This window comes from Schaalia turicensis ACS-279-V-Col4 (genome assembly GCF_000296505.1).
Classification (GTDB): domain Bacteria; phylum Actinomycetota; class Actinomycetes; order Actinomycetales; family Actinomycetaceae; genus Pauljensenia; species Pauljensenia turicensis_A.
This window is the reverse complement of record NZ_JH815208.1, coordinates 1-49,543: the sequence shown is the minus strand read 5'-3', so window position 1 is coordinate 49,543 and position 49,543 is coordinate 1. Positions and strand designations below refer to the sequence as shown.

The following is a 49,543-nucleotide window of genomic DNA, read 5'->3' as shown; positions in this document are numbered from 1 at the left end:
CGCAAGCCTTCAGGTGAAGTCGGTCTTGGATGGCAACGGGTTGGTTTAGATTGGTACTACCTGGAACCGTCTACAGGCATCATGGCGAATGCTGGTCGCACGATCGATGGGAAATGGTACAACTTCCTCTCATCGGGTCAATGGGTCAACTACCAAGCTCCTGCCGGCTATCTACAACCGACAATGTCAATTCAGTCCCTTGGATGGGCTACCAATACTCTGACCTACGGCATGAACGGCGTGAAAGTCAGAATCGTTCAACAGCGCCTAGGTATCTGGCACACGATGAAGCTGGCGTCCGTTGACAGTAGTTTTATGTCGGCAGTGCGTAACTTCCAGCGTCGAGCGGGCCTGCCACAAACGGGCGTCGTCGACGAGCGCACATGGAACGCGATGGGAACCGGGTATTCCTGGTATGTCGACCAGTATCAAGTTGCGCCGACCGTTTCGGTTAGCGCAAGCCGCTCCGAACACATTGAAGCAATGATTTCCTACGCCTTAGCGCAGGTGGGATCGCCCTACACTTGGGGTGGAGCTGGCCCGTACAACTTGGGCTTTGACTGTTCGGGTTTGGTGCTTCAAGCACTACACGCAGGTGGCCTTGATCCACAACCGATTAACGTGCTCAAGCATGCGTGGCCTGACTATCGCACCTCGCAGGAGCTCTACAACTACTCCGGATTCCAATATCTTCCGCTGTCGCAAAGGCAACGTGGTGACTTGATCTTCTACACGTCGGGTGGCGTAGTGACGCATGTGTCGCTCTACTTGGGTAATGAGCGGGTTGTCCACACCGACTGGATGGGGAATCCGGCTCGTGTTGATTCCGTGTGGACCAGCTACGGATACTCCAACACCGCACCGTGGGTTATTCGCCCGTTCCCGTAAAGAGAATCGTGATCTAGCAGGTCGGTAGTTTTCCAGTTTGCCGGCACGTAACGAGGCCCCTCAGGAAACTGAGGGGCCTCGTTCGTCAGTATAGGGAAGCGAGAGTCTTTACTGGTCTTGAGATTTTCCTTGGAGATCTGCCTTGGAACTCTGTCTTAGAACACGATTGGCCAGTGCGGAAGACAGTCGGTCAAGGTGATGTGCGCGGAGTTGAAGAGCTCCACAGTTGATGCATATTCGGGGTTCAACTCGGGCATCTTCCCGGTCTTAATTGCTTCTTCTGCAGCCCGATCATCAACGTATTCGTTTAAGGAGCCATCAGACAGGCGCGCACTTGCATCCGCGTACGCTTTGAACGCCTCCGCTGCATGAGTACCAGTGGAATCCACCGATCCTGCTTGCACCAGAGCATCAGTTTGCGCCGAGGCAAAAGCTTTGACGAAAGAAGCCCACGCGGTAGTTGCAGTGGTGGAATTGCCCGAGACTGTTGCTTCAGTAAAGGCTTGTCCTTCAGGCAAGGACTCGAGTGCCTGGACGAGAATGTCATCCATCGCTTGGCAGCCCGCTGAAGGAGCGCTCATCTCGGGAAGCGCTTGGGTTGATTGAGGATCGGCATAGATCCCCGCTCCAGCCTCAGATCCGATTGACTGCGCTGTGGGGGCAGATTGTGGGCTTGCCTTGGGCGATGGTGAGCATGCGCCAAGAGTAAGCGTGAGACCTGCAACCGCGCTCAAACACACTGAGCAACGTCCCGGAAAGAGTTGATTTCGCATCAGATTCCTACCGCGAAATCAGGCCAGATCGAGGTCTTCAAGACCGAGCGCATAGAAGTAGGGGAATCCCTCAGCCTCGATGCGTTCCTTAGCGCCAGTTGCGCGGTCAACGATGACTCCAACAGCAACGACCTCGGCTCCTGCTTCACGCAGAGCAGTGGCAGCTTCCAGAGGTGAACCGCCAGTGGTCGAGGTGTCTTCGAGGACAACCACGCGCTTGCCGACCACGTCCGGCCCCTCAATGCGACGCTTCATGCCGTGATCCTTGGCAGCCTTGCGCACAACGAAAGCATCAAGGTCGAGGCCACGCGAAGAAGCGGCATGCATCATTGCGGCTGCAACGGGGTCTGCTCCCATGGTCAGGCCACCAACTGCAACATAGTCTTCGCCCGGAGCGAAACCGGATTCTTCCAAAAGATCGAGCATGACGTGGCCGATCAGGGGCGCAGCTTCGTGATGAAGCGTTGCGCGACGCATATCAACGTAGAAATCAGATTCGCGACCGGAAGCCAGAGTCACCTTTTCGTGGATGACGGCAAGTTCCTTGACGAGTTCGGACAGGCGGGCTTTTTGAGAGTCATTCGTCATGCTTCACAGTCTAGACGGTAGGTGGGCATAGAGGATGAGGTGACGGTAGGTGGGCATAGAGGATGAGGTGACGGTAGGTGGGCATAGAGGATGAGGTGACGGTAGGTGGGCATAGAGGATGGGACGCTTTCGCCACATCTCTCGCTCCGTAGACGGCCGTATACGAAAGTGCCCCCAACCTTTGAACTGTCCCCCGGAAGTTGGGCTGATTTATTCAGTTTTCTTCCGGAGGGCAGTTCACTTCAGGCTGGGGGCAGTATCGTCAAGAGCTCGAGCATTCAGCCCGAGAAGGGAAAACAGGCGGTCAGCCGGCGATTGCCTCGACCAGCTCAATCAGCTCACCAATACCCTCGTGAATTCCGAATGGGCGGTATGGATACTGTTCGACCTGTTCGATTGACGTTGAGCCGGATAGCACAAGGTGCGTGCGCAGACCGGCTTCAACACCCGCCTGAATATCCGTGTCCATGCGGTCGCCGACCATTGCAGCGTGCTCAGAGTGAGCACCGATCTTGTTCAGACCTGCGCGAATCATCACGGGGTTCGGTTTGCCGACGAAGTAGGGGCGCTTACCGGTGGCTGCGGTGATCATTGCTGCGATCGAACCGGTGGCGGGCAGTGTGCCTTCATCCGAGGGGCCCGTGACGTCCGGGTTGGTGGCGATGAACTTTGCGCCACTTTCGATCAGTCGGATTGCTCGGGTAATCGCGTTGAAGTCGTAGTTACGTGTCTCGCCGAGCACCACGTACTCAGGATCCTGATCGGTCATGATGTAGCCGGCGCCGTGGAGCGCGGTCGTCAGTCCGGCCTCGCCAATCACGAATGCGGACGAGTTGGGTGACTGCTGCGATAGGAATGCTGCGGTCGCGTTTGCCGAAGTCCAAATATGCTCCTCGGCAACATCCAAACCGGACCGTTCAAGTCGAGCAGACAGGTCGCGGTTGGTGAAGATTGAGTTGTTCGTCAGAACCAAGAATGGCATGTTCTTGGCGCGCAGTGCCTCAAGGAACTGCTGAGCTCCGGGAAGCGCGCGGTTTTCCTTGACCAGAACACCGTCCATGTCGGAAAGCCATGCGGAAACAGGTGGCATGTCAGTGAGCGCCTTGGGCGCGATTTCGTTATCAGTCATGTCTTCATCCTATGTGGAATATCGGGGAAAGACATGGATAAGGGTCTATTCGGGATCTGCGTCGATTGCGCCGTGAATGTCGTTGAACAGCAGGTTCGAGATTTCAACTTGAACGTATTCGACGCGCGGAACATCGTGCAGGACAAGCGGGTCGTCTGCGCTGGTCTGCAGAGTCAGAGTGCCACACCCGAACAGGCGGTCGATAAAGTCGCGGTCCATTGCTACGTCGGAAATGCGCGTGATAGGCAGGTCGTGACCCTTCTTGTTGATGATGCCGTGGCGCGTGATGATGCGCTTCGTGGTCAGCGTGAAGGTCGTGGTGAACCAGCGGATGAACGGCATGATGAAGATCGGGAATGTCGCGACGATGACGATTGCCCAGACGATCTCGTGGCTGTAGGGCGCCCACTCAGTCGGTAGGTAGACCGACGCGAAGACGCCGACAATGATCAGAACCAGCTCAGCCAGCGTATTGCCCAGGATGGCTTTGAAGTGCGTGCGCATACGGCGGACAATGTGTTCGTCTTGGGACAAGAGTGCATGACGTGGAGACATGTCTTAATCGTGCCATTATTTCCCCCGCTTGTGCTTGCTATGTAATGCAAGACGCTATTGTTATGCCCGTGAGTAATGATTATCAGGATGTCGTCAGCGCCGGTGAGCGCGGTGCGCAGGTGCTAGACCGTGCGCTCTCCGGTGGTGCAATGGGGGACGAGGCCACGCCTGCTTCTGAAAGCAGGCCCGGTGTTGGTCCGTGGGTTGGCGAGCTTCCGACCGATGAAAAGTACGATCCTGAACTACTGAAGAACGGCGATCATCGTAACGTTGAAGACCAGTATCGCTACTGGACGATGGACGCGATCCGCGAAGACATCGCAGCCCACGCGCTCCCGTTCGAGGTTGCAATCGAGAACCTCGGTCATGACTTCAATATCGGGTCTATCGTGCGCACTGCGAATGCGCTGGGAGCTAGCCGAGTCCACATCGTCGGGCGTCGTCGTTGGAATCGTCGCGGGGCAATGGTGACTGACCGCTACCTGCAGATCGATCACTGCCAGACTCCCGAAGACCTTGCCCGATCGTGCGCAGAGCGCGGAATGAGCCTCGTCGGCGTCGATAACGTGGAGGGCTCCAAGCCACTGGAATCCACTGAACTGCCGAAGCGTGCGTGCCTGATTTTCGGCGAGGAATCCTCCGGTTTGAGCCAGGAAATGAGCGACCTTGCCGAGGTGATCGTCCACATTACCCAGCGAGGATCGACGCGCTCAATGAATGTTGGCCACGCGGCGGCAATCGCGATGTGGGCGCACGCGTCCAGTTTGGCCTGACGCTTCAGTGATGTGCGCGGCCTCGTTCCTCATCGGCGAGGCCGGGATGGCGAAGCTAAAACTACGCTGTTTTTTTGTTGCCTGCACGGGCAAAAGTCCACCTTAGAGGCACTTATGTGCAGGAAATAGGGACTTCCTACCTCACATGAAACTTGCGATGTGTGGAACAATAGCCAGTGACAAATCTGTCGTTCGAATAGGAGGCTCCTGTGCCTGTCGCAACCCCTGAGGTCTACGCCGAGATGCTGAACCGCGCGAAGGAAGGCAAGTTTGCCTACCCCGCGATCAACGTGACCTCTTCCCAGACCGTTACCGCTGCTATCCAGGGCTTCGCCGAGGCAGAATCTGACGGTATCGTTCAGATTTCCGTCGGTGGCGCTGAATACGCTTCCGGTTCGACGATCAAGAACCGCGTCACCGGTTCGCTCGCCCTCGCTGCATACGCAACCGAGGTCGCCAAGAACTACGGCGTGACCATCGCTCTGCACACCGACCACTGCGCAAAGCAGAATATTGATTCCTGGATCCGCCCGCTCATGGAGATTGAAGCAACCCAGGATCTGCCGACCTTCCAGTCGCACATGTGGGACGGCTCCGCTGTTCCGCTCGCCGAGAACCTGGAGATCGCCAAGGAACTCCTCGCCCTCTCCCAGAAGGCAAACACCATCCTCGAAATCGAAATCGGCGTTGTCGGTGGCGAAGAAGACGGTGTTGTCGGCGAAATCAACGAGAAGCTCTACACAACCACCGAAGATGCACTCAAGACCGTTGAGGCCCTCGGTCTTGGCGAGAACGGCCGTTACCTGACCGCTCTGACCTTCGGTAATGTCCACGGTGTTTACAAGCCGGGTCACGTCAAGCTTCGTCCCGAAATTCTGGGCACCATCCAGGAAGAGGTTGCAGCAAAGGTTGGTTGGAAGAACAACCGTCCGTTCGACCTGGTCATGCACGGTGGCTCCGGTTCGACCGCAGAGGAAATTGCCCTCGCAGTCGAAAACGGCGTCATCAAGATGAACGTCGACACCGACACCCAGTACGCCTTCACCCGTCCGGTCGTGGAGCACATGTTCCGCAACTACGACGGTGTCCTGAAGATCGACGGTGAGGTCGGCAACAAGAAGCAGTACGACCCGCGTTCGTGGGGCAAGTCTGCTGAAGCAGGCATGGCTGCTCGCGTCGTCGAGGCTTGCCAGCGTCTTGGTTCCGTCGGAACCAAGATGGCCTGATCTTTTACCTGATCAACGGACGGGGTCCGCAGCTACGGCTGCGGGCCCTTTCCGCGTTTAGCCCTGTTTCGCATGCGTGAGGGCGCACTTTTGTCCGGCCACACTGGAAGTTTTGCGCGCTTTCGCTGAAAGAGTGTCTCAGATAGCGACAACGCGGGTGAAACGTGATGAGATTAGAACAGTTCGACGTAAGAAGGGTGGTCGCTATGGGCCAGGTGTGGACTTCAGTTGAAGGCATGATCATCGGCGCGGGTCTTGATCCCAAGGCCGTTATCAATGAGTTGCATGAGCGCGCCATCCTAGCGAAAGTCGAGTGGTATCCGTCTGCCCCGCACTTTGTGGGCGTTGACTTCGCTGTTTCTGACGGTCGTCTTGGCATTGTTCGTGACAATACGATTTCTGAAGGTCCCACAATCGAGGATCTTGCCGAAGAGCTTGCATCCCGTTTTGAGGGCGAAGTCCGTATTTCGACCGTGGTCGTGGACCATACTCCCGAAGGGGTCAGTCCGCTTGCTGACGTGTGGGATGACGACTTGGATGACGATGAGCCGGCAGAATCCTCGCGAATCGTTGAGATTGGTAATACACCTGCGTCGTCGGTGCCGTTGCTTGCAGCGCTTGAGGGTATCGATCTTGCCGATCTTGAGGGCAATGGTGGCCAGCGCCTGCTTCTTGCTGAGCTTCCGGCTGAAAAAGCTGGTTGGAACTTCGGTGAACTGCCACTGATAACCCTGTCGAAGCAGGATGATGAGTTCCAAATTTTCCTGGTCACGGATGACCACTTGGAACACGTTGTTATTCACAACTGGGCGATGGACTCAAAGATCATTCCGGGCGCGCACAATGTGCCGACAGAGGTTGACGACGAGATCCTGGATCTCGTCGGCGAACGTCCGAATTTGAAGAAGATTGCGGACGCGGTGAACGGGTCGAACGTTGACGATCTGTACAAGTCGACGTCCCTGTTCGGTGATGACGCTGTTGTCGCTGCGGTGAAGGCGCTTGGTCTGCCCGAGTCCGTTGCGGGCTTCCTGCTAGGGCACATTGATGCCGATGAGGTTGAAGGCGCGAAGCTCCACATGGCTCGCGGTATTTCAAACGCGATCGGTCGTAGCGTGGACATCATGCTGAAGGAACCGGATTCACCGGCTCAGCCTCTATGGGAGTCCTACCATTCAATCGCCGTCGATCGTCCGCATCTGGTGAAGTATTTTGCCGGTGCCGAGGCTATCGTCGGCACGATGTTGCTGACCCTCGCGGCGCGCGCGCAGGCTCCGCGTCGTGGTTGGATGAAGTTCGGTGGTGTGCTCGGCGCTATTCTGCTGTTTGATTCGGTGGCAGAGTTGTCGCTGTCGCGTTACCTGCGTGCGAAAGAGGACCGCTAGTATCGCTTGCGATTGATGCGTCCTCGTGTGATGATCGCGCCAACTGCTTATTGACGAGGCCGGGGTCGGCAGTTCATTCGAACTGCCGACCCCGGTGCGTTACGTCAGGAATGTGGCACTTTAAAACGCACGTTTTAGAGCGCGTGTGCTTCAGCGGGGAAGTCCTGTGGGCGATCGGTGAAGATACCGGTGACGCCCCATGATGCGAGCTCCTGAGCTTGATCCACATCGTTGACTGTCCAGACGTTGACGTCGAAGCCTGCGTCGCGCATTTCCTTGACCTCTTCAGGGGTGAGGCCGTTGACATCGGGGTGAATTGCGGTGCATCTCAGCAGATCAGCTCCCTGTTGCCAGGTGGGGCCGGGTTGGTTTTCGCGGTCGAACAGCCAACCGAGCTTAATGTTCGGTCGCATAGCGTGGAAGCGTGCGAGGGCCTCGTGGTCGAAGGAAGAAACGATGAAGCGCTCGGTGTTCGCGACCGAATCAACTGCAACGGCGAGGTTCTCGATCAGCTTTTCGCGAAGTTCGGTGCCACCATAGCAGGGCTTGATCTCGAGGTTCATGCCCATGTTTGCCGAATTGGCGAATGAGATGACGTCAGCTACTTCTGGGATTCGTTCGAACCGGTAGGTGTCAGAGAACCACTTTCCGGCGTCAAGTGTGCGAATGTCGGAGAAGCTGAGGTTGTAGTAGCCGCCCTTGCCGGTCGTTGTGCGTTGAAGCTTATCGTCGTGGATGACGATCAAAGATCCGTCGCCGATGACGTCGACGTCGAATTCGAACCAGCGGGCACCGACCTCCGCTGCTTTCGCGAAGGAGGCGATCGTGTTTTCAGGCGCCAATGATGAGGCTCCGCGGTGCGCGAAAATCCTGGGGAATGCCATGCGTGTTCCTTTTGGGTGTTCTCGTTCAGTTGTCTGCCTGCAACGTTAGTCGCTTGGGGGCTAGACCGCTTGTTCTTACCAGAGGTCAGGGTTTGATGCGGCGGTGGTTTCTTCTTCTGTCTGGTTGATGAAGCGTTCTTCGTCGCGTTTGGCGGCAAGAATCTTTTCAACGTACGAGTCGATCGCTTCTTCGAGGGGAACGTCGTGGCCGGCTTGTTCGCCCAGGTACCAGCGGTGTTCAAGGAACTCGTGGTAGATCTGAGCCGGTTCGAGCTTGGTTTTCAGCTCGGCTGGAACTTCTCGCATGACGGGTTCGAAGGCGTTGTTCAACCACTGGTGTGCGGCCAATTCGAGTGGCATGTTCGGGGTGCCCGCGGTGGCTTGGTAGGTGGCGATGTCGTTCAACAAGCGTTGTGCTTGGTGCTCGCCAACATCCATGCCGGTGAGTCGCATGAGCTTGCGATGATGATGTCCGGCGTCAACGACCTTCGGCTGGATCATCAGTTCGGTTGATCCGGCAACCGATGTCATCTTCAATTCAGCAACGTCGAACCCCAGGTCATTGAGGCGTTCGATTCGCTGAGCAACCTTCCACTTCTGGGAAGAATCAATGAGTTCTGTTCCGGTCAGCTCATTCCACAATTCGTCGTAGCGGCTTCGAATACGGTCGCCAACTTCAATGGGATCCGCGTCTTCGGGGAAGTACTCTCCAGCCTGAAGATCCATGAGTTCGCCGATGATGTTAGTTCGTGCCAAATCAACGTCGTACTCGCGCTGGCCAGAGGTGAGTTTCGGGTGGAGCTCGCCGGTTTCTGCGTCCACCAGGTAGGCACTAAATGCTCCGGCGTCTCGACGGAACAAAGTATTCGACAGTGAAACGTCGCCCCAGTAGAAACCAAGAAGGTGCAGGCGAACAAGCAGTACCGCTAGGGCATCAATCAAACGTGTTGCCGTGTCAGCGCGCATGTGTTGGCTGAACAGAGCACGGTAGGGCAGGGAAAACTGCAGGTGTTCGGTGACCAGGACGGCATTGAGCTCCTCGCCGTCAACACTGTGCCTACCGGTGACCACTGCGGTAGGGAGCACGGAAGGGGCACCAAGACGTGAGAGGTCACGAAGCATCTCGTACTCGTGATGTGCGACGGTCGGGCCAATTTCCTTTACGGCGATCACACGGTCAGAGAGGTTCACGAATCGCACGATGTGGCGAGAAATGCCACGGGGGAGAGCCGCGAGGATCTCGTCGGGCCATTCTTCCAGCGGAATTTCCCAAGGAAGATCAAGAAGCGAGGGATCAACGGTCGCGGCCATGATCTCTAGTGATTCGGACATAGTTCTATTCTCTCATTGCTTAAAGGGACGCAATTATTGAGGAGAAAGCGCCAACCCACCAAAAGTGGGGCACTGGTCAGGCGTCAGGGATATGAGTTGGCCCCGCCTCGTCACTATCAACGAGAACGGGGCCAACTGTGGATGAATCACTCAGGCAGACGCATACCGGTTGCAGCAGAGAAGTTATGCTGCTGGCCGGGGCGGATGCGAGCGTGGATCACGCCGCCGCGAGCCGGAGCAGTGCGCGGAGGAACGCGAACGATGATCTGCTTCGCTGAGCCTTCGTCGGTGGATCCGAGGCCCTCGGTAGAGCCTGCAAGACGACCGTAAACGTAGGCATCCGAGCCGAGTTCCTCAACGAATTCAACTTCGATCGGAATCGTGTTTTCTTCGGTTTCGGAAACAACTTCGAGGCCTTCAGGGCGGAAACCGATGGTGATCTTGCCACCGTCTGCCGGAGTGAGGGCGTCGAGGGTTGCCTGCGAGAGTGGAACGCGTGCCGGGCCGAGGATAGCGTTGGTGCCGTCGACGGTGAACGAGCCGAGGTTCATAGCCGGGGAGCCGATGAAGCCTGCGACGAAGTCGTTTGCCGGGCGCTCGTACATTTCCTGCGGGGTGCCGACCTGCTGGAGGAGGCCGTTGTTGAGGACGGCGATGCGATCGCCCATGGTCAGAGCTTCGGTCTGGTCGTGGGTGACGTACACGGTGGTAACGCCGAGCTCACGCTGCAGAGAAGCGATCTGGGTACGGGTCTGAACGCGGAGCTTCGCGTCGAGGTTCGACAGGGGCTCGTCCATGAGGAAGACCTGAGGCTTACGAACGATTGCGCGACCCATGGCGACGCGCTGACGCTGACCACCGGAGAGTGCCTTCGGCTTGCGCTCAAGGTAGGGCTCAAGGTCGAGGATGCGTGCGGCTTCATCAACGCGCCTGTTGATTTCGTCCTTCGGGGTGCCGGCGATCTTGAGGGCGAAGCCCATGTTTTCACGGACGGTCATGTGCGGGTAGAGCGCGTAGTTCTGGAAGACCATTGCGATGTCGCGGTTCTTTGGCGGAACGTTGGTGACGTCCTTATCGCCGATCAGGATGCGACCGCCGTTGACCTCTTCGAGGCCGGCGAGCATACGCAGGGAAGTGGACTTCCCGCAACCGGACGGGCCGACGAGGACCAGGAATTCGCCGTCCTCGATCTTGAGGTCCAGCTGGTCGACCGAGGGCTTGTCGTTACCCGGGTAGATACGGGTTGCCTTGTCAAAGGTAACAGTTGCCATTATTCATTTTCCTTCCCACCGGCAGGTACGTGCCGGACGATCCGAGTGGGTCGATGTTCACCAGCGTCATCACTGGCGGGTTCCTCGTGCGAGCAACCTTTCTCAACCTAGCACACGGCGTGGTTATGCAACAGGTTTCAGTGTGTCGTGCGCATTACTCACCGCGCTTGTTCACCGCGTGGCGTGTTGTTGAGACTGCGCTTGTTCACCGTCGCACGGAGTTTGTTCAATCGATCTGCCCATGGCTCCTTGTAATCTGAACGGGTGAATGAAGGCGATCAGATCGGTGGCTACACGCTCGTATCCCAGCTGGGTACGGGTGGCGCGGGTACCGTGTGGCTTGCAGAGGACGAGGGCGGCGATCGAGTTGCCCTCAAGCTTGTGCACCCTGCTTTGGCCGCCGACGAAGAATCTCGCCGTCGCCTGCAACGTGAAGCTGCGACCGTGAATTCGGTTCGCTCCGCCAGGGTTGCCCACGTCGTTGACATTGAAACCGATGCCTCGCAGCCCTTCATTGCGACTGAATATGTAGAGGGCCCGACGTTGGCCTCGTTGATGAATGGCCAGCCGCTTGCGCCGGAGTTGATTGCGGCGATTGCAGCCAGTCTCGCGCGCACATTGATGGCTGTCCATGACGCGCGGATCGTTCACCGCGATATCAAGCCATCGAATGTTATTTGTTCCCCGCACGGCCCGATTCTGATTGACTTCGGGATCGCAATGAGTGAAGCGGATGAGCATTTCACTCGCACCGGTCTGGTTTCAGGTACTGCCGGTTACACGGCTCCAGAGCTGTTGCGTGCTCGCCCGGCCGACGATGATTCAGACTGGTGGGCGTGGTCGGCGACCCTGCTCTCGCTTGCGACCGGGCGTCCTCCGTACGGCACGGGCGATGTTCAGGCGATTATTGCTCGTGTTCTGACGGGCGAGCCGGACACTGAGGGACTTCCGCTCTCATTTGCGCAGATCATTCACCAGGCTCTGTCTCCGGACGTGAATTCTCGCCCCGAACCTGACGAGGTCGTCGCAACGTTAGTCGAACTTTACGGTTTTCCCGGCGACGTCATGTCGATCAACCAGCTTGACTGGAGCGCCGCCTTCGCGAACCCCTACGTTTCCACTGTCCGCCCCGTTGTCGCAGATGAGCCCCGCGTTGTCGGCTCCTCGTCAGGGATGCTGGCGTGGTCCAATAACGACGAAACTGTTCAGTTTGGGGATTCTCCGCTTCACCCATCGACGAGGCTCCTTCCGCGCCCTGAAACTGATGAGTGGAATGTGGGGAGCTCGGCCTCGTCAATTCCCCAACTGGGAATGGGGCAAACGGTCAGCAACACCGCGGACTTTCAATCGCTGACCTACCTGAATGGCGCACCTGCTGGCATGTATGGGCAGGCGGTCGGCGGATACGTAGATCCTCATGCGGTGGCGGTTCCGGGTCAGTGGACGGCTCTGGGGTCGGATGAATTCGATGTCGATGACCTGTATGAGGATCTGGGATATGAAGCTGACCTTCCCAGAATCGTGTGGATCTTCGGGTGCATCATTGCGATGCCACTTGCTCTCATCCCCATGTTCACAGGAGTGATGGGGACTGCTACGGTCATCGTGCTCATGTTTTTCATGGCGTTTGGTGGCGCGTTCCATCGACATAGAGAAAACCGCCGTGTTCGGGCTGGCATTGCGCGATCCAGTGATACCGCTGCGACCGTGGCCTCGTCGCCACTGCTCCTTATTCGCGCTCTGGTGCAGGTGGTGTTTGGGATGACTGTCGGCGGAATCGTCCCGTATCTTGCCTGGAATCTCTACGCGGTTGCTCACGGCGGAAGCGGACAGTGGATGCGTCTACTGGACGTTGTCCTGGCATCCGATCCGAATGCGACACTCGACCCCTTAGTGACCGAACCGATTGGCTCGATCGGCGTGTGGATCGTTGTCCTGGCGACCATCGTTTCAGCGTGGTTGATGCCAACCTCTTCCGATCTGAGAGTTGGAACCAGCATTGCGGTCAGGCGACTGCTGGGCCCAGTGTGGGTGCGTGCGATTGCTGGCCTCCTTGCTGTTGGCGTGGTAGGTGCCACATGGTTCCTCGTCACCGGAGGCGCGCTCTGAACTGCATACGCGCCTAGCGCTAGGTAGGGTTGCCTTAAAGATGTGACCTGTGAAAGGAAAACCATGGCAGGCAAGAAGGTAACGGATACCTCCGTGCGCGCGAAAGCTCAGCAGATGCGCGAAGCGCAGGAAAAGGCTGAGCGTCGCACACGTTCTATCATCATCGCAGTCGTTACAGTCATCGTTATCGCAGTGATTGCGACCGTTGGTGTGATTATTTCTCAGCAGCTTTCTGCAAAGAATGAAGCGCAGAGCGCGAACCCCAGTGATTACTTGGGTGACTACGCGTCGGGTCAGCCGATTCGTTACTCGCATCTTGGTGTCGGCCAGGTTGATGACTCTCTTCCGACCGTTACCGAATACTTCGACTACTCGTGCCACCACTGCGCGAATCTTGAGGTTCTGATTGGCGAAGACTTGATCGCAGGCGCTGACAATGGCGAATACAACATTGAGTTCCAGCCCGTGAGGACGGTCGGCATGGAATACGCGAATGCCGCTACCTCTGCTTCGCTGATTGTTGCTCAGCGGGATCCTGAGCACTGGGGGGCTCTTCACCAGGGGCTGATGGCGTACTTTGCTGGCCAGTTCAAGGCTGGTAACGGTACGGTGATTCAGGATGCGACGAAGTCCTGGGAACAGGTGAAGACGATCGCTTCTCAGGTGGGTGTTTCCTCTGACGTGGTTTCGTCCCTGCCCGTGAACGCGGTCACCGACTATCTGACAACCGCCACCGACACGTGGAGCAACGCGAATTTCACGAACCGTGAGTCGAAAGGCACACCGGAGTTCATTAAGGATCACACGGACCTGCTGACGTTGTCGGGCTCTGATTCTGCTTCGATCATGGCGTCCTTGCGTTCAGGACTTGGCCTGAGATGAGTTCGAAGAACTGACCAACGTGAAGTGCGGGGTCGCGGCCGATTGGTCGGGACCCCGCACTTCATGGCACACTATGTGATGACGATTCGTTGAATTGTCGAAGCCGCCTTAGCTCAGTTGGTAGAGCAGCTGTCTTGTAAACAGCAGGTCATCGGTTCGAGTCCGATAGGCGGCTCTCGTTACACCCTTTTGTCTTAAGGTTTTATGAGCACTCAATCTGCTCGTGGCCCAGGTGTTCGGCAGTCTCAAGCTGGAATGTGGAGTGTTTAATTTCAACGGGGAAGTGCTTGGCGACGCAGTTTTGTAGGCGGTCAAGAATCTGCTCGCTTCTGCCGGCCTGGAAAGCCTCTTCGCTGATGATGATGTGTGCTGTCAGGACGGGCATAGCCGACGCGACGGTCCACGCGTGCAGGTCGTGGATTGCTTCGACGCCTTCGATGCGGAGCATGTGATCGCGCACCTCGGCAAGGTCGAGGTTCTCGGGAGTAAATCCCATCAGAACCATGCCGGCGCTACGAAGCAGAAGTGCTGCCCTTGGGAAGATGAGTACGACGATCAACAGGGAAGCGAGGGCGTCCGCTCGGGTCCAGTTGGTGTAATGGATAACCGCGGCAGCGACGATAACGCCGATCGACCCTAGGGCGTCGTTCGTCACCTCCAAGAAAGCGGCGCGCATATTGAGGTTCGCTTCGCGACCACCCATGAGAACCAGCAGGGATGCGACGTTCGCGACCAAACCAATAACGCCCATGATGAGCATTCCGCCAGATTCGATCTGGGGCGGGTTGACGAGGTTTATCGTGGCGCGAACGGCAACGATGATGCCGATAACGGCGAGCCCGCCAGCCTGGATAGCCGCGCCGATAATCTCGGCGCGACGCAACCCCCACGTTGAGCGGTCGGTCGCAGGTTTATGAGCCAGGTGGGCGACAACAAGCGCCAATACGAGGCCCGCAGAATCCGCTGTCATGTGACCGGCATCGGCAAGAAGAGCCAGTGAATCGGTCAGGATTGCGACGACAACTTCGCTCACCAGAATGAATGCGGTGATGCCAAGTGCGATCGCAAGGCGTGTGCGTGACGCATTCGCCCCGTGACTATGTGTGTGACCGTGAGTGTCATCGTGGTGATGAGCGTGCTCGTTCTCGTGCTGCATGACCATCCTGTCGTCGAATTAATCGAGCACGCCCTCGTGAATCCATCATCTGTACCAGCGCATAAGGTGCGGAAAACTTGAACGGAGCCAAGAGGTGTGCATCTAACTAAGTCATACCTTAGTTGCTTGGTTCTTTCTTAGGAAACTTGGTTCTTTCTTAGGAAAAAGGTCGCTTGTGTGAGCGAGAGTCTCTCGTAGACGGTTTTAATGAAAATATGACCGTGATGTGACCACTGCGTTTTCGGTTGAGTGAGTCCATGTGTCTCAAGCGTGGAATCGAGCCTGCCGAAGACTAGTGGGTGGTACCTGGCCGTAGGATAGAGGCAGTAATTGATAAGGGAGCTTTAATGGCAATGACGACGCTGAAAGAACTGACGACCTTCCACGTTGGGGGTCCGGTCGCTACCTATATTCTTGCCGATTCACGTTCCGATCTGATTGCAGCCTTTGACAGCGCAGACAAGGGTGAGTTCCCGATTCTGATGATCGGGGGTGGCTCAAACACTCTTGCCTCCGATGCCCCATTCGAAGGCATTGTCGTTAAAGATGGGCGTCAGCAGATCACTCGTTATGAGAGCTCAGATGACACCGTTCTCGTCACGGCGACTGCTGGCACCGTCTGGGACGAATTCGTCCAGTGGACCCTTGCCGAAGGCCTCTCGGGCATCGAAGCCCTGTCCGGCATCCCCGGAACCGTCGGAGCTGCGCCTGTTCAAAACGTTGGAGCCTACGGTCACGAGATCTCTGACACGCTTGCCTACGTTGACGTCTGGGATCGCGGTGAACAGTGTGAGAAGCGCTTGAATGCATCTGAACTGGATCTCGTCTACCGTGAGTCGATTATTAAGCGCTCAGTCCGCGAAGGTGACGCCCAGGGACGTATATGGGGTCCGACCGGGCGTTGGGTTGTCCTCGAAGCCACGTTCCGCCTCACAATCTCCGATCAGTCCGCGCCCGTCCTGTACCGCGAACTCGCGAATCGCTTGAGCATTGAACAAGGGCAGAGCGCGAATGCTCAGCGTGTGCGTGATACTGTCCTTGAGTTGCGCACGTCAAAGGGTATGGTGCTCGACCCCAACGATCACGATTCGTGGAGTGCTGGCTCCTTCTTCACGAACCCCATCGTCGATGCCGAAACCGTTGCCACGCTCCCACCCGAGGCCCCACGCTTTGACGCCGGAAATGGCATGATGAAAACGTCAGCTGCATGGTTGATCGACCACGCGGGCTTCACGAAAGGCTGGGCGGTGGACGGAGCGCGCGAAAACGGCGCCTCGCTGTCAACGAAACACGTTCTTGCCCTGACCAACCGCGGGGATGCCACCAGCGATGAGGTCGTCGAGCTTGCGCTCGCGGTTCGCGCCGGCGTTCAAGAAAAATTCGGCATCACCTTGGTTCCTGAGCCCGTCACGGTTGGGATCAGCTGGTAGCGTCCGCTTCTGCCTTTCCCGACGGTTTGCGAGGCTCCCGCTTAGTCGTTGTGACCGTCGTATGGGGGTGTGTTGAGCCACGCCTGAATGTGGGCGTGCCATTGGTTCTTCGAAGCGCTTGATGCCAGGGAAGCGTTGATTGACTGAGAAGCCAAGTCTGCGATCTGTTGATCGGACAGACCAAAGGTGTCGCGTGCTCGTGCGTACTGGTGGACCAGTCGCGAACGGAATAACAGCGGGTCATCTGCACCCAGTGCCACCGTTGCCCCGTATTTCATAAAAACAGGCAGGGGGACGTGTGAAAAGTCCTGGTAGACCCCCAAATGGACGTTTGAGGTCGGGCAGACTTCGAAAGCAACGCCTTCGTCAATGAGCCTGCGAAGCAGGTCTGGATCTTCCGTCGTACGCACGCCGTGGCCGAGTCGTGCCGGGTTGAGCGCGGTGACAACATTGCGTACCGACTCGGGTCCTAGCAGTTCACCACCGTGGGGAAGAGAAGCCAATCCTGCGCGCCGTGCGATGCCGAAGGCCGCGCCAAACTCGCTGGTTGTGCCCACGCGTTCATCATTCGATAAGCCGAAACCGACGACCTTGCCTGGACCCTCGCCAGCGTATTGCGCGGCTAATCGTGCCAGAATTCGGGCATCAAGAGGATGTCGGATACGCGATGCGGCAACGATAATTCCCACTTCCACGCCCGTATCGCGCCACGCCTGTCGGGCCTCGTCAAGGATGATTTCGAGGGCCGGAGTGATGCCACCAACCCACGGGGCGTAAGAGGTCGGATCCACCTGCATTTCAAGGCGAACCGAGCCCTCTTTCGCGTCGTCTTCTACAGCTTCGCGGACGATGCGTCGCATGGCGGATTCTGAGCGCACCAGATGACGCGCAGAATCGTAGGAACGTTGGAAGCGGAACCAGCCTCGTCCGTCGGCGGGGACTTTTAACGGGTCGATGGCCAGAAGGTGGCTGGGCAAGCGAACGCCCTGCTCATTGGCCAGGTCAATCAGAGTCTGCGGGCGCATTGCTCCAGTGAAATGCAGGTGCAGATGCGCTTTCGGTAGGCGCGATAAATCGCGTCGACCAGATGTTTGGTGCGCCGGGGCAGTCAGATTCGGTTGGGTTGGGCGTGCGCGTTTGGCCTGGTCAGTGAATCGGTGGATAGGCGACGAGGCGACGAACTGGGACATCAGTGCCTGTCCAGCCAGGCGACGATGTCTTTAATCAGGCCTGGACCCTCGGGTTCGTTGAGGACCTCATGGTACGCGCCGTCAATGATTCGTAGGTGAATATCAGCATCAGGGTGTGATGCCAGTGCGTTCTGAACGAAAGTCTTTGAAGCGTTCAACGATGCCAACTTATCTGCGTTTCCGTGAAGGATCAGCATAGGAGTCCTGGCGCGGTGAGCATTCTTCAAGACAAGGTCGCCCTGAGTGATCATTGTTGCCCCCGTGATCAGAGGAACGCCACCCGTGTAGTTGAGTGGATCAGCATCGAACGCTTCTTGGACTCTGGGGTCGCGAGAGAGGACGGAAGGGTCATCTGCTGAGCGAGGCTTCTGCGCCGTCAAAGCGGGGAAAACGCGCGCAAGCGGAAGCAGTAAGCGAGCCACGCCAGCCGGCAACGGAGGAAGCGGGCGGAATGCTGGGCCCGTCAAGATCGCACCGTTCACGTTCGAGGGGTTCAGAAGAAGCGATGCGGCGGTAACCAAACCACCCATGGAATGACCAAAGAGGAAGAGGTCTGATGTGCGTGCGTGCGCCAACACAATGCGTCGAGCGTCTAGATGGTCTTTGATCAGGCGTCCAACATCAACCTGCGAACGTGGGCCTGGGGATGTGCCGTGAGCATAGTGATCGTAGAACGCGATGTCGTATCCAGCTTCAATAAGTTCGTCTTGCAGGGGAAGAAAACGGCCCGAGTGCTCGGCATATCCGTGGCAGAGCAAGACGGTGCCCTTCGGGGCGAGCGTTGACGCGGAACGATACTGGATATTCATGCACTCTATTGTGGCAGGTGGAAGGCAGTGTGTGCAGAATACGGGACGGCTCTGAGAACCTGTGCGGTTCTCAGAGCCGTCCGTTCGTCCAGACATGTCAAGCGTGAACAGAATACAGACACTGTGTGGGTTCGAGATCCTGGGCGCGAGGTCCTGTCCTGGGGAGGTGCTAGTAAGGCCTGGCCTCAGTGCGCTTGCGCCAGAAGCTCCTGAATGCGGCCGACACCTTCAACAAGGTCGCCGTCAGACAGGGCGTAGGAGAGACGAATGAAGCCAGATGGGCCGAACGCTTCGCCGGGCACCACAGCAACCTCGACCTCTTCGAGGATCAGGTCGGCAAGCTCAGCCGACGTTGTGGGGACCTTGCCACGGATTTCGCGACCCAGAATGCCCTCGACGTTCGGGTAGGCGTAGAACGCGCCCTTCGGGGTCGGAACATCGAGGCCGTCGATTTGGGAAAGCATCGAGATCATGGTCTTGCGCCTGCGGTCGAATGCCTCACGCATGGAATGAACAGCGTCGAGAGGGCCAGTGACAGCTTCCAAGGCTGCACGCTGAGCCATATTCGATACGTTCGAGGTCAAATGCGATTGGAACGAGGTTGCAGCCTTCACAATGTCAGTCGGAGCGATCATCCAACCAACACGCCAGCCGGTCATTGCGTAGGTCTTCGCCACGCCGTTCAACACGATGGTCTGATTGGCAAGCTCTGGAAGAAGCTTCACCATATGAGCCGGCTCGGCATCTTCATAGAGCAAGTGCTCGTAGATTTCGTCGGTGATAATCCAAATGCCGTGTTCAAGAGCCCATTCGCCAATCGCGCGAGCCTCTGCAGGAGTGTAAACAGCGCCGGTCGGATTCGAGGGTGAGCAGTGCAATAGAAGCTTCGTCTTTTCCGTACGAGCAGCTTCAAGCTGTTCGACGGTTACCTTGTAATTCTGATCGGCACCAGCGAAAACGGGAACCGTGACACCGCCGGCAAGCTTGATGACTTCCGGATAGGTCGTCCAGTAGGGGGTCGGAAGAAGAGCCTCGTCCCCCGGATCCAAAATGGAAGCGAAAGCCTGGAATACGGCCTGCTTACCGCCATTGGTGACCAGCACCTGCAACGGATCAACTTCGTAGCCGGAATCGCGCAGAGTCTTTGCGGCAATTGCTTCGCGCAAAGCTGGAAGGCCGGCCGCCGGAGTGTAGCGGTGCATCGCCGGCTCGCGCGCTGCGCGGACGGCGGCCTCGACAATATTGTCAGGGGTGGGGAAGTCCGGCTCACCTGCACCGAAGCCGATGACGGGACGACCCGCAGCCTTCAGGGCTTTCGCTTTCGCGTCAACCGCGAGAGTGGCTGAAGGGGTGATAGCGGAAAAGCGTGCGCTGACGCGCGATCGAGGTGTTGTGCTCATAGGACTATCGTCGCATTAAATGGGGCTGTTCGGTAGTCTAATTCCGAATATCAAGCAGTTTGCGACACTCCCCAGTTGGACAGTTGAAGAGATTTTCCATAAACTCGTTCCCGCACGTTCTACGGCGTGCAGTAGGGCAGTGGCGCAATTGGTAGCGCACCGGTCTCCAAAACCGGCGGTTGTGGGTTCGAGTCCCGCCTGCCCTGCCACTCATATTCTGGGCACGAATTCAGGAGGGGTTCCGTGGCTGACGCAACGGCATCACACATGCCAGCGAAAACAGATCGCACGAAGTCTGGCGCTACGCCGTCCCGTGACTCCCACGAAAAAGAGGCTCAGAAGAAGCCGAATATTTTCGTGAGGATGTGGACTTTCTTCCTTCAAGTGATTGAAGAAATGAAGAAGGTCGTCTACCCGAGTGGTTCTGAAACGTGGACCTACTTCGTTGTCGTGGTCGTTTTTGTGGCCGTAATCATGGCTTTCACTGGTCTTTTGGATCTTGGATTCGGTAAACTGAACGCACTGATATTCAGCTGAAGCTGATGCGAACCCGCCCGCAGATACTGCAGGCGGGTTTCTTCTAGCCTTCGGCACTCAATTTTCCGCTAGGAAACTAGCATCCAGGAGGAACGCGTGAGTGAAGAGAATCTGCCTGTCGAAATCGACGAGGCCGCCCAGGCTGAACTGACCGAAAACCCCGCTGAAGCGGCGGAAGAAGAAGTCGGAAGCGTTGAGCAGCCGGTTGAAGCTGAAGAAGCTGAAGCTGGCGAAGAAGAGGGCGACATTGATCCCCTCGAGAAGTTCCGCAACGAGATCATGATGATCCCCGGTGACTGGTACGTCTTGCACACCTACTCCGGTCACGAGCGCAAGGTGAAGGCGAACCTCGAACAACGCGTTCAAAGCCAGAACATGACCGATAAGGTCTTCCGCGTCGAGGTTCCGGATGAGTACATCACCGAGTTCCGTGGTTCGGTGAAGAAGCGTGTTCGCCACGTTCGTATTCCTGGCTATGTCGTCGTCTGCATGGACTTTGATGAAGAGTCGTACCGCATGGTCAAGGACACCCCGGCTATTACCGGCTTCGTTGGAGACCAGCACAACCCGGTTCCGCTCAGCATCGATGAGGTCGTTGATCTGCTGAAGTACAACATCCTTGAAGAAGCTGGCCCGCAGGTCCCTGCCGTGGCTCAGGTCAAGGAAGAGATCCGCGTGGCCTTCGAGGTTGGCGAGATCGTCACCGTCATCGATGGTCCGTTCGAGTCGCTGGAAGCGACTATTTCCGAGATCTCGCCCGAGACCGAGAAGCTCAAGGTTCTCGTCATGATCTTCGAACGCGAGACTCCGCTTGAACTTGGTTTCGACCAGGTTGCCAAGCGCGAAGACTGACCAAAGAGTGAAGTCGCGCACCCGAACTTGGGAACATGGGCGGGTGCGCGATAGCATTGCACTTCGTGTGTAGTGGGTTCAGTGCGCCTTCAGCGCCCTGCCTCTACATGCAACCAGAAGGAATTCCGTTCTTCTGGTAATTGAACAAGAAAGACCCGAAATATGGCACCGAAGAAGAAGGTCACCGGCCTGATCAAGCTTCAGATCGCAGCCGGCGCCGCAACCCCTGCACCTCCGGTTGGTCCTGCACTGGGCCAGCACGGTGTGAACATCGTTGAGTTCACGAAGGCCTACAACGCTGCAACTGAGTCGCAGCGTGGTTCGATCGTTCCGGTTGAAATCACCGTTTATGAAGACCGTACGTTCACCTTCGTTCTGAAGACTCCGCCGGCTTCCGAAATGATCAAGAAGGCCGCTGGCCTCCAGAAGGGCTCCGGCACCCCGAACACTGTGAAGGTTGGCTCCATCACCATGGACCAGGCTCGCGAAATCGGACAGGCAAAGATGGTCGACCTCAACGCGAACGACATCGAAGCCGCAGCCAAGATCATCGCCGGCACCGCCCGCTCCATGGGCATCGTCGTCGAAGGCTGACCCCAAACTATTTCCCGTGGTAGGGCATGCGCTGCCCGGAACCCACAACTGCAAGGAGAAGAAGCAGAATGACTAAGCGCTCCAAGAGCTACCGCGCCGCGGCTGAAAAGATTCACGCGGACATTCTCTACACCCCTCTCGAGGCCATGAAGCTGGCCAAGGAGACCACCGTCACCAAGTTCGATTCGACCGTCGAGGTCGTCTTCCGACTGGGTGTTGATCCTCGCAAGGCTGACCAGATGGTGCGTGGCACCGTCTCGCTGCCTCACGGCACCGGCAAGACCTCCCGGGTCTTGGTCTTCGCTGTTGGTGAGCGTGCGCAGGATGCAATCGACGCTGGTGCTGACGAGGTCGGTGGCGACGAGCTCATCGAAAAGGTTGCTAAGGGCTACACCGACTTTGATGTCGCCGTTGCAACCCCGGACCTCATGGGCAAGGTTGGTCGCCTCGGTCGCGTCCTCGGCCCGCGTGGTTTGATGCCGAACCCGAAGACCGGCACGGTCACCATGGACGTCGCGAAGGCGATCAAGGAGATCAAGGGTGGTCGTATTGAGTTCCGCGTCGACAAGCACTCGAACCTTGCGTTCATTGTTGGCAAGTCCTCCTTCACCGCAGAACAGCTCGCCGAGAACTACGGCGCTGTCCTGGACGAAATCCTTCGTCTGAAGCCGGCTTCCGCCAAGGGGCGCTACATCTCGAAGGCAACCGTCTCCACCACGATGGGCCCGGGCATCCCGCTCGATGCCACGAAGACGAAGAACGTCGCAACTGCTGACGCTTCCTGATGTTGAACTCCCTGTAGGGGAATGAAACATTGACGTATGAGTGGGCTTGATTGGCTTAAACACCAATCAAGCCCACTCACGTTTTATGTTCATGGGTTGTGTGAGTGAGTATTGAGGTCTGCGTGCCCTACTGCACATCGTCGCGACTGGATTTGCTTCACCCCATCCTGCTAGTCTGGTCACTGCCGAAGACCGTCGGTTTCTCAGGAAACTGAGATGAAATGCGAAAGCTGTCGACGTAGGTGAGTGACTAGTCAGCAATGACTACACCGGACATTTATGCCCGACACGAACCTACGTGTCGGGCTTTTTCATTACTCGGTGGTCACTTATCTGGAAGGAGGACCATGGCGAGGTCTGACAAGGTAGCAGCAGTTGCCGAACTCGTGGAACGTTTCCGCGCGTCTGACGCTGTCCTGCTCACTGAGTATCGCGGCCTGACCGTTGGCCAGCTCAAGCAGCTGCGTCGCGGACTGGGCGAAAACGCGAGCTACGCCGTGGTGAAGAACACGCTGGCAAGGCTGGCGGCACAGGAAGTCGGCCTCGGCTTCCTCGCTGAGGACCTGAAGGGTCCGACCGCTATTGCTTTCGTCACCGGTGAGCCTGTTGAGGCTGCCAAGACGCTGCGTGATTTTGCCAAGGAAAACCCCCAGCTCGTCCTGAAGTCGGGCGCAATGGATGGCGTAGCGCTGTCCGTTGAGGGTGTTAAGAAGCTTGCTGATCTGGAATCCCGCGAGGTTCTGCTGGCCAAGACTGCCGGCGCCCTCAAGGCGAAGATTTCGCAGGCGGCGTACGCATTCAACGCGCTCCCGTCCAAGACGGTGCGCACCATCGATGCTCTGCGTGCACAGCAGGGCGAAGCGGCCTGAAGCGACAGGCCCCGCGCGTTCGATTCGTAACCGCGTGGAACTCACCAACAATCTGCTCGCAAGGCAGGCCAATTAGGAAGGATGCCAATCATGGCAAAGCTCTCCAACGATGAGCTCATCGAAGCTTTCAAGGAAATGTCCCTCATCGAGCTCTCTGACTTCGTCAAGCTCTTCGAAGAGACCTTCGACGTCACCGCTGCTGCTCCGGCTGCTGTCGCCGTTGCTGCTGCTCCGGCTGCTGCTGAAGCTGCTGAAGAAAAGGACGAGTTCGAGGTTGTCCTCGAGTCCGCAGGTGATAAGAAGATCGCAGTTGTCAAGGCTGTCAAGAACCTCACCGGTCTCGGCCTGAAGGAAGCCAAGGATCTTGTTGACGGCGCACCGTCGACCATCTTCGAAGCTGCCAAGAAGGACGACGCTGAGAAGGCAAAGGCTGAAATCGAAGAAGCAGGCGGCAAGGTCACCCTTAAGTGATTTCGTCTTCTTACCTGACGTGTCTTTGTGCGCATAGAAGGTAAGAAACGCTTCAGCGATTCATTCGCTTGAAACTGTCCCCTGGGAGTGATTCCCGGGGGACAGTTTTTGCCTGATGAGGTCCTGTTTATGCTGTGTTTCAAAATGAGGCGCGCACCACGCAGAGTCAATTTGCAATCAGCGGTTGAACTTCGGCATAATTAACAGGTCGCAATCCCGCGTAGCTCAACGGCAGAGCATCCGACTGTTAATCGGACGGTTACTGGTTCGAATCCAGTCGCGGGAGCCACATAACTGGGGCTTCAGTGAGTTACTCACTGAAGCCCCAGTTTCTTGGGACTAATGCCCATTTTTGTGTCTTAATTTTGGTGTTTTGGCCAGGGTGCTTTGTGATGAGGGGTTTAGTTAGCTTTTTGGGCTTGTTTTCTAAGGGGTGTTGACTTTCGGGCATTATCCCCAGTTTCATGCCTCTATAGCTCGTGCCTTCGGGCACTGTGGGGGAGTCGCTATTTGATGTGCCCGGCCTCGTCGTTGACTAGCGGAGGGGCGAACGCAACTCGCTCCCTTGCGTTCGTGTGTAGTGAATCGTCCCCACTGGAATCTGCTGTTTGTTGACAGATTTTTGCAGGTTGGAGATGCAAATATGTCCAATTGAAATGGTCGTTAGGTCAGTGCGTGAAAGCTCTCGGGGTGCTTTTGTTGATATCTCGCGAGTCCTTTTCGTTAGCGGTAACGATTTAATAACGGAGCGTCATTTTCGATTTCAAAGGCGCTCTCAGTTGTCGTAGGCTTATCACACGCCAATGAGGGCGATTCCTGGGGCTTGTTTCGGTAGCGCTAACGAGTTTCAGATAACAAACTCCGGCCACACTGTAGTGATCGGTACCCAAGGGGTGAGAAGTGACAAAGTTACTTGAGTTAAAGGGGATCTCAAAGACATTCCCTGGCGTCAAGGCGTTGTCCAACGTGGACCTTGACCTTAACGCTGGCGAGATCTTGGGTCTCTGTGGTGAGAACGGCGCCGGTAAGTCGACGCTGATGAAGGTTCTCACTGGTATCCATAAGGCGGATCCGGGCGGTGAGATTTGGCTCCAGGGGCAGAAGGTTGATGTCAAGAACGCCAACCATGCTCGTGATCTGGGTTTGAGCATCATTCACCAAGAGCTCAACATTATTCCAGACCTCACGGTTGCGCAGAACCTGTACATCGGTCGTGCTGGCTCCCACAAAGGCTCGGTCATCAACGACCGCAAGCTCAACAAGGATGCTAAGGAGCTGTTCGAGCGCCTGAACATGGACCTGAACCCGGCGGACACCTGCCGTGACCTCACGGTTGCCCGTCTGCAGATGCTTGAAATTGCCCGTGCACTTTCCTACGAGTCAACGAAGATCCTGGTCATGGACGAGCCCACAGCTCCTCTGACCACGACTGAGACCGAATCCCTGTTCGAGCTCGTTCGCAACTTCATTACTCCGGAAACCGGCCTGATCTTCATCACGCACCGTATGCCTGAGCTCAAGGAGCTCACTGACCGCATCTCTGTTCTGCGCGATGGTGAGTACGTCGGCACCGTCGATACCAAGGCCACCGAACTCTCCGAGGTTATTCGCCTCATGGTTGGTCGCGAGGTTCCGGCTGATGCTCGCCCCACCACTAAGCCTCTGTCTGACGAAGCAGTTCTGAAGGTTGAGCACCTGTCCACGAAGAAGGCCGTCCACGATGTGTCCTTCGAGGTTAAGAAGGGCGAAATCTTCGGCTTCGCAGGTCTCGTTGGCGCAGGTCGTACCGAAGTTGCTCGCGCTCTCTCCGGTGCTGACCCCCATACTTCCGGCGATGTCTACATCAACGGTAAGAAGGTCTCGATCCGCAACGCAGCTGACGGCGTTAAGGTTGGCATCGGCTACCTCTCCGAAGATCGTAAGCAGTTCGGTCTTCTTCTCGACAAGACCATCGCAGACAACACTGCAATGGCTACGATGAGCGAATTCACCAGTGCCGGCGTCATCAACTCCAAGAAGATCGACGCAGTAGCTCAGGAATACGTCGCGAAGCTCCGCACTCGTACCCCTTCGATTCACACTGAAGTTCGTTCCCTCTCTGGTGGTAACCAGCAGAAAGTCGTTATCGCCAAGTGGCTTGTCCGCGACTCCGACGTGCTGATCTTCGACGAACCGACCCGAGGCATCGATGTTGGCGCGAAGGATGAAATCTACACACTTCTGGAGGCTCTTGCCAAGCAGGGCAAGGCGATCATCGTGATCTCCTCCGAACTGCCTGAGGTTCTGCGCCTGGCAAACCGCATCGCAGTTATGGCCCACGGCCGCATCATCGGCACACTCGACAACGAGGTCGCCACCCAGGAAAACATCATGGAACTGGCCACCGTTGGTCAGGAAGAAGCGAATGGAGTTCTCGCGTGAGCACCGCAGCTACTAAGGCGGAAAAGTCCACCAGCCCGGTGGCAGCCTTCTTCAAATCGAACATGCAGCTAGTCATGGTGATCATCGCACTGGTCATCATCTACGCATACTTCATGTTCGCAGCCCCGAACTTTGCGCAGCCGAAGATCTTTACCGATATTCTTCTGCAGGCCGCCTACACCGGCGTGATGGCTCTCGGCGCAACGTTCGTTATCGCAACATCCGGCATTGACCTCTCGGTCGGTACGGGCATGACCCTCGTCGCCGTTATGGCCGGTGTCTTCCTGTCGGCTGACTGGCTGAACCTGCCCCTGGGGGTCGGTCTTATCCTCGTTCTCCTGTTCGGTGCTTTCGTTGGTCTGATCAACGGCCTGAACATCTCGATTCTCGGTCTTCCGCCGTTCATTGCAACACTGGCAATGATGATGGTGGCCCGTGGTCTGGCACTGATCATCTCCGATAAGTCCACGATCTCGATCGCAAACCCTGGCTACATCGCACTATCCACCGGTTCGATCATCCCGGGCGTTTCGAACGCAGCAGTCATCTTCATCATCTTGACGATTCTTGCAGCGTTCCTGCTGAACAAGACCCTCCTTGGTCGTTACGCTCTGGCCATTGGCTCGAACGAGGAAGCAACCCGCCTCTCCGGTGTGAACGTCCGCCTCTGGAAGGTCATCATCTACATCACCGCTGGTGTCTTCATGGCAATCGGCGCAATCCTCTACTCGGCACGTTTCGGCTTCGTCCAGCCCGCTGAAGGCGTCGGCTTCGAACTCAACGTCATCGCAGCAACCGTTATCGGTGGCACGTCACTCTCCGGTGGCCGCGCATCGATCCCAGGTGCATTCGTTGGTGCACTCATCATGGAAACCCTGAAGAAGGGCCTGACGATGATGGGTGTTGCTTCTGAATGGCAGCTGGTCGTTACCGGTATCGTTGTTCTCCTCGCAGTCTTCATTGACAACATCCGCCGCGCTCGCGAGAACGCAGCCTGATAAAACCAATTGAATCCGTGAATCTTACATAGGCGTTTGATTCACACCCTCAAGAAGGCAAACGTCTTCTTGGCCCCCACGAAAGGAAAAACACATGCGCCCCATCGGCCGTATCGTTGCAGTCGCAGCAGCCGGAACCATGGCCTTCGGCCTGGCAGCTTGCTCCACCTCGAACACCTCCGAGTCGGGTTCCGACGCAGCGGCATCGGGCTCCGATTCCGCATCAAAGGAAGAGGTCACCGAGCAGTCTGACGAAGTTCCTGCTGGCGATGGCACCAAGACCATCTACCTCGTCTCCAAGGGCTTCCAGCACCGCTTCTGGCAGGCAGTGAAGGAAGGCGCCGAGGACGCCGGCAAGGAGTTCAACTACAAGATCCAGTTCGTCGGCCCGGACGACGAGACCAAGGTGACCCAGCAGCTCGACCAGCTCCAGGCAGCACTCGACACCTCCCCGGCAGCTATCGGCCTTGCAGCTCTCGACTCGGGCGCAGCAACCCCGCTACTCACCCAGATTGAGTCCGCAGGCATCCCGCTGGTCGCATTCGACTCCGGTGTTGACTCCGACCTCCCGCTGACCACGGTTTCGACCGATAACAAGGCAGCAGCAGCTGAGGCCGCAAAGCACATGATCGAACTGCTCGATGGCAAGACCGGCTCCGTCGGCGTGATCTGCCACGACGCAACCTCCACCACCGGCAAGCAGCGTTGCGATGGTTTCAAGGAATACTTCAAGGCCAACGCACCCGAGGGCCTGAAGCTCCTCGAAGAGCAGATTGCAGGCGAGGTCGGCAAGGCAGCTGACACCTCCAAGGCCATCATCCAGGCAAACGACGACATCGTCGGCATGTACGGCTCCAACGAAGCAGCAGCTTCCGGCGCCATCCAGGGTGCTAACGAGTCCGGCAAGACCCTGACCGTTGTCGGCTTTGACTCCGGCAAGACCCAGATCGCTGCAATCAAGGACGGCACGCAGGCCGGCGCCATCACCCAGGCACCGAAGCTCATGGGCTACAAGACCGTCACTGCAGCCATCCAGGCAATCAACGGCATCGCACTCCCGAAGACGATTGACTCCGGCTTCTACTGGTACGACGCATCCAACATCGACTCTGACAAGGTCGCTCCGAACCTCTACGAGTGATGTTGACTGAGTTGGGGTGGGCTCATTCACTCGGGCCCGCCCCAACTCACACGTAGGATCCGAGGGGTGTGAATCGCCCCCCACTCAACAATGAAGTTTTGATCAAGGAATGAGGGAACAAATGACTGATCACCCCCGCATCGGTATCCGCCCGGCAATCGATGGTCGCCGTCGCGGTGTCCGCGAAAGCCTCGAAGAGCAGACCATGGGCATGGCTGAGGCTGTTGCCAAGCTCTTCTCCGAAAACCTCCGTTACACCGACGGCACCCCCGTCGAGTGCGTCATTGCTGACACCACCATTGGTCGTGTCCACGAAGCAATGGCTTGCGCTGACAAGTTCCGCGTCAACAATGTCGGCTTGACCCTGACCGTTACCCCCTGCTGGTGCTACGGCACTGAAACCACGGACATGGATGCCACCATGCCGCACGCAATCTGGGGCTTCAACGGCACCGAGCGCCCCGGCGCTGTCTACTTGGCAGCAGCTCTTGCTGGGCACGCACAGATCGGTATCCCCGCATTCGGCATCTACGGCAAGGATGTCCAGGATGGCGATGACAATTCCATTCCGGAAGATGTTCGTGAGCGTCTTCTGAGCTACGCTACCGCTGGTCTTGCAGTTGCCCAGATGCGTGGCAAGGCATACCTGTCCATGGGCTCGGTTTCCATGGGTATTGCTGGTTCTGTCGTCAACCCTGACTTCTTCGGTGCCTACCTTGGAATGCGCAACGAATACATCGACATGTCCGAGTTCGCCCGCCGCATTGAAGAAGGCATCTACGATCCGGAAGAATACGAGAGGGCTTACACCTGGATCCGCGAGAACTTCAAGCAGGGCAAGGACTGGAACCCCGAAGATTGGCAGTTCCCAGAGAAGCATGAGGACTGGTGGAAGTTCGTCACTAAGATGACCTTGATCGGTCGCGACCTGATGAACGGCAACCCACGTCTTGCAGAGCTCGGTTTTGAAGAAGAAGCTGGTGGCCACGGTGCTATCGCCGCAGGTTTCCAAGGACAGCGCCAGTGGACCGACCACTTCCCGAATGGTGACGTTATGGAAACCATTCTGAACACGAACTTCGACTGGACCGGTCCGCGTCAGCCCAACGTTCTTGCAACCGAGAACGATTCGCTCAACGGTGCTTCGATGCTGTTTGGCTACCTGTTGACCAATACGCCCCAGATCTTCTCCGATGTTCGCACCTACTGGAGCCCCGAGTCCGTCGAGCGCGTCACCGGCTGGAAGCCGGAAGGGCGCGCGGCACAGGGCTTCCTTGACCTGCGCAACTCCGGTTCCACCACCCTTGACGGTGCTGGCAAGGCAACCCGTGACGGTAAGCCCGTCATCAAGCCGTTCTGGGAGGTCACCGAAGAAGACCAGAAGGCAACCCTTGAGGCAACCACCTTCCACCCAGCATCGACAGGTTACTTCCGCGGTGGTGGTTTCTCGACTCACTTCCGCACTGAAGGTGAAATGCCTGTCACCATGATTCGCATTAACCTGGTTGCCGGCAAGCCAGTCATGCAGATCTGCGAAGGCTGGACCGTCGAGCTTCCTGACGAAGTTGCTTACACCATCGAAGAGCGCACGAATATCGAATGGCCGACTACCTGGTTCGTTCCGAACCTCACCGGTGAAGGTGCCTTTAAGACGACCTACGATGTCATGAACAACTGGGGCGCAAACCACGGCGCGATTTCCTACGGTCACAACGGTGCCCTGTTCATCACGCTTGCCTCGATGCTCCGTATCCCGGTCAACATGCACAACGTTCCGGAAGAAAAGATCTTCCGCCCGAAGGCATGGTCGCTGTTCGGTACCGTTGATCTCGAAGGCGCGGACTACCGTGCATGCGAGACCTTCGGTCCGATGTACCGCTGATTGTTTAGTCGCAGTTAGCTGACGAAAGTCAAAGCGGTGGGTGAGCCCATTAGGGCTCACCCACCGCACCGACTCTCAATGTTGAGAGTCACCCAAGCGTTCAATGATGACGCGGACCATAAAGCTATAAAACACTCAAAGTCGCCACTTCGCATTGACGCGAAATGAGCATCCCGCCTGCCGTACCAGGAAGGACCCGTTTAATGACCACCGCACTTGCTGTTGACCTCGGTTCCGCTTCGGGTCGAGTTCTAGCTGGAACTATTGTTGATGGCCGTCTTGAGATCACTGACGTTCACCGTTTCAAGCATCAGGCAATCCGTGACGAAACGGGTTCGTTGACTTGGGACGTTGACACGATGTGGGAACAGACCGTTATCGGTTTGAAAAAGGCAGTGGAACAATTCCCGGACTCGGTGTCTGTTTCCGTGGATACGTGGGGTGTTGACTTCGTTCCCCTCGATGCAAATAACGAGCGAGTTGGCAAGGTTCGTGCCTACCGCGACGAGCGCACCGAGCGCACACACGAAGAATTCCGCTCGCGCGTTGATGATCGCACATTCTTTGAAATGTCGGGTATCGCCCCGGCAACGATCAACACAGCAAACCAGCTTCTGGCTTTTACGTTGGAAGATCCAGAACTTGCTGCCAAGACCGACTCGATTCTTTTCCTTCCTGACTACTTCGCCTGGAAGCTTTCCGGAGTGAAGGGCTGGTCGCGCACCATCGCCTCTACCTCGGGTCTATGTGAACCGGGCTCACCACGATTCAACGACGCCATGTTCGAACGCCTCGGCTTGGATCGCTCGTGGGTTGGTGAATTGAATGACGACCTCACCGCTGTTGGGCAGTGCACCGTCGAAGGCCTCGAGCAACTGACCGTCGTCCGCGGTGGTGCACACGACTCCGCATGCGCAGTTCACGGTCTGCCCATTGATGAAGGCGTCCGCGCGTACTTCCTCTCGTGTGGTTCTTGGTCAGTTCTTGGTGCTCTTGAGGATCACCCGCTGATCTCGGATGCTGCATACGAACGTGGTTTGACGAACGAATCTCGCACTGACGGGGGAGTTCGCCCGCTCTTCAACATCACGGGTATGTGGATTCTTCAGGAAATCCAGCGTCAGTGGGAGCGTGAAGGAACTCCGACTGATACGGATGAGCTTGTCGCGCAGGCCCGTGAATGTGCACCGTGCACCGTGTTCTTCAACCCGGATGACCCGCGCTTTGCTGAGCCTGGTGAGATGCAACAGAAGATTGATATTGCCCTCGATGACCAGTGTGCTCCGCATCCGACCTCGATGCCCGAGTACGTTCGCCTGATTATCGAATCCTTCGCTCGTCGCTATGCGCGTGCGATTGATGAGCTGACTCAGATTTCAGGAGAGCGACCCGATCAGCTGAACCTTGTGGGTGGAGGTGCCCGCAACCACCTGCTGTGCGATCTCACGGCAGAAGCGGCGCAGGTTCGTGTTGTTGCCGGCCCGATTGAAGCTTCAACTCTCGGTTCGCTTCTTGCTCAACTCGAACTTCTTGGACACCTTGATCCCGCGGATCGCCCCGCGATGATTGCGGCAACGGCAAAGACCCATGTCCACACGCCGTCCAACAGGTAAGAAGGTCTCGCTAGCAGACGTTGCGCGTTTAGCGGGCGTCTCATCGAATACCGTTTCACGCGTTGTTCGCGGTGATCCTGAGGTTGCGGATGCGACGCGTGCGCGTATTTCCTTGATCCTTACTGAAGTTGGGTATCGACCGAATTACGCGGCGCGCGCGCTTGCGTCGAATCGGACGGGCGTTCTGCACGTTTTGCTGGCTGCCCCGATGTTTCACGGGCATGCGAGGGTTTTGCTTTCGGTTTTGAATGCAGGTTCTGAAGCCGGCTATCACGTGTCGCTTTCAAACGCATATGTGCCAAATGGTGAACTGCATAACGACGTGGCGCCATTCGATGTTGATGGGGTTGTGATCCTTGCTGGACAGGACCCGAGCGTTGACCTTGCCATTCAGATTGGCAAGCGGGTTCCGACGGTTTTGGTGCTGACTAGCGAACACGATTTGGATGGAATTTCGACAGTGTCCATTAATAATGTTCGAGGCGCAGAGCTAGCGACTGATCATCTGCTGAATCAAGGGATTACCGACATCGTTCATGTTGCGGGCCCGTCGGGTTGGTCTGATGCTTCCATGCGCTTGCAGGGCTTTAAACTCTCGTGCGAAGAACACGGAGTCGAAGGCAAAGTGATCGAGTCATATTCGTGGAACTCGCAAGATGGATATGACGCTATGCGCTCGCTGGCAGAGCTTCCCCAGGGAATTCAAACAGCGAATGATCAGTTGGCGCTTGGTGCCATGCGATTGATTCACGAACGGGGAGCGAAGATTCCGACAGACGTTAAGGTCGTTGGATTCGATGATATTGATGGCGCTGATTGCTATGCCCCTCCGCTGACGACTGTTCGTCAGCCTTTTGACCGCCTTGGTCGTGCTGCTGTTCGTATCGTGTGTTCGATGATGCGCGGCGGTAAGAGCGAGGATGTGACGATTGACCCTGAGCTGATCATCCGGTCCAGCTCGATTGAATAGAAAGGACAGATCTTCATGATCTATGGAGCAATGACGCACCCGCAGTTCCTGCGTGCACTGGCCGCGGCTGGCCACGGTTCGAAGATTCTGCTTGCTGATGCGAACTACCCGCACACCACCGGTGTGTCTGAGCGTTGCGAGCTTATCTCGCTGAACTTCGCTCCTGGCATGCTGGACGTTCTTCAGATTCTGGAAGTTCTGAAGCAGGTCTGCCCGATCGAGAAGGCAGAGATCATGGTTCCGGCTCCCGATCAGCCGGCCGTTGAGATCCCGATCCATGATGAGTTCAAGGCCCAGTTGCCCGATACCGAGTTCGGTGAGCTGTCGCGTTTCGACTTCTACGATGCAGCGCGTAGCGAAGATGTGGGCATCATTGTGGCGACTGGCGAACAGCGCCTGTACGGCAATCTTTTGCTGACTGTGGGCGTTCGTCAGCCCGGAGAATGAGTCTTTCGTAGAACTTTCATACGAAACTGCACTGTTGTTCAAGCGCGTTGAGTGTTTGAGCGACAGTGCAGTTCGTTATTTGGCGATTTTTCAGTGAAAATTGTGTATATTTTCGTGAGTTTTTCAGTGAATTGTCGCTATTATTTCTTGTGAGGCAGGTCTTGTTGATTTTCGTTTTAGTTGCTAGACTGTAAAAACCGAAACGAAAGTGACAATCTAATCGATGCTCACGAAGAGGGGATGGGTGTGGGGCGCGCACAACGAACCAGTTACATCCTTGATCGCCTTGCCGTTGAAGGCGAGGTGAATGTTAACGTCCTGGCTGAAGAACTCGACGTTTCGCCTGTCACGATTAGAACCACTTTGAAGGACCTCGAAGATGAGGGTCATCTTGTTCGCACCCACGGTGGTGCTCGTCCGACTGCCTACCGCAATATTCGACTGCGTCAGTCTGACCGAATCGAGGACAAAGAGCGCATTGCCCGCGCGGCCGCCGAAATGGTGCGCGACGATGATCGCATCATGATCGAAGCTGGCACGACGTGCGCTCTTGTCGTCAAGCACCTGACCGGACGTCGTGGCGTTCAGGTCGTTACTAATTCTCTTCTTGTTTTCCAGAATGCTCGTCCGAACCCGCATATTCGGGTCACGCTGACCGGCGGTAGCTTCCATGCTGAAACCGAATCTTTGGTCGGCCCTGTTACAGAGCGTTCCATTAATGACTTCAACGCGCGCCTAGTATTTCTTGGCACTGACGGATTCAGTGTCGAACGAGGTCTGACAACCCAGCTCGCTGAAGGTGGGCATGTTGGCAGTCTCATGCGAGGGCGCACGGAGGAAACCTGGTTGCTTTCAGACTCTTCGAAGTTTGGGCGAGCAGGCTTCGTTAGCTTCATGGGAATTGAGGACGTCACCGGCATCATTACCGATGGCGACCTTCCTGAAGAATCCATCAAGGAATTGACCGAGCGTACGCAGCTACGCATCGTCTAGGAGGAAACACATGGCCACCATCGTGGTGATGCCCCAGCTGGGCAACTCTGTGGAGTCGTGCATTATCGTCGAATGGCAGGTTTCGGTTGGCGATACCGTCGCTGTTGACCAGACTCTCTGCTCGATTGAGACCGACAAATCCACAATGGAGGTGCCGAGCACTGACGCCGGTACCGTCCTGAAGATCCTGTGGGAAGAGGGCGACGAGGTTCCGGTTAAGGATCCGCTCATCATCGTCGGCGAGCCCGGCGAAGATATTTCCGCTCTTGTTCCCGCTGACGATTCGGCGGACGAGGCCGGCGCTGCTGAAGCAGCGGCGGAAAGCGCTCCGGCTCAAGAAGCAGCTCCCGCGCCGTCCTTTGCTACGACCGCTGCGACCGGTGCAGTCTCCCCGCGCGCTCGTGCTCTTGCCGGTTCTAAGGGTATTGACACCGCTGCGATTGCTGAGGGCTCCGGTCCTCACGGTCGCGTGATCGAACGTGATGTTCAGGCCGCTATTGCAGCAGGCCCCGCGTACACTTCAGCGGCGCAGGCGCAAGGAGGTGTGGCTACTGGCGAAGGCACCGGTATTGGTGGTCGCGTGACGACTGCTGATCTGGCAAACCCGACTGCTCCGGCTCCCGTCGTGGCGACTGCAGTTGCAATTCCTGCTGCAGAGTTCCCGGGTGCTTCCACCTCCGAGAAGCTCAAGGGTGTCCGCAAGGTTGTTGCTTCGCGCATGATGGCATCCCTGCAGGAGTCGGCACAGCTGACCCTCAACACGACGGCCAACGCAGCCGGCATTCTTGCGATGCGCAAGAAGGTCAAGAACTCGGACGAAGCTCTGGGCCTCAACAAGATCACCCTGAACGACCTCGTCTGCTTCGCAGTGTCCCGCACGCTCCCGAAGTACCCGGTTTTCAACGCTCACCTCGAGGATGGCACCCTGACCAAGTTCGAGCAGGTTCACCTCGGCTTCGCAGCCGATACTCCGCGCGGTCTTTTGGTTCCCGTGATCCGCTCCGCTCAGGCCCTGTCGCTCAAGCAGTTCTCTGCTCAGGCAAAGAGCCTCGCAGCTGACGCCATCGCCGGAACGATCAGCCCCGACCTTCTTGGTGGTGGCACTTTCACGGTGTCCAACATCGGTTCCTTCGGCATCGAAACCTTCACCCCGGTCATTAACCGCCCGCAGACCGCAATCCTCGGCGTTGGCACCATCACGCCGCGTCCGGTTGTCAAAGCTGACGGCGAGATCGGTGTTGAACAACGTATCAACCTGTCGCTTACGATCGACCACCAGGTCATTGATGGCGCCGACGGCGCACGCTTCCTGAAGGATCTCGTTGTCGCTATCGAAAACATCGACGTCACTGTTCTGGCTTGAGTAATTAGGAGTACACATAATGACTGAAACTCACTACGACGTAATTGTCCTCGGCGCAGGCCCTGGTGGCTACCTTGCTGCCGAGCGTCTGGGGCACGCCGGCAAAAAGGTTCTTCTCATTGAAGAGCAGTACCTTGGTGGCACCTGCCTTAACGTTGGGTGCATCCCGACCAAGACCCTCCTTGCTGGTGCAAAGAACTACCTGCACGCCAAGGAAGCTGGCCAGTTCGGTGTTGACGCAACCGGCGTGACCCTCGACTGGGGTCGCCTGCAGGACTGGAAGGAAAAGGTTGTTAAGGGCCTCGTTTCCGGTGTTGCAGCAACCGAAAAGCGAGCAGGCGTCACCGTTGTGTCCGCACGTGGTCACTTCGACGGTCCCGGCAAGGTCACCGCTGACGGTATCACCTACACTTCCGAGCACGTCATCATCGCAACCGGTTCGGTTCCCGCTGTTCCGCCGTTGCCGGGTGTCAAGGACAACCCGCACCTGGTCGATTCGACCGGTATCCTCTCTCTGCCTGAGGTCCCCAAGCGTCTCGCCGTTATCGGTGGTGGCGTTATCGGCGTCGAGTTTGCTTCACTGTACTCGACCCTCGGCTCGGAGGTCACGATTATCGAAATGACCCCGGAAATCCTGCCATTCATGGATGATGACATGGCTGCCAAGATGCGCGCAGCGATGAAGGGCATCACCTTCGAACTCGGTTGCCGCGTTGAGTCTCTCGACGGCGCAACGGTCCACTACTCGAAGGGTGACGAAAAGAAGGTCCTCGAAGCTGACGTCGTGCTCATGGCTGTTGGTCGTCGCTCGGCAACCGCTGGCTGGGGCGCCGAAGAAGCGGGTCTCGAAATCAACCGAGGCATCGTTGTCGATGACTGCATGCGTACCAATCTGCCGAACGTGTGGGCAATTGGTGACGTCACCGGCCGTTCACTGCTAGCACACGCCGCATACCGCATGGCAGAAATTGCTTCCGCGAACATCATCAACCCCGATGCATGCAAGGTTGGCGAGGTTATGCGCTGGAACACTGTTCCGTGGGCAGTCTTCTCCATTCCCGAGGCTGCAGGCGTTGGCCTCACCGAATCTGCTGCAAAGCGCGAAGGCCGCGACGTCCTAGTTGCAAAGGTCCCCGCTCAGATGTCTGGTCGCTTCATTGCGGAGAACGGCTTCAAGGCTCCTGGTGAAGCCAAGATCCTCGTTGATCCGAAGACCCACCAGGTCCTCGGCATCCATGTGCTCGGCGCATACGCAGCAGAAATGATCTGGGGCGCACAGGCCGTCCTCGAAATGGAACTGACCGTCGAAGACCTCCGTCAGGTTGTCTTCCCCCACCCGACTGTCTCCGAAGTTATTCGCGAGGCTGCCTGGGCCGTCAAGCTCTGAACCTCCACAGACGAAGAAAGAAGTAAGACACAATGACGAAGTCTCTGATCATCGACCCGTCGCAGGTCCGCGCGACAGGTCATATCCAGTTCCCGGACATCCCGGTGAACCAGTACACGTTTGATCTCGATACCGAACTTGGTCGCTATGGCAAGGACGGCATGGTGAACATGCTCCACGACATGATCGTGGTCCGTACCTTCGAATCCATGCTTGACTCCATCAAAAAGACCGGCGAGTGGCAGGGCATTGCCTACAACCACAGGGGTCCGGCTCACCTTGGTATCGGTCAGGAATCGGCATACGTTGGCCAGGCATCAGTCCTGACCCCGGATGACCAGGTTTTTGGTTCGCACCGTTCGCACGGTGAAATTCTTGCCAAGTGCTACTCGGCAATGCGCCAGATCGAAAACGGTGAGCTTGAAAACATCATGAAGACCTTCCTCGACGGCGAGACCCTCTCGTTCGCAGAGAAGATCGACTACAAGGACACAAAGGACCTCACCGAGAACTTCATCCTCTTCGGTGCCCTCGCGGAAATCTTCGCCCGCAAGTCCGGCTTCAACCGTGGCCTCGGCGGCTCGATGCACACCTTCTTCCTGCCGTTTGGCTCCTATCCGAACAACGCAATCGTTGGTGGCTCTGCTCCAGTCGCAAACGGTGCAGCACTCTTTAAGCGCATCAACCGCAAGCCCGGCATCGTTGTCTCCAACGTCGGCGACGCAGCCCTTGCATGTGGTCCGGTCTGGGAAGCAATGAACTTCGCTTCCATGGATCAGTTCCGCACGCTGTGGCGTGAAGAGGACGGTGGCAACCCGCCGATTCTGTTCAACTTCTTCAACAACTTCTACGGCATGGGCGGTCAGACCTTCGGTGAGACCATGGGGTACGACATCCTCGCCCGTGTCGGTGCAGCCCTCAACCCCGAGGCTATGCACGCAGAGCGCGTCGACGGTATTAACCCGCTGGCTGTTGCCGACGCCGTCTCCCGCAAGAAGAAGATCCTCGAAGAGGGACGTGGCCCGGTCCTCATGGATACCATCACGTACCGCTTCTCTGGTCACTCCCCGTCGGATGCCTCCTCGTACCGCACCAAGGACGAGGTCGAGCTCTGGGAGAAGGTCGACTGCATCAAGACCTACTCGGATTTGTTGATCTCCAACGGTCTGACCACGCAGTCCGATATTGAGGACTACACCGCTACCCTCACCGAAAAGCTCGTTAAGGTCCTCAAGCTTGCCATCGACGAAGACACCTGCCCGCGCGTTGCCGACGGCTACATCGACACGGTTATGTTCTCGAACACGCCGACCGAGAAGATGGAAGAAGGCGAAGCGGAGATTGATCTCGAAAACAACCCGCGCGTCGCCGCGATCTCGCGCAAGATCCGCACCGCTAAGGACGAGAACGGCAAGCCCGTTTCCAAGATGAAGATGTACCAGTTCCGTGATGGTCTCTTCGAAGCTATGCTCCATCGTTTCAAGGAAGATCCGACGATGGCCGCATGGGGCGAAGAAAACCGTGACTGGGGTGGCGCATTCGCTGTCTACCGTGGCCTGACCGAAGCGCTTCCGTACCGTCGTCTGTTCAACTCGCCGATCGCTGAAGCGTCAATCGTCGGCGCAGGCGTTGGCTACGCAATGGCCGGTGGCCGTGCAGTTGTCGAACTCATGTACTGCGACTTCCTCGGCCGAAGCGGCGACGAGGTCTTCAACCAGATGGCAAAGTGGCAGTCCATGTCCGCTGGCCTGCTGAAGATGCCTCTCGTCCTCCGTGTCTCCGTTGGTAACAAGTACGGTGCACAGCACTCGCAGGATTGGTCGGCATTGACCGCCCACATCCCGGGCCTCAAGGTCTACTTCCCGACCACGCCGACCGATGCAAAGGGCATGCTCAACCTTGCTCTTCGTGGCACCGACCCGGTTGTCTTCTTCGAATCCCAGCTCCTGTACGACAAGGGCGAAGAATTCGAGCCCGGTGGTGTTCCGGAAGACTACTACGAGACCCCCGAAGGTGAACCGGCAATCCGTCGCGAAGGCACCGACATCACGATCGCCGGCTACGGCGCAACGATCTACCGTGCACTTGAGGCTGCTGATGTCCTTCAGGAGAAGTACGGCATGAGCGCCGAGGTCATCGACCTCCGCTTCGTCGCACCGCTCAACTACGACAAGCTCATCGAATCCGTGAAGAAGACAGGTCGCCTGCTTCTCACCTCCGATGCTGTCGAGCGTGGCAACTTCCTCAACACCGTTGCAGCGAACGTCCAGACTCTCGCATTTGACGCTCTCGACGCGCCGATCGCGGTTGTCGGCTCGCGCAACGGCATCACCCCCGGCCCCGAGTTGGAGTCCTACTTCTTCCCGCAGGTCGAGTGGATCATCGACACAATCCACGAGCGCATTGTTCCGCTCCCGGGCCATGTGCCCTCGTCGAACCAGACTGAAGGCGAGATTGCTCGTCGCAACCGTCTCGGTCTCTGATGATTGACCCGGTGGGGCGGGCTTCGGCTCGCCCCACCGGTGCCATCAGGCATTTAACGCTTTAATTTTTTTCTACATTTCGATACGAGGATCCGATGGACGCCACCAACGACGTTAGCCTGAGCCAGGAGGACCGCCTCGCCGCTCTTGCCGCAGTTCTGAATGATGAAGAGTTCCCCGCGTGGGTTCCTGAATCGAACAACCACATTCATACGTGCTACTCCTTCAGCCCCTACACGCCGACCGCTGCAGCATTGAATGCTCGTCGCGCAGGCCTGCGTGTTGTTGGCTCCGTCGATCATGACTCGATCGCAGCTGCGCCCGAAATGACCGGCGCATGTCGTCTGCTGGGAATGGGCTCAGTCACCGGCTTTGAAATCCGCGCTTTCTTTGATCCCGACGGTCCGTTTGCTACTCGTAAGCTGAACAATCCGGACTCCGAAGGCATCGCCTACATGACGGTTCAGGGTGTTCCGGCTCCTGCTCGCGAAAAGGTTACCGAGTGGTTGGCGCCCAAGCGCGCTGCCCGTCTCGAGCGCACCCTGAAGATGGCTGAGGCCGCGAACAAGATCCTCGTTGGTCTTGGCCTGGAGCCTTTCGATCCTCAAACTGACATGGTCGGCATCTCTCAGTATGCCAACGGTGGCGGTATCACAGAGCGCCACCTGCTTGCCGCGATGGCATCGGCTCTCATTAAGGGATTCGGTCGCGGTCAGAGCCTCGTCGATGGCCTGAAGAGCATGGGTGTCAACATTCCGCCAGCCCTCGAAGGCGCACTCGGTGACGCTGAGAATCCGCACCTCGTCTACGATCTTCTGGGTGTACTGAAGTCGGAATACTTGGGTCGCATCTACATTCAGCCCACTGACGAGTTGCCGACTGCGAAGGAAGTTGTTCAGTTCGCAGATTCCATCGGTGCCATTGCCACCTACGCCTACCTCGGTGATGTTTCCGCTTCGCCGACCGGCGACAAGAAGGCTGAAAAGTTCGAAGATGAATTCCTTGACGAGCTCTTCGAAGCTCTCGAAGAAAAGGGCCTGCGCGCTGTTACCTATATGCCTCCGCGTAACACTCCGGAACAGCTCAAGCGAATCCATGAACTCGCAGTCAAGCACGGCATGCTCGAGATCTCCGGCGTCGACATTAACCAGCCACGCCAGCTCTTCAACTGCCCCGAACTGCGTCGCCCCGAGTTCGAAGATCTCAACGAGGCCACGTGGGCACTTGTCGCGCACGAGGCCCTGACCAGCTTCGATCCGAAGTACAACATCCTGGGTAGCGAGCGACTCACTCCTGAGCACCTTGCCGTCCGTATTGCTTCCTACGCTCCGCTTGGACGCGCTATTGCTGATGGCGCAGATCCGGCTGAAGTCGCAGCAAATATTCCTACCGTCTGAGAACTATCCGAAGGATTAAACATGACTCATGCACCGTTGCTTCGAGGCCTGTTCCTGAGCGCGCTTGCTCGACCGGTCATCGTTCGCCCAACCGATAAGGCTGCGACCCTGACCCTCGATGCCAACCTTGAAACGGTTGATGCTTCGACTCTTTCCGAAACCGAACTTCCCGTCGTCGTCACCGTCGGCGAAGAAACCTACGAGATCACCGCGACCCCGCGCAACGACCGTGAAATCTCCGGTCGTGTCGCGCTGGTTACCGGTGGCGCACAGGGCTTCGGTGCCGAGATCGCCAAAGGCCTCGTCGGCCAGGGTTGCTTCGTCTACATCGCTGACCTGAACGGCGAAGGCGCTGCTGCCAAGTGCAAGGAACTCGGCGAAGACACCACGTACCCGATTACCGTCAACGTTGCGGATGAAGAATCCGTGACCGCGATGACCGAGGAAATCGAAAAGGTCACCGGTGGTATCGACCTGATCGTCTCTAACGCAGGCATCGTTCGTGCGGGATCTGTCCTTGAACAAGACGCATCTGCTTTCCGCCTGTCGACCGACATCAACTACGTCGCATTCTTCCTGGTTACCAAGCACCTTGGTGGTCTGCTTGCTCGTCAGCATGCAACATCTGGTGCATGGCTGACCGACATTATCCAGATCAACTCCAAGTCCGGTCTGGTGGGCTCGAACAAGAACGCCGCATACGCAGGCTCCAAGTTCGGTGGCATCGGCCTGGTCCAGTCCTTCGCCCTCGAGATGGTCGAGCATGGTGTCAAGGTCAACGCAATCTGCCCCGGTAATTTCTACGACGGCCCGCTCTGGTCTGACCCCGACCGTGGCCTGTTCGTTCAGTACCTGAACTCGGGCAAGGTCCCCGGCGCGAAGACTGTCGCGGACGTCAAGGAGTTCTACGAAGCAAAGGTTCCGATGCGTCGTGGTGCCCAAGGCATCGACGTTCTGCGCGCGATCTTCTACATCGTCGAGCAGGCATACGAAACCGGCCAGGCCGTCCCGGTTACGGGTGGCCAAGTCATGATGAACTGAGCGCAAGCTTGATCCGGAAAATAAGGAGAATCCAATGACTGAGTACCCCGAATCGCAGTATGCGATCCAGATCGTCGGCGCCGAAGAATTCGTCGTCAACAAGGAGAAGGGCATCGACAAGGTCGGCCCTCACCAGATGATGCTCAAGGTTGAGGCATGTGGCATCTGCTTCTCTGACACGAAGCTGTTGCACCAGTTCGACAAGCACCCGCGTAAGTCCGAAGTCATCGCGGGAATCACCCCCGAAGCACTTGCCGAGATCCCGAACTACCGTCCCGGCTCCCAGCCGACGGTTCCGGGTCACGAGCCCGTTGTCCGCGTCGTCGAGGTAGGCGAGAAGGTCACCCACTTCAAGGTTGGCGATCGTCTGCTGGTCCAGGCTGACTGGAAGCATCTGCGCACTGCGAAGTCCAATGGCGCATTCGGTTACAACTTCGACGGTGCCCTTCAGGAATACACGGTCGTCGATGAGCGTTGTGTCGTCTCCCCCGAAGGTGAAGAGTTCCTGATCCACGTGACCGAGGGGCCGTCGGCAGCGGCCGTTGGCCTGATCGAGCCGTGGGCAACCGTTGAAGGCTCCTACGCGTGGGCAGAGCGCAACCACGTTGCAGACGGTGGTCGCCTGCTGGTTGTCGGCGAAGGCTCTGTCGAAGAGCTGACCGCTGATCACAAGCCTGCGCAGATCGTTACCGTTGACGTTGCCGGTATTGATGGTCTTGAAGGACAGACCTTCGATGACATCGTCTTCTTCGGAGCGGACGCGGACGGCATTGAAAAGGCGTCTCTGCTGCTCGGTACCCGTGCGGTCATGTGTGTTGTCCTCGGCGGAGAAACCATCTCCCGCAAGGTCAGCCTTGACATCGGTCGTGTTCACTACGACTTTATCCGCTTCTGTGGCACCGTCGGCACGGACCCGCGCGAAGGCTATGTATGGATCCCCGCTAACGGCGACCTGCGTCCGAACGATAAATGCGCGTTCATCGGTGCCGCCGGCCCGATGGGTGTGATGCACACGATGCGTGCGGTCACCTCCGGTGTTGAGGGCATCTCCGTTGTCGGCACCGACCTTTCTGACGATCGCCTGGCAGGTCTGAAGAAGACCGTTGGCCCGACCGCCGAAAAGAACGGTGTTCCGCTGGAGATCATCAACACCTCCACCACTCCGCTTGAGTACGGCTACACCTACATCACCTGCCTGGTGCCGGTGCCGGCGCTGGTTTCTCAGGCTGTCGATATGTGTGCAGATGGTGCGATCCTCAATGCGTTCGCTGGTATTCCGGCGGGCACCTTTGGTGACTTTGATCTGCAGGGCATCATCGAGCGCAAGATTTTCATGCTGGGCACGTCAGGCTCTGATGTTTCCGATATGCGTACCGTTCTGCGCAAGATCGAAGCCGGCATCATTGATACGTCGATCTCCCTGTACGCAGTGACCGGTATGGCAGGCTTCGGCGACGCCATCAACTCGGTGATCAACCGTACGTCGGGGGGTAAGATCATGGTCTTCCCGACCCTGCATGACCTTGGTTTGACGCCGCTGACGGAACTTGGTGACAAGTACCCTGATGTTGCTGCCAAGCTGGTGGATGGTCTGTGGACGAAGGAAGCTGAAGAAGTTCTTCTCGAAGTAGCCAAATGACGTTTCTGGGTGGTTTTTGAAGGGGAAAGCTACCTAGCAACTCAGCGGTAAGCCTCATCGTGGCGCAAGCCTTTGTTCCTTTCGTGCTTGTGCCAGTTGGTGAATAATTGCCGAGGCCTGGGCCGGATCTGCATTGCAGGTCCGGCCCAGGTGTGTTTGTCCCTGATTGAGGTTGGTCAAGAGCCTTGGGCTGTGACTGGGGTATGCGCGTCTGTGAGCCTTGCGTGTGTGCGCTGGTGTACGAGGTCCGGTGTGGCAGGTTTTGTCGTCTGAGACGTTGTTTTACCAGCTGGGAGCCTGATTTCGTCGCCTCGTATGCTTAGCTGGAAAAACTGACAGGTGAGATGATTCGCGAAACGGAAAGCGTGTACCCGCCTGATGAATGCCGATACGGGGCTGCCCTCTCGAAATAAATCCTGAAAAAGGTAAAAGTGTGGCCCTCGCTCATTTCTGAACGAGGGCCACACGTCACGGATGTGAGGTCAGAACTAGTTGAGCGTGATTATCACTTCCAGTAGTCGAGTTCTTCGGTGATACCGATGGAAGTCGCCTTGAATTCGGGGTTCTTTCCAGCCTTGCGCTGCGCCTGGTAGTCGTTCGCAGCCTTGATGGCCTTGTTGCCCAAGATGATGATGACCGGCAGGTTGATCAGAGCCATGAGACCCATCAATAGGTCACCAAGGTTCCATGCAACTGAGAAGTCCAGAAGAGCACCCGAGAACACAAGAAGCACTGCGATGCCACGGAAAATCTGCAGACCCCAGATCGGAACGCGTCCACCAGCGAGGAAGCGCAGGTTGACCTCGGCGTAGTAGAAGTTACCGATGATCGTCGTGAATGCGAAGAGCAGCAACGCGGTGGTCGTGAACGGCAGAGCGATGCCACCGAGAACGGTCTGCATCGAAGCTGTAACCAGCGGAGCGCCCTTCAGATCGTCACCACCCTGGACGCCAGAGGAGAGGATCAGGAACGCGGTCAGAGTACAAATGATCATCGTGTCGATGAAGACGGAAAGCATCTGGACCAAGCCCTGCTTCACGGGGTGTGAAACAGATGCGGACGCAGCCGCGTTCGGAGCAGAGCCGACACCGGCTTCGTTCGAGTAAAGACCGCGCTTAATACCGAGCATCATTGCCGAGCCGGCGAAACCGCCGAAGATTGCCTCAAAATCGAAGGCGCCTTGGAAGATCGCGGCGAGCATTGTGGGGATGTTCTGGTAGTTGAAGATGATGACGATCGCAGCAACGGTCAGGTAAATGAGGGCCATGATCGGAACCAAGACGCCGGTAACCGAAGTCAGGCGCCGTGTGCCCCCAAAGATTGATAGTGCCATCGCGATGGCAAGGATTGCGCCGATGATGTACGGGGTCGAGCCTTCGTGGTACCAGGAGTACGAGGTGAATGCGTCAGCGACGTTGAACGAGGCCAGCAGGTTGAAGCCACCCATGTAGGTGAGGATCAATGCGATTGCGAAGATCACTGCAAGCCAACGCTGCTTGAGCGCGATCTGGATGTAGTACGCGGGGCCGCCGATGGAATGGTCGTCAGCTGAGTGGCCACGCTTCTTGTAGATCTGGGCAAGTGTGGATTCGATGAATGCTGACGCGGCGCCGAGTGTTGCGATGACCCACATCCAGAAGACGGAGCCTGCGCCACCAAGAGCGACTGCGGTACCGACTCCGGCGATGTTGCCGACGCCCACGCGCGATGCGGTGGAGACCATCAGTGCGCGGAAGGATGAAAGCTCGCCTTTCTTCTCTGGGGGCTCGGTGACCACGCGGATTGATTCGCGGAACATACGCACAGGCAAGCCTTTGGTGCGAATGAAGAAGTAGAGGCCGCCACCGATAAGCAGTGCGATCAGGATGTATGAGTACAGCCAGGTGTTGAGAACGTCGAGGACTGTGTTAATCGAGTCGGCAATCGATGAAGAAGCAGGAAGCATGCTCGTTACCTTGTCGGAAGATGGGACGCTACATGGCGTAGCGATTGACAAGGTGATTGTACGGGAAAGGCAAAGGGATAGTCACGTTCGAACTAATGTTTGGAAAACCTGGGAAAGGGAAAGGAAAAGCTTCTCCAATTCAGCAATGCTTGCCTCCTGGTTTTCGTCGTTGGATACGCATTCGCGCAGAGTGAATGCTGATGCCCTGAAGCGTGGGCTCATTGGCATCAGGAACTATTGGACTACTGAGACATGACGGTGAAGCAATCGTCGATTGCTTCGAAGATCCTAAAAGAAGAGGAATGAACAATGTGTCGACCGGTGAAGTGTGACATCTGCGGAAAGACGACGTGGGCTGGCTGTGGACAGCATATTGACGCTGGCAAGGCGTCGGTTCCTGCAAACGACTGGTGCCCCGGTCATTGTGAGGAGAGCGGCAATCGTCAGAAGAAGAAATCTGTATTTAGCCCGTCAAAGTGGCTGAATTTGAGGAGAAAATGAGCCTTCGCGCCGAGTGTGGTGACGCTCACGTCAAAATGATTTGACGAGTTGCCACGAAGGTGTGTAAATTATTTTCCTGTCGCCGAGAGCGAGAAAAGCTCGAATCGACTGCCTCCCTCACTGAGGTAGCCAACGAAAGTTGAGTGCTTTTGGTGAGTGTGTGGGTGTTGTTTGTGAACTCGATAGTGTGTTTGTTTTTATGCCTGTTTTTTGTTTTTGAGTTTGTTTTTATTGTTGGGATTGGCTGGCCGCGTTTTGGTGGTTGGTTTTTTCTGGATATGTTTTTGTTCGGAGAGTTTGATCCTGGCTCAGGACGAACGCTGGCGGCGTGCTTAACACATGCAAGTCGAACGATGATGCTCCAGCTTTGTTGGGGTGGATTAGTGGCGAACGGGTGAGTAACACGTGAGTAACCTGCCCTCTTCTTTGGGATAACGGTCGGAAACGGCTGCTAATACTGGATATTCACTCATTGGCGCATGTTGGTGGGTGGAAAGGTTTTTTCTGGTGGGGGATGGGCTCGCGGCCTATCAGCTTGTTGGTGGGGTGATGGCCTACCAAGGCTTTGACGGGTAACCGGCCTGAGAGGGTGACCGGTCACATTGGGACTGAGATACGGCCCAGACTCCTACGGGAGGCAGCAGTGGGGAATTTTGCACAATGGGCGCAAGCCTGATGCAGCGACGCCGCGTGAGGGATGAAGGCCTTCGGGTTGTAAACCTTTTTCGCTCATGGTCAAGCCGCAGCTTTGGGTTGTGGTGAGGGTAGTGGGTAAAGAAGCGCCGGCTAACTACGTGCCAGCAGCCGCGGTAATACGTAGGGCGCGAGCGTTGTCCGGAATTATTGGGCGTAAAGGGCTTGTAGGCGGTTGGCCGCGTCTGCCGTGAAATCCTCTGGCTTAACTGGGGGCGTGCGGTGGGTACGGGTTGACTTGAGTGCGGTAGGGGAGACTGGAATTCCTGGTGTAGCGGTGGAATGCGCAGATATCAGGAGGAACACCGGTGGCGAAGGCGGGTCTCTGGGCCGTTACTGACGCTGAGGAGCGAAAGCGTGGGGAGCGAACAGGATTAGATACCCTGGTAGTCCACGCTGTAAACGTTGGGCACTAGGTGTGGGGGCCACCCGTGGTTTCTGCGCCGTAGCTAACGCTTTAAGTGCCCCGCCTGGGGAGTACGGTCGCAAGGCTAAAACTCAAAGGAATTGACGGGGGCCCGCACAAGCGGCGGAGCATGCGGATTAATTCGATGCAACGCGAAGAACCTTACCAAGGCTTGACATGCACCCTGACGCTGCAGAGATGTGGTGGCATTTGGTTGGGGGTGTGCAGGTGGTGCATGGTTGTCGTCAGCTCGTGTCGTGAGATGTTGGGTTAAGTCCCGCAACGAGCGCAACCCTTGCCCTATGTTGCCAGCACGTTATGGTGGGGACTCGTGGGGGACTGCCGGGGTTAACTCGGAGGAAGGTGGGGATGACGTCAAATCATCATGCCCCTTATGTCTTGGGCTTCACGCATGCTACAATGGTTGGTACAGAGTGTTGCGATATCGTAAGGTGGAGCGAATCACTTAAAGCCAGTCTCAGTTCGGATTGGGGTCTGCAACTCGACCCCATGAAGGTGGAGTCGCTAGTAATCGCAGATCAGCAACGCTGCGGTGAATACGTTCTCGGGCCTTGTACACACCGCCCGTCACGTCACGAAAGTTGGTAACACCCGAAGCTCATGGCCTAACCGGTTTTCCGGGGGGAGTGGTCGAAGGTGGGATTGGCGATTGGGACGAAGTCGTAACAAGGTAGCCGTACCGGAAGGTGCGGCTGGATCACCTCCTTTCTAGGGAGCCCGTTTTTGGGGATGCGCATCATGGCACGTGAGTGTGTGTGGTGTGTGTTTCTTGTGCTCGCATGTGTTCACCGAGGGTTTTTCTTGGTGGGTGTGGGTGCGTGGGTGTTTTTAGTGGAAAACAGGGGTGCAAGCTCCATGGAAGCAGACACGCTGTCGGGTTCACGTTCAACACCGTTTGAGCGTTTTGGCTCGCATGTTGCCGCCTCTCTTTTTTGTTGCGCCCTGTGTTTGTGGGGTGTTTGGGGGGTGGTGGTGTGTGTGGTGGGTTGTTTGTGATTTGTATAGTGGTTGTGAGCATCTTTATTTTCTTGTTGTGTGGTTTTGTTTAGTTTTGTTGGGCATTCGGTGGATGCCTTGGCATCAAGAGCTGATGAAGGACGTTGCGGCCTGCGATATGCCTCGGGGAGTTGGCGAGCGAGCTTTGATCCGAGGGTGTCCGAATGGGGGAACCTAACCAGGGTTGTGCTTGGTTACCATCATCTGAACGTGTATAGGGTGGTGGGGGGAACGCGGGGAAGTGAAACATCTTAGTACCCGTAGGAAAAGATATTCCGTGAGTAGTGGCGAGCGAAAGCGGAGGAGGCTAAACCGTGTGCGTGTGATACTCGGCGGGGGTTGCGTGTGCGGTGTTGTGGGGCTTGTTCGTCTCTTCTCTGCCGGGGAGGGGCTTGCGTGTGTGATGGTAGTTGAACCGTGTGGGATAGCGGACCGGAGTGCGTGATAGTCGTGTAGATGGACTGTTGCATGCGTAGGTGGGATAGGTGCCCGAGTAGTGCGGGACTCGTGAAATCTCGTGTGAATCTGCCAGGACCACCTGGTAAGCCTAAATACTTCTTGATGACCGATAGTGCATAGTACCGTGAGGGAATGGTGAAAAGTACCCCGGGAGGGGAGTGAAATAGTACCTGAAACCGTGTGCCTTTAAGCCGTCAGAGCCTTGTGGGGTGATGGCGTGCCTTTTGAAGAATGAGCCTGCGAGTCAGTGATACGTGGCGTGCTTAACCCGTGTGGGGTATGCGTAGCGAAAGCGAGTCTGAAATATGGCGTTTGTCGCGTGTTCTGGACCCGAAGCGGGGTGATCTACCCATGGCCAGGTTGAAGCAGAGGTAAGACTGTGTGGAGGACCGAACCCACCAGGGTTGAAAACCTGGGGGATGAGCTGTGGGTAGGGGTGAAAGGCCAATCAAACTCCGTGATAGCTGGTTCTCCCCGAAATGCATTTAGGTGCAGCGTTGTGTGTTGCCTGGTGGAGGTAGAGCTACTGGATGGCCGATGGGCCCTATGGGTTACTGACGTCAGCCAAACTCCGAATGCCATTAGGTTGAGCATGGCAGTGAGACTGCGGGGGATAAGCTTCGTAGTCGAGAGGGAAACAGCCCAGATCATCAGCTAAGGCCCCTAAGTGTGCGCTAAGTGGGAAAGGATGTGAGATCGCGGTGACAACCAGGAGGTTGGCTTAGAAGCAGCCATCCTTGAAAGAGTGCGTAATAGCTCACTGGTCAAGTGGTTTCGCGCCGACAATGTAGCGGGGCTTAAGCGTACCGCCGAAGCTGTGGCACTCACACATGAAAGAGCCTGGGCAGGGGACCTGCCT

The 49,543-nt window shown here is 57.0% G+C and carries 39 protein-coding genes, 3 tRNA genes and 2 rRNA genes; 32 read left to right on the top strand and 12 right to left on the bottom strand.

Translation table 11 applies throughout. The features are described from left to right. A partial coding sequence (locus HMPREF9241_RS00225; protein WP_006680250.1) for a C40 family peptidase occupies positions 1–888 on the top strand: 888 nt, incomplete at its 5' end. 155 nt (positions 889–1,043) lie between these two features. On the opposite strand, the gene HMPREF9241_RS09150 is transcribed toward HMPREF9241_RS00225, so the two are convergent. From HMPREF9241_RS09150 to HMPREF9241_RS00205, 4 genes are all read right to left on the bottom strand, one after another. Beyond that, complete coding sequence (locus tag HMPREF9241_RS09150; RefSeq protein WP_006680249.1) at positions 1,044–1,661, bottom strand: hypothetical protein; 618 nt, start codon at positions 1,659–1,661, stop codon at positions 1,044–1,046. A gap of 18 nt (positions 1,662–1,679) precedes the next feature. After that, entirely contained in the window at positions 1,680–2,249 is a 570-nt protein-coding gene (gene pyrE, locus HMPREF9241_RS00215; protein ID WP_006680248.1) for an orotate phosphoribosyltransferase, read from the bottom strand. 304 nt (positions 2,250–2,553) lie between these two features. Continuing rightward, a complete protein-coding gene (locus tag HMPREF9241_RS00210; protein ID WP_006680247.1) occupies positions 2,554–3,378 on the bottom strand; it encodes an HAD-IIA family hydrolase in 825 nt (274 codons plus the stop codon). A 45-nt stretch (positions 3,379–3,423) separates the two neighbouring features. Further along, positions 3,424–3,933 (bottom strand): PH domain-containing protein, encoded by a 510-nt coding sequence (locus HMPREF9241_RS00205; protein WP_006680246.1) that lies wholly within the window; start codon positions 3,931–3,933, stop codon positions 3,424–3,426. Positions 3,934–4,082: 149 nt separating this feature from the next. Here HMPREF9241_RS00205 and HMPREF9241_RS00200 point away from each other — a divergent pair, with 149 nt between their 5' ends. The 3 genes from HMPREF9241_RS00200 to HMPREF9241_RS00190 all read left to right on the top strand — a co-directional run bounded on the left by HMPREF9241_RS00200 (position 4,083) and on the right by HMPREF9241_RS00190 (position 7,317). After that, positions 4,083–4,706 (top strand): TrmH family RNA methyltransferase, encoded by a 624-nt coding sequence (locus tag HMPREF9241_RS00200; RefSeq protein ID WP_050998773.1) that lies wholly within the window; start codon positions 4,083–4,085, stop codon positions 4,704–4,706. Positions 4,707–4,915: 209 nt separating this feature from the next. Further along, positions 4,916–5,932 carry a class II fructose-bisphosphate aldolase gene (gene fbaA, locus HMPREF9241_RS00195; RefSeq protein ID WP_006680244.1) on the top strand — a complete coding sequence of 339 codons (1,017 nt, stop codon included), beginning with the start codon at positions 4,916–4,918 and terminating at the stop codon, positions 5,930–5,932. A gap of 206 nt (positions 5,933–6,138) precedes the next feature. Next, positions 6,139–7,317 carry a hypothetical protein gene (locus HMPREF9241_RS00190; RefSeq protein WP_006680243.1) on the top strand — a complete coding sequence of 393 codons (1,179 nt, stop codon included), beginning with the start codon at positions 6,139–6,141 and terminating at the stop codon, positions 7,315–7,317. A gap of 134 nt (positions 7,318–7,451) precedes the next feature. Here the strand turns inward: HMPREF9241_RS00190 and HMPREF9241_RS00185 are convergent, their stop codons facing one another. The 3 genes from HMPREF9241_RS00185 to HMPREF9241_RS00175 form a co-directional block, all read right to left on the bottom strand. Beyond that, positions 7,452–8,201: a glycerophosphoryl diester phosphodiesterase gene (locus tag HMPREF9241_RS00185; RefSeq protein WP_006680242.1), complete on the bottom strand. Its 750-nt coding sequence runs from the start codon at positions 8,199–8,201 to the stop codon at positions 7,452–7,454. A 75-nt stretch (positions 8,202–8,276) separates the two neighbouring features. Then, on the bottom strand, positions 8,277–9,533 hold the full coding sequence (locus HMPREF9241_RS00180; protein WP_006680241.1) for a DUF4032 domain-containing protein: 1,257 nt from the start codon (positions 9,531–9,533) through the stop codon (positions 8,277–8,279). 146 nt (positions 9,534–9,679) lie between these two features. Then, positions 9,680–10,804 carry an ABC transporter ATP-binding protein gene (locus HMPREF9241_RS00175; protein ID WP_006680240.1) on the bottom strand — a complete coding sequence of 375 codons (1,125 nt, stop codon included), beginning with the start codon at positions 10,802–10,804 and terminating at the stop codon, positions 9,680–9,682. A 264-nt stretch (positions 10,805–11,068) separates the two neighbouring features. Between HMPREF9241_RS00175 and HMPREF9241_RS00165 the strand changes: the two genes are divergently transcribed. The 3 genes from HMPREF9241_RS00165 to HMPREF9241_RS00155 all read left to right on the top strand — a co-directional run bounded on the left by HMPREF9241_RS00165 (position 11,069) and on the right by HMPREF9241_RS00155 (position 13,970). Continuing rightward, positions 11,069–12,913, top strand: coding sequence for a serine/threonine-protein kinase (locus HMPREF9241_RS00165; protein ID WP_006680238.1), 1,845 nt, complete (start codon positions 11,069–11,071; stop codon positions 12,911–12,913). Between the two features lie 63 nt (positions 12,914–12,976). Further along, positions 12,977–13,795, top strand: coding sequence for a DsbA family protein (locus HMPREF9241_RS00160; RefSeq protein ID WP_006680237.1), 819 nt, complete (start codon positions 12,977–12,979; stop codon positions 13,793–13,795). A 102-nt stretch (positions 13,796–13,897) separates the two neighbouring features. Further along, positions 13,898–13,970, top strand: a tRNA-Thr gene (locus HMPREF9241_RS00155). 27 nt (positions 13,971–13,997) lie between these two features. On the opposite strand, the gene HMPREF9241_RS00150 is transcribed toward HMPREF9241_RS00155, so the two are convergent. Then, positions 13,998–14,951 (bottom strand): cation diffusion facilitator family transporter, encoded by a 954-nt coding sequence (locus tag HMPREF9241_RS00150; protein ID WP_006680236.1) that lies wholly within the window; start codon positions 14,949–14,951, stop codon positions 13,998–14,000. 299 nt (positions 14,952–15,250) lie between these two features. Here HMPREF9241_RS00150 and HMPREF9241_RS00145 point away from each other — a divergent pair, with 299 nt between their 5' ends. Further along, a complete protein-coding gene (locus tag HMPREF9241_RS00145; protein ID WP_464813092.1) occupies positions 15,251–16,381 on the top strand; it encodes a UDP-N-acetylmuramate dehydrogenase in 1,131 nt (376 codons plus the stop codon). Positions 16,382–16,422: 41 nt separating this feature from the next. Here the strand turns inward: HMPREF9241_RS00145 and HMPREF9241_RS00140 are convergent, their stop codons facing one another. The 3 genes from HMPREF9241_RS00140 to HMPREF9241_RS00130 form a co-directional block, all read right to left on the bottom strand. After that, positions 16,423–17,571 (bottom strand): adenosine deaminase, encoded by a 1,149-nt coding sequence (locus HMPREF9241_RS00140; protein ID WP_006680234.1) that lies wholly within the window; start codon positions 17,569–17,571, stop codon positions 16,423–16,425. Beyond that, positions 17,571–18,380: an alpha/beta hydrolase gene (locus HMPREF9241_RS00135; protein ID WP_006680233.1), complete on the bottom strand. Its 810-nt coding sequence runs from the start codon at positions 18,378–18,380 to the stop codon at positions 17,571–17,573. Before HMPREF9241_RS00135 ends, HMPREF9241_RS00140 begins: the two co-directional genes overlap by 1 nt. Positions 18,381–18,565: 185 nt before the next feature. After that, positions 18,566–19,780 carry a pyridoxal phosphate-dependent aminotransferase gene (locus HMPREF9241_RS00130; RefSeq protein ID WP_006680232.1) on the bottom strand — a complete coding sequence of 405 codons (1,215 nt, stop codon included), beginning with the start codon at positions 19,778–19,780 and terminating at the stop codon, positions 18,566–18,568. Positions 19,781–19,913: 133 nt separating this feature from the next. On the opposite strand from HMPREF9241_RS00130, the gene HMPREF9241_RS00125 reads away from it, so the two are divergent. The 22 genes from HMPREF9241_RS00125 to HMPREF9241_RS00020 all read left to right on the top strand — a co-directional run bounded on the left by HMPREF9241_RS00125 (position 19,914) and on the right by HMPREF9241_RS00020 (position 43,663). Beyond that, a tRNA-Trp gene (locus tag HMPREF9241_RS00125) sits at positions 19,914–19,989 on the top strand. A gap of 34 nt (positions 19,990–20,023) precedes the next feature. After that, positions 20,024–20,317: a preprotein translocase subunit SecE gene (gene secE / locus HMPREF9241_RS00120; protein WP_006680231.1), complete on the top strand. Its 294-nt coding sequence runs from the start codon at positions 20,024–20,026 to the stop codon at positions 20,315–20,317. A gap of 96 nt (positions 20,318–20,413) precedes the next feature. Then, positions 20,414–21,169, top strand: coding sequence for a transcription termination/antitermination protein NusG (nusG, locus tag HMPREF9241_RS00115; protein WP_006680230.1), 756 nt, complete (start codon positions 20,414–20,416; stop codon positions 21,167–21,169). Between the two features lie 162 nt (positions 21,170–21,331). Then, positions 21,332–21,763, top strand: a complete 432-nt coding sequence (rplK, locus tag HMPREF9241_RS00110; RefSeq protein WP_006680229.1) for a 50S ribosomal protein L11 — start codon at positions 21,332–21,334, stop codon at positions 21,761–21,763. 68 nt (positions 21,764–21,831) lie between these two features. Next, positions 21,832–22,548 (top strand): 50S ribosomal protein L1, encoded by a 717-nt coding sequence (gene rplA / locus HMPREF9241_RS00105; RefSeq protein WP_006680228.1) that lies wholly within the window; start codon positions 21,832–21,834, stop codon positions 22,546–22,548. Positions 22,549–22,895: 347 nt separating this feature from the next. Beyond that, positions 22,896–23,417 (top strand): 50S ribosomal protein L10, encoded by a 522-nt coding sequence (gene rplJ, locus HMPREF9241_RS00100; RefSeq protein WP_006680227.1) that lies wholly within the window; start codon positions 22,896–22,898, stop codon positions 23,415–23,417. Positions 23,418–23,507: 90 nt separating this feature from the next. Beyond that, entirely contained in the window at positions 23,508–23,888 is a 381-nt protein-coding gene (gene rplL, locus HMPREF9241_RS00095) for a 50S ribosomal protein L7/L12 (RefSeq protein ID WP_006680226.1), read from the top strand. A gap of 214 nt (positions 23,889–24,102) precedes the next feature. Then, positions 24,103–24,177, top strand: a tRNA-Asn gene (locus HMPREF9241_RS00090). A gap of 611 nt (positions 24,178–24,788) precedes the next feature. After that, positions 24,789–26,309 carry a sugar ABC transporter ATP-binding protein gene (locus HMPREF9241_RS00085; protein WP_006680225.1) on the top strand — a complete coding sequence of 507 codons (1,521 nt, stop codon included), beginning with the start codon at positions 24,789–24,791 and terminating at the stop codon, positions 26,307–26,309. Then, complete coding sequence (locus HMPREF9241_RS00080; protein ID WP_006680224.1) at positions 26,306–27,307, top strand: ABC transporter permease; 1,002 nt, start codon at positions 26,306–26,308, stop codon at positions 27,305–27,307. The genes HMPREF9241_RS00085 and HMPREF9241_RS00080 overlap by 4 nt, the downstream gene beginning before the upstream one ends. Before the next feature lie 94 nt (positions 27,308–27,401). Beyond that, on the top strand, positions 27,402–28,448 hold the full coding sequence (locus HMPREF9241_RS00075; RefSeq protein WP_006680223.1) for an ABC transporter substrate-binding protein: 1,047 nt from the start codon (positions 27,402–27,404) through the stop codon (positions 28,446–28,448). A gap of 121 nt (positions 28,449–28,569) precedes the next feature. Then, positions 28,570–30,330, top strand: a complete 1,761-nt coding sequence (locus HMPREF9241_RS00070; RefSeq protein ID WP_006680222.1) for an L-fucose isomerase — start codon at positions 28,570–28,572, stop codon at positions 30,328–30,330. 203 nt (positions 30,331–30,533) lie between these two features. Next, the gene (locus HMPREF9241_RS00065) at positions 30,534–31,943 is read left to right on the top strand and encodes a rhamnulokinase (RefSeq protein ID WP_006680221.1); all 1,410 of its coding nucleotides are present in this window, start codon (positions 30,534–30,536) and stop codon (positions 31,941–31,943) included. Beyond that, entirely contained in the window at positions 31,918–32,913 is a 996-nt protein-coding gene (locus HMPREF9241_RS00060) for a LacI family DNA-binding transcriptional regulator (protein ID WP_006680220.1), read from the top strand. Before HMPREF9241_RS00065 ends, HMPREF9241_RS00060 begins: the two co-directional genes overlap by 26 nt. Positions 32,914–32,928: 15 nt before the next feature. Then, positions 32,929–33,360: an RbsD/FucU family protein gene (locus tag HMPREF9241_RS00055; protein ID WP_006680219.1), complete on the top strand. Its 432-nt coding sequence runs from the start codon at positions 32,929–32,931 to the stop codon at positions 33,358–33,360. 246 nt (positions 33,361–33,606) lie between these two features. Further along, a complete protein-coding gene (locus HMPREF9241_RS00050; protein WP_006680218.1) occupies positions 33,607–34,353 on the top strand; it encodes a DeoR/GlpR family DNA-binding transcription regulator in 747 nt (248 codons plus the stop codon). A gap of 10 nt (positions 34,354–34,363) precedes the next feature. Beyond that, positions 34,364–35,716, top strand: a complete 1,353-nt coding sequence (locus tag HMPREF9241_RS00045; protein WP_006680217.1) for a dihydrolipoamide acetyltransferase family protein — start codon at positions 34,364–34,366, stop codon at positions 35,714–35,716. 19 nt (positions 35,717–35,735) lie between these two features. Continuing rightward, positions 35,736–37,103, top strand: a complete 1,368-nt coding sequence (gene lpdA, locus HMPREF9241_RS00040) for a dihydrolipoyl dehydrogenase (RefSeq protein WP_006680216.1) — start codon at positions 35,736–35,738, stop codon at positions 37,101–37,103. Positions 37,104–37,135: 32 nt separating this feature from the next. Continuing rightward, complete coding sequence (locus tag HMPREF9241_RS00035) at positions 37,136–39,586, top strand: alpha-ketoacid dehydrogenase subunit alpha/beta (RefSeq protein WP_006680215.1); 2,451 nt, start codon at positions 37,136–37,138, stop codon at positions 39,584–39,586. Between the two features lie 95 nt (positions 39,587–39,681). Continuing rightward, a complete protein-coding gene (locus tag HMPREF9241_RS00030; protein WP_006680214.1) occupies positions 39,682–40,983 on the top strand; it encodes a PHP domain-containing protein in 1,302 nt (433 codons plus the stop codon). A gap of 21 nt (positions 40,984–41,004) precedes the next feature. Next, positions 41,005–42,024 (top strand): SDR family NAD(P)-dependent oxidoreductase, encoded by a 1,020-nt coding sequence (locus tag HMPREF9241_RS00025; RefSeq protein WP_006680213.1) that lies wholly within the window; start codon positions 41,005–41,007, stop codon positions 42,022–42,024. Between the two features lie 34 nt (positions 42,025–42,058). Continuing rightward, on the top strand, positions 42,059–43,663 hold the full coding sequence (locus HMPREF9241_RS00020) for an alcohol dehydrogenase catalytic domain-containing protein (RefSeq protein ID WP_006680212.1): 1,605 nt from the start codon (positions 42,059–42,061) through the stop codon (positions 43,661–43,663). Between the two features lie 505 nt (positions 43,664–44,168). Here the strand turns inward: HMPREF9241_RS00020 and HMPREF9241_RS00015 are convergent. After that, entirely contained in the window at positions 44,169–45,608 is a 1,440-nt protein-coding gene (locus tag HMPREF9241_RS00015) for an alanine/glycine:cation symporter family protein (RefSeq protein ID WP_006680211.1), read from the bottom strand. Positions 45,609–46,394: 786 nt separating this feature from the next. Between HMPREF9241_RS00015 and HMPREF9241_RS00005 the strand changes: the two genes are divergently transcribed. Together HMPREF9241_RS00005 and HMPREF9241_RS09455 are read left to right on the top strand one after the other, a co-directional pair. Next, a 16S ribosomal RNA gene (locus HMPREF9241_RS00005) occupies positions 46,395–47,937 on the top strand. A gap of 334 nt (positions 47,938–48,271) precedes the next feature. Further along, positions 48,272–49,543 (top strand): 23S ribosomal RNA (locus tag HMPREF9241_RS09455); the annotation flags it as partial.

Bases quoted from the DNA above. Each gene is read 5' to 3' on its own strand.
- HMPREF9241_RS00075 (WP_006680223.1), top strand. From the start codon at position 27,402: ATGCGCCCCATCGGCCGTATCGTTGCAGTCGCAGCAGCCGGAACCATG.
- HMPREF9241_RS00140 (WP_006680234.1), bottom strand. From the start codon at position 17,571: ATGTCCCAGTTCGTCGCCTCGTCGCCTATCCACCGATTCACTGACCAG.
- HMPREF9241_RS00070 (WP_006680222.1), top strand. From the start codon at position 28,570: ATGACTGATCACCCCCGCATCGGTATCCGCCCGGCAATCGATGGTCGC.
- HMPREF9241_RS00065 (WP_006680221.1), top strand. From the start codon at position 30,534: ATGACCACCGCACTTGCTGTTGACCTCGGTTCCGCTTCGGGTCGAGTT.
- HMPREF9241_RS00030 (WP_006680214.1), top strand. From the start codon at position 39,682: ATGGACGCCACCAACGACGTTAGCCTGAGCCAGGAGGACCGCCTCGCC.
- rplJ (WP_006680227.1), top strand. From the start codon at position 22,896: ATGGCGAGGTCTGACAAGGTAGCAGCAGTTGCCGAACTCGTGGAACGT.
- HMPREF9241_RS00150 (WP_006680236.1), bottom strand. From the start codon at position 14,951: ATGCAGCACGAGAACGAGCACGCTCATCACCACGATGACACTCACGGT.
- HMPREF9241_RS00175 (WP_006680240.1), bottom strand. From the start codon at position 10,804: ATGGCAACTGTTACCTTTGACAAGGCAACCCGTATCTACCCGGGTAAC.
- HMPREF9241_RS00185 (WP_006680242.1), bottom strand. From the start codon at position 8,201: ATGGCATTCCCCAGGATTTTCGCGCACCGCGGAGCCTCATCATTGGCG.
- HMPREF9241_RS09150 (WP_006680249.1), bottom strand. From the start codon at position 1,661: ATGCGAAATCAACTCTTTCCGGGACGTTGCTCAGTGTGTTTGAGCGCG.
- HMPREF9241_RS00045 (WP_006680217.1), top strand. From the start codon at position 34,364: ATGGCCACCATCGTGGTGATGCCCCAGCTGGGCAACTCTGTGGAGTCG.
- HMPREF9241_RS00200 (WP_050998773.1), top strand. From the start codon at position 4,083: ATGGGGGACGAGGCCACGCCTGCTTCTGAAAGCAGGCCCGGTGTTGGT.
- pyrE (WP_006680248.1), bottom strand. From the start codon at position 2,249: ATGACGAATGACTCTCAAAAAGCCCGCCTGTCCGAACTCGTCAAGGAA.
- HMPREF9241_RS00055 (WP_006680219.1), top strand. From the start codon at position 32,929: ATGATCTATGGAGCAATGACGCACCCGCAGTTCCTGCGTGCACTGGCC.
- HMPREF9241_RS00020 (WP_006680212.1), top strand. From the start codon at position 42,059: ATGACTGAGTACCCCGAATCGCAGTATGCGATCCAGATCGTCGGCGCC.
- HMPREF9241_RS00160 (WP_006680237.1), top strand. From the start codon at position 12,977: ATGGCAGGCAAGAAGGTAACGGATACCTCCGTGCGCGCGAAAGCTCAG.
- HMPREF9241_RS00035 (WP_006680215.1), top strand. From the start codon at position 37,136: ATGACGAAGTCTCTGATCATCGACCCGTCGCAGGTCCGCGCGACAGGT.
- HMPREF9241_RS00060 (WP_006680220.1), top strand. From the start codon at position 31,918: ATGTCCACACGCCGTCCAACAGGTAAGAAGGTCTCGCTAGCAGACGTT.
- HMPREF9241_RS00135 (WP_006680233.1), bottom strand. From the start codon at position 18,380: ATGAATATCCAGTATCGTTCCGCGTCAACGCTCGCCCCGAAGGGCACC.
- HMPREF9241_RS00130 (WP_006680232.1), bottom strand. From the start codon at position 19,780: ATGAGCACAACACCTCGATCGCGCGTCAGCGCACGCTTTTCCGCTATC.
- lpdA (WP_006680216.1), top strand. From the start codon at position 35,736: ATGACTGAAACTCACTACGACGTAATTGTCCTCGGCGCAGGCCCTGGT.
- rplA (WP_006680228.1), top strand. From the start codon at position 21,832: ATGACTAAGCGCTCCAAGAGCTACCGCGCCGCGGCTGAAAAGATTCAC.
- HMPREF9241_RS00180 (WP_006680241.1), bottom strand. From the start codon at position 9,533: ATGTCCGAATCACTAGAGATCATGGCCGCGACCGTTGATCCCTCGCTT.
- HMPREF9241_RS00210 (WP_006680247.1), bottom strand. From the start codon at position 3,378: ATGACTGATAACGAAATCGCGCCCAAGGCGCTCACTGACATGCCACCT.
- rplL (WP_006680226.1), top strand. From the start codon at position 23,508: ATGGCAAAGCTCTCCAACGATGAGCTCATCGAAGCTTTCAAGGAAATG.
- HMPREF9241_RS00025 (WP_006680213.1), top strand. From the start codon at position 41,005: ATGACTCATGCACCGTTGCTTCGAGGCCTGTTCCTGAGCGCGCTTGCT.
- rplK (WP_006680229.1), top strand. From the start codon at position 21,332: ATGGCACCGAAGAAGAAGGTCACCGGCCTGATCAAGCTTCAGATCGCA.
- HMPREF9241_RS00190 (WP_006680243.1), top strand. From the start codon at position 6,139: ATGGGCCAGGTGTGGACTTCAGTTGAAGGCATGATCATCGGCGCGGGT.
- HMPREF9241_RS00205 (WP_006680246.1), bottom strand. From the start codon at position 3,933: ATGTCTCCACGTCATGCACTCTTGTCCCAAGACGAACACATTGTCCGC.
- HMPREF9241_RS00015 (WP_006680211.1), bottom strand. From the start codon at position 45,608: ATGCTTCCTGCTTCTTCATCGATTGCCGACTCGATTAACACAGTCCTC.